The organism is Streptomyces sp. NPDC006393 (assembly GCF_040628575.1).
Taxonomy (GTDB): Bacteria; Actinomycetota; Actinomycetes; order Streptomycetales; family Streptomycetaceae; genus Streptomyces.
Genome location: NZ_JBEXZD010000070.1, coordinates 1 through 42,391 on the forward strand (window position 1 = coordinate 1; position 42,391 = coordinate 42,391).

Genomic DNA, 42,391 nt, shown 5'->3' on the forward strand with positions numbered 1-42,391 from the left:
TGTTGGAATAAATCGTATCGTCTCTCCATTTCAGCTACTATTTTTTCCAATGCTTGTGCTGCTTTATGTGGATTAGTTACAACTGGTATTAATATCCCTGGGCCTGGACACCCTCGTGGCGCCCGGCCGAGGCCGGCTCCGTTTCGCCGTGCGCCACACACAATTCACGGTTCCTGAGCCGTAGACGAGTTGACAATCTTCTGGAACTCTCTGAGCGTCCTACGCAAGTTGGCGACATCGCACCGCCACTTGTCGACGTACCCAACAGAGCCGCGCCTCGCGGCATGAGACGCGAGGCCGAGAACGAGGGACTGATGAGATTCCGCAGACGGGGATCACGGGCGCTGAGCGCCGTGATCGTGAGCAGCCTCCTGGCCCTGGTCGGTCCGGTCGTGACCGCCCGGGCCTCGGGAGGACCGAACATCGCGCTGGGCGACCGGGCCTCGGCGAGCAGCGCCCTGAGCGACTACTCCGCGGCGAACATCACCGACGGCGATCAGGGCACCTACTGGGAGGCCTCCGGGTCGGACTTCCCGCAGTGGGTACAGGCCGACCTCGGAAGCACGCAGAACGTGGACGAGGTCGTCCTGAGACTGCCGGCGTCGTGGGAGAGCCGGGCCGAGACCCTCTCCGTGCAGGGCAGCGCCGACGGGACCAGCTTCAGCACGCTGAAGACCTCGGCCTCGTACACCTTCGGCCCCGGATCGGGCAACACCGTGACGGTGGCCTTCCCGGCGGCACGCACGCGCTTCGTACGCATCGCCGTCACCGCCAACACCGGCTGGAAGACAGCCCAGTTGTCCGAGCTGGAGGTGCACGCCGCCGACGGCTCCTCGGCGAACCTGGCCGCCGGCCACACCCTGACCGCCAGCAGCCACACCCAGGTCTACGCCCCCGCGAACGCGGGCGACGGCAACCGGGCCACCTACTGGGAGAGCGACAACAACGCCTTCCCGCAGTGGCTCCAGGCCGACCTCGGATCCTCCGTGCGCGTCAACCGCGTCGTGCTGCGGCTGCCGGCCGGCTGGGACAGGCGCAGCCAGACGCTGAAGATCCAGGGCAGCACCAACGGCACCGACTTCACCGACCTGACGGCCTCCCAGGCGTACACCTTCGATCCCGCGGGCGGGAACTCGGTGAGCATCGCCTTCGACGCCACCACCACCCGCTACGTCCGCGTCCTGGTCACCGCCAACAGCGCCCAGCCCGGCGCCCAGGTCTCCGAGCTGGAGATCTACGGCCCGGGCACCGGCGACACCCAGGCCCCCAGCGCCCCGGCCGGTCTCGCCTTCACCGAGCCCGCCACCGGCCAGATCAGGCTGACCTGGAACGCGGCCACGGACAACGTCGGGGTGACGGGGTACGACATCTACGCCGACGGGTCGCTGCTGAGCAGCGTCGCCGGTGACGTCACCACGTACACCGACACCCGGCCGACGAGCGAGACCGTGTCGTACTTCGTGCGCGCGCGCGACGCGGCCGGCAACCAGTCGGCCGACAGCAACACGGTGACCCGCACCGGCGACAAGGGCGACACCCAGGCCCCGACCGCTCCGTCGAACCTCGACTATACGGAGACGACGGACGGCAGGATCAAGCTGACCTGGACCGCCTCGTCCGACGACACCAAGGTCACCGGGTACGAGATCTACGCCAACAACGCCCTGCGCGACACCGTCACCGGTGACGTGACGACGTACACCGACACCCAGCCCGCGACGAGCACGGTGACCTACTACGTGCGGGCGAAGGACGCGGCCGGCAACAAGTCCGTCGCCAGCAACAGCGTGACCCGCAACGGCAGTGGAGGCGGCGGGTCCAACCTGGCCGTCGGCAAGCCCATCACCGCCTCCTCCGTGGTGGACACCTACGTAGCGGCGAACGCCGATGACAACAGCGTGACCACCTACTGGGAAGGCGCGGCCGGAAGTTACCCGAACACCCTCACCGTCAAGCTCGGCGCCAACGCCGACCTGGACCGTCTCGTGCTGAGGCTGAACCCCGACCCGGCCTGGTCCAAGCGCACGCAGACCATCGAGGTCCTGGGCCGGGAGCAGAGCGCCGACGGCTTCACGTCCCTGGTGAGCGCCAAGAGTTACACCTTCGATCCGGCCGACGGCAACAGCGTCTCCATTCCGGTGTCCGCCCGGGTGGCCGATGTGCAGCTGAAGTTCACGGCCAACTCCGGTGCCACGGCGGGCCAGGTCGCCGAGTTCCAGGTGATCGGCGTCCCGGCGCCCAACCCGGACCTGGAGGTCACCGGGCTGACCGTGTCGCCCACCGCCCCGGTGGAGTCGGACCCCATCAGCGTCTCCGCCACCGTACGCAACAGCGGTCCGGCCGACGCACCGGCCAGCAGCCTGGCCGTGCGCCTCGGCGGCTCCAAGGTCGCCACCGCGCAGGTCGGTGCCCTGGCGGCCGGCGAGAGGACCACCGTCACCGCGTCCATAGGCCGGCGGGACGCCGGTTCGTACCAGCTCAGCGCGGTCGCCGACGACGGTGACGCGGTCATCGAGCAGAACGAGTCCAACAACACCTACACCAGTCCCGATCCGCTGGTGGTCAAGCCCGTCGACACCTCCGACCTCGTGGTGTCCTCGGTGACCACCTCGCCGTCCAGCCCGTCGGCCGGCCAGAACGTCACGTTCAAGGTCAGGCTGAAGAACCAGGGCACCCAGCCCAGCGCCGGGGGTGACCACGGTGTCACGCTCACCCTGGCCGACTCCCAGGGCGACACGGTCAAGACACTCACCGGCACCTACACGGGTGTCCTCGCCGCCGGTTCCTCGGCCGACGTGGACCTCGGCACCTGGACCGCCGCCAACGGCTCCTACACCGTGAAGACCGTCGTCGCCGCCGACGCCAACGAGGTGCCGGTCAAGCGCGAGAACAACACCTCCACCCAGCCGCTGTTCGTGGGACGCGGCGCGAACATGCCGTACGACATGTACGAGGCGGAGGACGGCACCCTCGGCGGGGGCGCCACCGTCGTCGGCCCCAACCGCACCGTGGGCGACATCGCGGGCGAGGCCTCCGGCCGCAAGGCCGTCGAGCTGGACCGGACGGGGGAGTACGTCGAGTTCACCACCCGGGCCGCCACCAACACCCTGGTGACCCGCTTCTCCATCCCCGACGCGCCGGGCGGCGGGGGCATCGACTCCACCATCGACGTCTACGTCGACGGCGTCTTCAAGAAGGCGCTGCCGCTGACGTCGAAGTACGCCTGGCTCTACGGGGCGGAGAGCGCGCCCGGCAACTCCCCGGGCTCGGGAGCCCCGCGGCACATCTACGACGAGGCGCACATCCTGCTGGGCGAGACCGTTGCGAAGGGCAGCAGGATCCGGCTCCAGAAGGACGCCGCCAACACCTCGACCTACGCGATCGACTTCATCAACCTGGAACAGACCGCACCGGTCGCCAACCCGGACCCGGCCGCGTACACCGTGCCCGCCGGGTTCACCCAGCAGGCCGTGCAGGACGCCCTGGACAAGGTCCGCATGGACACCACGGGCAAGCTCGTCGGTGTCTACCTGCCGCCCGGCGACTACGAGACGTCGAACAAGTTCCAGGTGTACGGCAAGGCCGTGAACGTGGTCGGCGCCGGCCCCTGGTACACGACGTTCCACGCGCCGTCGACGCAGGAGAACACCGACATCGGCTTCCGGGCCGACGCCACGGCCAAGGGCTCGCTGTTCAAGGGCTTCGCCTACTTCGGCAACTACACCTCGCGCATCGACGGCCCGGGCAAGGTGTTCGACTTCTCCAATGTGTCGGACATCGTCATCGACGACATCTGGAACGAGCACATGGTGTGCCTCTACTGGGGCGCCAACACCGACCGCATCACGATCAGCGACTCGCGGATCCGGGACATGTTCGCCGACGGCATCAACATGACCAACGGCTCCACGGACAACCATGTGACCAACAACGACGCGCGCGCCACCGGCGACGACAGCTTCGCGCTGTTCTCGGCGATCGACGCGGGCGGCGCGGACGAGAAGAACAACGTCTACGAGAACCTGACGACCACCCTGACCTGGCGGGCCGCGGGTGTGGCCGTCTACGGCGGCTACAACAACACCTTCCGCAACATCCGCATCGCGGACACGCTGGTGTACTCCGGCATCACCATCTCCTCCCTGGACTTCGGCTATCCGATGAACGGCTTCGGGACCGAGCCGACGACGTTCGAGAACGTGACCATCGAGCGGGCCGGCGGCCACTTCTGGGGAGCGCAGACCTTCCCCGGCATCTGGCTGTTCTCCGCGTCGAAGGTGTTCCAGGGCATCCGGGTCAACCACGTCGACATCGTCGATCCCACCTACAGCGGGGTGATGTTCCAGACGAACTACTCGGGCGGCCAGCCGCAGTACCCCATCAAGGACACGGTCTTCACGGACGTCTCCGTCTCCGGCGCCCACAAGAGCGGGGACGCCTACGACGCCAAGTCGGGCTTCGGCCTGTGGGCCAACGAGATGCCCGAGGCGGGCCAGGGCCCGGCCGTCGGTGAGGTGACGTTCAACGGGCTCAAGCTGAGCGACAACGCCGTCGACATCCGCAACACCACGTCCACCTTCAAGATCAACATCAATCCGTAGCGGCGCATCGCGACGGCGGGCCGCCGGCGGCCCGTGAAGCCGGTGCCAAGAGGCCGGTGCAAGCTCTTTGCGGAGCCTTGCACCGGCCTTGCGTGCGTTTGACGTCCAGGCCGACGCAGGGCCCCTGTACGGCCCGCTCGGGGTCCTGTGACACCGCGGGCCTCCGGCCTTGCGCAGTCTTCGCGCTCACGCAATCAACCTGGCTTGTCAAACAATTGCGAAATTGACGCGACATCTTGCGTTCATCTGCGGGCGGTGGTTGAGTGTGTCGCGCCCCACAACGCACCGCGTCGCACCGACGGTGGGGCGACCTCACCGTTCATGCCCGAAGGGGACCACCCATGAGAAGTGCCCGGTTCCGCCGTACCCGCCGCGCCAGCGCGGTCGCCCTCGTCTCCGCGCTCACGTTGACCGCGCTCGCCGCCTGCGGCACCAGCGCGAGCAACAACGGCTCCGGTGGTTCCGAAGGAGGTGGCTCCTCGGACCCGGCCGCCCCGCTGGACCCGAAGACCAAGGTGACCCTCACGATCGACTGCATGCCTCCCGCGGCGAAGGCGGCCGAGCTCAAGGAGTGGAAGGAGGACGTCGCCGAGTTCAACAAGAAGTACCCGAACGTACGGATCGAGGGCCGGTCCACTCCGGGCCAGTGCCTGGAGCCCCCGCGCTTCACCGCGATGCTGAAGGCCCACTCCCAGCCCGACGTCTTCTACACGTACTTCACCGACCTGCCGCAGGTGCTCGACAACAGCGGCGCCGCGGACATCACCGCCTACGTCAACGACAAGACGGTCCCGCTGCTGAAGGACATCGACCCGAACGTCCTGGCCTCGCTGAAGCACGACGGCAAGCTCTACGGCCTGCCCACCAGCAACTACACCATGGGCCTGCTCATCAACCGCAAGCTGTTCCAGCAGGCCGGCCTCGACCCCGACAACCCGCCGCGCACCTGGGACGAGGTCCGCGCCGCCGCCAAGAAGATCGCCGGCCTCGGCCACGGCATCGCCGGCTACGGCGAGTACAGCGCCGCCAACACCGGCGGCTGGCACTTCACCGCGCAGATGTACAGCCGCGGCGGCGACATCGTGGACCCGACCGGCAAGAAGGCCGCGTTCAACAACGACATCGGCCGCCAGGTGCTGCAGAACCTCCACGCCATGCGCTGGGAGGACGACAGCATGGGCAAGACCCAGCTGCTGAAATGGGGCGACCTCCAGAAGCAGATCGCCACCGACAAGCTCGGCATGTTCCTCGCCGCCCCCGACGACATCGCGTACATGGTCCAGCAACTCGGCGCCAAGTACGAGAACTTCGGCATGGGCCCGATCCCGGGCGAGAAGAGCACCCTGGCCGGCGGCAACAACTACATGATCAAGAACGGCATCTCCTCCGACAAGATCAAGGCCGCGATCGCCTGGCTGAACTTCAAGAACCTCACCGTCGGCAAGGGCCAGTTCGACTGGGCCCGCACCAAGGCCGACAAGCTCCCCGTGGGCGTCCCGCAGCCCAACTTCTGGCTCGGCGACTCCAAGAAGAAGGACGACGCCGCACGCAGGACCAACGCCACCATGCCGGTCGAGAACTTCAAGACGTTCATGGACAACCCGGTGCCCGGCAAGGCCGAACCGCCGAAGGCACAGGAGATCTACAAGGTCCTCGACAACGCGATGTCCGGCGTCCTCACCAACAAGGACGCCGACATCGACAAGCTGCTCTCCACCGCCGAGGCACAGGTCGACCAGGTCCTGGCCAACCAGTGACCGGTCCCCGGTGGGGGCGGCCCGAAGGACCCGCCCCCACCGGGCACACCGCGACCCGGTCCCGGCAGCACGGGACCCGACCACACGCGACCCCGGCGCGCCGGCAACCGGCGGCCCGGTACCGAGGCCCAGCACCAAGGAGAGACGATGGCGGCCCCCAGTCTGACCCCGAGCACGGCGGACCACGCCCGCCCCTCACCCCCGCGCACAGCGGCTCCCGCACCACCCGGCGGACGCCTCGCCAAGAGCCTGAGACGCAACCTCACCGCCCATGGCTTCCTCATCGGAGCGGTCGTCTGCTTCGCGGTGTTCTCCTGGTACCCGATGATCAGGGAGTTCCTCCTCGCCTTCCAGAAGACCGAGGACGGCCGTGTCACCTGGGTCGGCCTGCACAACCTCACCACCGTCTACCACGACCCGGCCTTCTGGCAGGCCTGGCGCAACACGCTGCTGTTCACCGTGCTCGCGCTGCTCCTCGGCTTCGCGGTGCCCTTCGTCACCGCGATCGTCATCAACGAGTTCCGCCACGGCCAGGGTTACCTCCGGCTGCTCGTCTACCTGCCGGTGATGCTCCCGCCGGTCGCCTCGGTGCTGCTCTTCAAGTACCTCTACGACCCCGGATACGGCCTGCTGAACGAGGTGTTCCGGGTCCTGCACCTGCCCGAGCAGCAGTGGCTTCAGGACCCCGACCTGTCGATGCTGTCCGTGGTCATCGCCTCGACCTGGATGAACATGGGCGGCGCCGCGCTCATCTACCTCGCCGCCCTCCAGGGCATCCCCGGCGAGCTGTACGAGGCGGCCGAACTGGACGGCGCCGGCCTGTTCCGCAAGATCTGGCACGTCACCATCCCGCAGACCCGGCTGATCCTGTCGCTGATGATGCTGATGCAGATCATCGCGACCATGCAGGTCTTCGTCGAGCCGTTCCTGCTCACCGGCGGCGCCGGACCCGAGGGCTCGACCACCACGGTCGTCTACCTCATCTACCAGTACGCCTTCAACTTCAACAACTACGGTGCCGCGGCGGCCCTCGGCCTGCTGCTGCTCGTCGTCCTCGCCGGGTTCTCGGCGGTGTACGTGAAGCTCAGCCGCAACGACCACGAGTAGCCGGGGGGAGACCCGCATGTCCACACGCACACTCATCTCACCGGCCCAGCTCGCCCGCCCCCGCGGCAAGGTCCTGTACTGGACCGTCTTCGCGCTGGTCGTCGTCGCCTTCACCCTGGTGTTCCTCGGCCCCCTTTACTGGATGGCCTCCAGCGGTGTGAAGGACGCGCAGGAGGTCGTCCAGACGCCGCCCACCCTGGTGCCGAAGTCGTTCACCCCGGGCAACTACAGCCGCGCCTGGGACGTCATGGGCCTGTCCAGCCTGCTGTTCAACACGCTCTTCTACGCGTTCGGCGCGCTGGCCTTCCAGCTCGTCCTGGACGTCGCCGCCGCGTACTCGCTGTCCAAGCTGCGTCCGGTGCTCGGCAAGGCGATCCTCGGCATGATGCTGGCCACGCTGATGATCCCGGCGACCGTGCTGGTCGTGCCCCAGTACCTGACCGTCCTGGACGTGCCGATCGTGCACCGCAACCTGCTGAACACGCCCTGGGCGATCTGGCTGCCGTCGGTCACCAACGCCTTCAACATCTTCCTGCTGAAGCGGTTCTTCGACTCCGTCCCGAAGGAACTCCTGGACGCCGCGTCGATGGACGGCGCCTCCCCGATGCGCGTCCTGTGGTCGATCGTGCTGCCCATCTCCCGGCCGATCCTCGGTGTGGTGTCGATCTTCGCGGTCGTCGGCGTCTGGAAGGACTTCCTCTGGCCGATGCTCACCCTGCCCGATCCGTCGAAGCAGACCCTCAACGTGGGCATCTACTCGCTCTCCAACGGCGTTCCCGTCAACGTCCTCATCGCCGCACTCACGATCGCCTCGCTGCCGACGCTGATCGTGTTCCTGGTGTTCCAGCGGAACATCATGAGCGGCCTCACCGCCGGCGGACTCAAGGGCTGAGCGCGCCCCCGCGCGCCGCCCCCCGCCTTCCTTCTCACCAGCCTTCGCCGCCGGCCCGTCCGACGCCCCGCAGCCCCGGGCCGGCGGCGAAGATCCACCCTGCCCGAAAGGACCTCACGTGGCAGTCCCTCACTCGCCCCGCACCGACGACTGGTGGCGCGACGCCGTCATCTACCAGGTGTATCCGCGCAGCTTCGCCGACGGCGACGGCGACGGCACCGGGGACCTCGCGGGAGTCCGGGCGAGACTGCCCTACCTCGCGGAACTCGGCGTCGACGCCGTCTGGTTCACCCCTTGGTACGCCTCCCCGATGGTGGACGGCGGCTACGACGTCTCCGACTACCGCACCATCGACCCCGCCTTCGGCACCCTCGCCGAGGCCGAGAAGCTCATCGAGGAGGCCGCGGAACTCGGCATCCGGATCATCGTCGACATCGTCCCCAACCACGTGTCCGACCGGCACCCGTGGTTCCGCGCCGCACTGGAGGCGGGACCCGGCAGCCCGGAGCGGGAGCTGTTCCACTTCCGGCCCGGCCGCGGCGAGAGCGGCGAGCTGCCGCCCAACGACTGGCCGTCGCAGTTCTCCGGCCCGACCTGGACCCGGGTGCCCGACGGCGAGTGGTACCTCCACCTGTTCACTCCCGAACAGCCCGACCTCAACTGGGCCCACCCGGCCGTCCGCCAGGAGCACGAGGAGATCCTGCGCTTCTGGTTCCAGCGCGGAGTGGCCGGCGTGCGCATCGACTCCGCCGCGCTGCTCGTCAAGGACCCCGCGCTCGCCGACTTCGAGGAGGGAGTGGACCCGCACCCGTACATCGACCAGGACGAACTGCACGACATCTACCGCTCCTGGCGGGCGATCGCCGACGAGTACGGCGCCGTGTTCGTCGGCGAGGTCTGGCTCCCGGACGCCGAGCGCTTCGCGCGCTACCTCCGTCCCGACGAACTCCACACCGCCTTCAACTTCAACTTCCTCACCTGCCCCTGGGAGCCGGACCGGCTGCGCCGGGCCGTCGACGACACCCTCGCCGAGCACGCACCCGTGGGGGCCCCGGCCACCTGGGTACTGTGCAACCACGACGTCACCCGGACCGTGACCCGCTACGGCCGCGCCGACACCTCCTTCGACTTCGCCACGAAGACCTTCGGCACCCCCACCGACCTGCGGCTGGGCACCCGGCGTGCGCGCGCCGCCGCCCTGCTCACCCTCGCCCTGCCGGGCTCGGTCTACCTGTACCAGGGCGAGGAGCTCGCCCTGCCCGAGGCCGAGGTGCCGCTGGACCGCATCCAGGACCCCATGCACTTCCGCTCCGGGGGCGTCGATCCCGGACGCGACGGCTGCCGCATCCCGCTGCCCTGGAACCAGGACGCGCCCTGGTGCGGCTTCGGGGCGGGGTCCGAGCCCTGGCTGCCGCAGCCGGCGGACTGGGCCGGGTACGCCGTGGACCGGCAGCGCACCGAGCCGGAGTCGATGCTCAGGCTCTACCAGGAGGCCCTGCGGCTGCGCCGGACCGCCGCCGGCTTCGGCGACGGCCCCATGACCTGGCTGCCGGCCGACGACGGTGTCCTGGCCTTCGCCCGGACCCACGGCCTGGTCTGCGTGGTCAACCTCTCCGGCCGCCCCGCCGGACTCCCGCCGCACCGGACGCTGCTGCTGGCCAGCGGCCCGCTGGACGCCGACGGCCTGCTGCCGCCCGACACGGCGGTGTGGCTGCGCACCTGACCGCCGAGCCGGCACGGAGGCGTCTCACGCCGTGGCGTGGAAGGTGCGGAGCGTGTCGACCACCTCGGAGTCCGAGAGCTGGGCGAAGTCCTCGTACCACTCGCCGACCGCGCGGAAGGACCCCGGCTGCTCCAGACACACCACGTCGTCGGCCTCGGCGCGCAGCTCGTCCGCCGCGCGAGGGCTGCACACGGGCACGGCCAGGACCAGCCGTCCGGGGTCCTGGCGGCGCAGATGGCGCAGGGCGGCGGTGGCGGTCAGGCCGGTGGCGAGACCGTCGTCGACCAGGACCACGGCCCGGCCGCGGACGTCCGGCGCGGGGCGGCCGCCCCGGTACACGTGCTCCCTGCGGCGCAGTTCGTCGCGCTCCCGGGTGACCTCGGAGTCGAACGCGTCCTCGGTGAGCTCCAGGGCGTCCAGGCTGCGGCGGTCGAACACCGGGGGCTCGTCGTCGACGACGGCGCCGACGGCCGTCTCCGGACGGCCGGGCGCGCCGATCTTCCGGGCGACGAGGACGTCCAGCGGCGCGTGCAGAGCGCGGGAGATCTCGGCGGCGACGGGCACCCCGCCGCGGGGCAGGGCGAGGACCAGCCGGTTGACGAGATCACCGGAGTCCGCCCATTCCACGAGTCTCAGGGCCAGTCGCCGGCCGGCGTCGGTGCGGTCACGGAAAGGCACGGTCGTCCTCCCGGCACGTGCGTGCGGGCCGGGTCGTCCGCGGGTCAGGTCTGCTCACTGCTCGCCGCCTGCCGGGTCCCTGCCTGCGGGCTCCCTGCCTGCGGGCTCCCTGCCTGCGGACCGGTCCTGCCGAACAGCTCCGCGTACCGCGTCGGCAGCCGGGACAGGAGATGGTCGACCCGCCCGCCGGGGACGGCATCGGCGACGGTGGACAGGACGGCGCACGCGTCCCATTGGGCGGTCCGCGGCCGGGCGCCGGTCTGCTCGGCCACGCGCCAGAGGAACTCCTCGAGGCCGAAGGACTCCGGGCGGCCCCGCTCCAGGTGCAGTGCCTCGTCCAGGGGCGCGGGCAGCCGGGCCGCCAGGTCGTCGGCCTCCTCGGGGGCGATCCGGGTGGCGAGCACCCACAGGACGGCCGTGCTGACGTGCTCGGCCTCGTCCCGGCTCTGGTACTCCCCGCGGTCGCGGACCTCGTTCAGGAACTCCTCCAGTTGCACGGCGCCCTCCTGCCGTCCGCCGCCGATCCGCACGCCCGGATCCCGGGTGCCCCACGGCCGGGCCGGGAAACGGCCCCCGCCGTGTGGGCCGTACCGGCTCGGGTACCCGGCCGGCCAGGAGGGACCTCGCCGGCCGGCACCGGCCCCGGAGGAGTACGAGGACGCCCGGAGGGAGCGGAACGATGCCGACGCGACTGATGGACCGGCAGGAAGTGTTCCGTCTCGTGGAGCAGGAGATGGCCCAGCTGGTCGAGGTGCTGCCGCAGGAGCCGTACGAGCTGGTCCATCTTCCGGGCGCGCTGCGGATCGGGCTGCGCGACCTGGACCGGCAGGCCCGGGAGCGGCTGGACCTCGCCCGGCCCGTGATCGTCTACTGCGCCGACGAGTTGTGCGACCTGAGCCCGCGGGCGGCGGCCCGGCTCGAACAGCTCGGCTTCCGCCAGGTGTACGACTACGTGCCCGGCAAGGCGGACTGGCTCGCGGCGGGGCTGCCGAGGGAGGGAGCGCTGGCCTCCACACCGCTGTCCGGGGACGTGGCCGACCGCGACGTGCCCGTCTGCACGGTCGCCGAGTCGATCGACGAGGCCCTGGCCAGGCTGGACGAGACCGGGCGGCGGGTGGGCGTGGTGACCGACGCCGAGCAGGTGGTCATCGGCCTTCTCCGGCACGAGGACGCCGCCGCCCGCACCGGGGGAGTCGTGGACGACGTCCTTCGGCCCGGCCCGGCCACGGTCCGTGCCGACCAGCCACTCGTCCCGCTGCTGGAGCGCATGACACGATCGGGCACGACGGCCGTACCGGTCACCGATCCGGAGGGACACCTCCTCGGCCTGCTGGAACGCGAGGACATCGAGCGGGTCGTGGCCCGCCGGGAGGCCGTGGCCGGCTGAACCGGAAAGGGACCACCGGGACGGAGGTCCGGAAGTCCGGAGGTCCGGAAGTCCGCAGGACCGGGAAGGGACTACCGCACGGGGACGATGGCGACAGGGCAGGCCGCGTGGTGCAGTACCGCGTGCGTCACCGAGCCCAGCGGCAGCCCCAGCCGGCCCTCGGCCGGGTGACGCGGAAGCACCAGCAGGCCGGCCTCCTTCGATGCCTCCACCAGCGCGGAGGCGGGCGCGCCCGCGACCAGCTCGGTGACCACGTTCACCTCGGGAAACTCCTTCCTCGGACGGGCGGCCCGGCTCAGCAGTTCCGCGTGCTCGTGCCGCTCCTCGTCCACGTCGTCCACCTGCGGCACCGTGAGACCGGCATGGCGCAGCGGCGTCCAGGCATGGACCAGGCGGACGGTGGCCCGGCGGCGGTCCGCCTCGGCGAGGGCGAACCGTACGGCCGGCTCGTCCCGGTCGTCGCGTATCCCGGCCACGATGTCGCCGCCCGTGGCGGGGTCAGGGGCGCCATGGGTCACGACCACCGGACGGCCGGCGTGCGCGGCCGCCTTCAGGCTCACCGAGCCGAGCAGCAGTTCGGCGAAGCCGCCCCGCCCGCGGGTGCCGAGCACGATCATGTCGGCGTCCGCGTCCTCGGCCGCGTCGAGGACGGCCTCCGCCGGGTCGCCGTGGACGAGGGCGGTGTCCACCGGCAGCCGGGGATGCCGGGAGGCGACCAGTGTCCGGCAGTCGTCCAGCATGCCGGTGGCCGCCTCGAAGACCTCCTGCGTGAGGCCCGCCCCGGTCTCGTCGTAGCCGACCTCGGGGCCGGGGCCGACGGAGTGCACGAGCCGCAATGCCCGGCCGCTCGACTCGGCTTCGGCGGCCGCCCAGTTCAGGGCGAGCCGGGAGTGCGGCGAATCGTCGACTCCCACGAGGACCCTGCCATGGTGTTCGTCGGTCATCGGTGTCGTTCCTCGGTCGTAGGGCCGTTCCCTCCCGCACAGCGGGCGAGGGCGGGGATGGCGCCTCCGGCCAGGACGGCCCGGCGCTGCCGGTCGGAGAGCCGGTGGTGGAGGCGGTAGCGCTCGTCACGGGTGGTGTTGTGGGCGGTGAGCGTCGAGGGGCCCCGGGGCGCCAGCGCCTCGTGGAGTCCGTCGAGGCGCAGCCGGTCGCCGGGCTGGATGCGCGCGTGGTCGGCGGGGTCGTCGAACTCCAGGGGCACGACACCGAAGTTGGCCAGGTTCTGCCAGTGGATCCGGGCGTAGGACTTCGCGATCACCGCGCGCAGCCCCAGGTACCGCAGGGTGATCGCGGCGTGTTCGCGGGAGGAGCCCTGCCCCCAGTTCTCGCCCGCGACGATCACATGCCCGCCGCCGTCCCGCAGTTCGGCCGCGCGCCGCGGATAGTCGGCGTCGAGCCGGGTGAGGGTGAACTCGGAGAGTTTGGGGATGTTGGAGCGGTAGGGGAGCGCCCTGGCCCCGGCGGGTGAGATCTCGTCCGTCGAGACGTCGTCGCCGGCCGTCAGCAGGACCGGGACGTCGATGGTGTCGGGCAGCGGATCCAGCTCGGGCAGGGCGGAGATGTTGGGGCCGCGTTCCAGCTGGACATGGGCGGCTTCGTCGGGTGGCGGCGGGGACTCGAGCATCGCGGCGTTCACCGTGGCCTGCTCCGGCAGCTCCAACTCCGGGTACGGCACGTGGTGTTCGGACGCCCAGTCGCGCGGGTCGGTGATGGCGCCGGTCAGCGCGGAGGCCGTCGCCGTCTCCGGGGAGCAGAGCCAGACCGCGTCCTCCTCGGTGCCCGAGCGGCCAGGGAAGTTGCGGGGGAAGGTGCGCAGCGAGTTCCGGCCGACGGCGGGGGCCTGGCCCATGCCGATGCAGCCCAGGCAGCCCGCCTGGTGCAGCCGTGCGCCGGCCGCCAGCAGGTCGAAGGTGGCGCCCGCGCGGGTGAGGTCCTGGAGGATCTCCCGTGAGGTCGGGTTGACGTCGAAACTCACCGCGGGAGAGGTCTGCCGGCCGCGCACCATGGCGGCCGCCATGGCGAAGTCGCGCAGCCCCGGGTTGGCGGAGGAGCCGATCACGGCCTGCCCGATCGGTTCGCCCGCCACCTCGCGCACGGCGACCACGTTGCCCGGCGAGGTGGGCCGCGCGATCAGCGGCTGAAGACCGGACAGGTCGATGTCCTCCTCCAGGTCGTAGCGGGCGCCGGGTTCGGCGGCGATCTCGCGGAAGTCGTGCTCCCGGCCCTCGGTGCGCAGAAAGGCGCGCACGGCGTCGTCGGCGGGGAACACCGAGGTGGTGGCGCCCAGTTCGGCGCCCATGTTGGCGATCACGTGCCGGTCCATCGCGGTCAGGTGGGCCAGCCCCGGGCCGTGGTACTCGAGGACGCGGCCCACGGCGCCCTTGACTCCGTGCCGGCGCAGCATCTCCAGGATCACGTCCTTGGCGCTGGCCCACTCGGGCAGGGTGCCGGTGAGCCGTACGCCCCAGATCTGCGGCATGCGCACGTACAGCGGCTGTCCGGTCATGGCCAGCGCCACCTCCAGGCCGCCTACGCCGATGGCCAGCATGCCCATCGAGCCCGCGGCGCAGGTGTGGGAGTCGGAGCCGGCCAGGCTCTTGCCGGGGACGCCGAAGCGCTGCATGTGGGTGGGGTGCGAGACGCCGTTGCCGGGCTTGGAGTACCAGATGCCGTAGCGCCGGGCGGCCGAGCGCAGGAAGGCGTGGTCCTCCGCGTTGCGCTCGTCGGCCTGGAGCAGGTTGTGGTCGACGTACTGCACGCTCAGCTCCGTGCGCACCCGCTCCGGGCCGAGGGCCTCCAGCTCCTGCATCACCAGCGTCCCGGTGGCGTCCTGGGTGAGGGTCTGGTCGATCCGCAGGCCGATCTCCTCCCCGGCCACCATATGACCCTCGACGAGGTGCTCCTCGATGAGCCGGTGCGCCACCGTCCCGCCCGAACGCCGCTCGGTGACCATCGCGTCAGCCCCTTCCCGGTGTGGGTCCACGCTCGCCCGGTGGCGGCGCGCGCCGGATTCCCCGGACGTATCCCGCGTACCCGTCCCCGCGCGCCGTACCGCGGTTGGCCGTGATCGGGCCGGGTACCCGGGTGCGCGTCAGGTGGCAGCACGTGCGAGCGCCTGGAGGACGCACGCCATGACCGACGACAACCCGCGGCGGACCGACGGCGACCGGACCCCTCGATGGGCGGCACGGGACGACGCCCACCGGACGCGGGAACCGGTGCCGCGGGCGCGCTCCGGAATGATCGGCCGCCGCTTCCCGCGGACCGGCACCGAGCCGGCCACCGCGCAGAGCCCGCTGGGGCTGCGCCTGCTCCTGTCCGCCGTCTTCGTGCCGCTGTTCTGCGCGGCGGCGGCGTTCTTCGCGCTCTGGGCGGCCGACTGGAGCCCCGGCGACAGCCCGGCCCGCGGCGCCCTCGTCGCCGTCGCCGCCGTGTGCGCGGCGCTCGCCGTGTCGGCGGCGGTCGATCTGGCGGTGGTGGTGCGCCGGATGCGGCGTGAGCGCGGGGCCTGATCGTCACCCGCCCGCGCCGGTAGGTCACGGTCACGGGCGGGTCGTCTCGTCTCGTCGTCTCAGGTCACGGGTCGTCTCAGGTCACGGGCGGGTCGTCTCCGCGTACCGCCGGCGCTCCGCACACCACTCCTTGGAGATGTCGACGAGCTGGTCGAGCGCGTCCGGTTCCTGGAACAGGTGGGTGGCTCCGGGCACCACGCGCACGGCGTGGGGCACGTGCAGCCGGTGGGCGGCCCTCTCGGTCAGCCTCAGCACTCCGGGCTCCCGCCCGCCGGCCACGAACAGCACCGGGACGCGGACCCGCTTGATCGTGTCGGTCCCCGGGTCGGGCAGGCCGCCCCACAGCACCACGGTCAGCACCCGGTCCGGCAGGTCCGCCGCCGCTTCGAGCACCGAGCTCGCCTGGGTGCCGACCCCGAACAGGATGACCGGCATGGCCCGTGTGTCGGGCTGGATCTTGACCCAGTCGACCGTGGCCACCAGGCGGCGGGACAGCAGCGCCACGTCGAAGAGGTGCTCACCGCTCTCCGTGGCCCTGCGCTCCTCCTCCCTCTTGCTGAGCAGGTCCACCAGCAGGGTCGCGATCCCGGCCGCGTGCAGGCGGGCGGCGATCGACCGGCTGTGCGCGTTCTGCCGGGAACTGTCGACGCCGTGCGGGAGCACCGCGATCGCCTCGGCCGCCACCGGAACGGACAGGTCGCCGTCCAGGTTGACGCGATCGGCGGGCACCGACACCGTCTCGGACATCATGGGTCATCACTCCCCGGCCACTTGGCTTCGTAGGCGGACACATCCACACCTGGCTCGGGTACCCGCCCGGGACGCACCGGATTGCCCTGGTTCGGTACGGAATCCGGCAGGGGATCGGCCCAAGGGCCGTCACCGCCGGTAGAGCCCGACGAGGGTGCCGCTGGCGAGCTGCCGCTTCTCGACCTCCTCGTGCACCTGGGTGGCGCTGGGCGCGTCCGGGAGGACGCAGGGCTCCTTCAGCGCGTACAGGCGGAAGAAGTAGCGGTGCGGCTCGTCCCCCGGCGGGGGATGCGGTCCGCCCCAGCCCCGTTCGCCGTAGCCGTTGACCAGTTCGGTGCCGCCCGGCGGGCACTCGCCGGTGGCGACGCCCTCGCTGTGGGGATCGATGCCGACCACGGCCCAGTGCACGAAGGTGCCTGAAGGCGCGTCGGGGTCCTCGCACAGCAGCACGAGCTCGGCCGCGTCGTCCGGCGCGCCGCTCCACCTCAGCGGCGGTGAGACGCTCTCCGCCTCGAACGCGTACCGACGCGCGATGAAGGCGTGATCGTTGAAGGCGCTGCTAGAGAGTTCGATGCCAGCCATGCCTGCCGGGGTACCCCTCGGCGGTCGTCCCTACCCGAGGACGGAAGCCGGGGCGGTGAGGGGCCGGGCGGGCCCCTCACCGCCGGGGCTCACAGGTACTTCTTCAGCTCGCGGCGTGCCAGTGACCGCTGGTGGACCTCGTCCGGGCCGTCGGCCAGCATCAGGGTGCGCGCGCCCGCGTACAGCTCGGCCAGGGGGAAGTCCTGGCTGACGCCGCCCGCGCCGTGCAACTGGATCGCCCGGTCCAGGATGCCGACCACCGTGCGAGGCGTGGCGATCTTGATGGCCTGGATCTCGGTGTGCGCGCCCTTGTTGCCCACGGTGTCCATCAGCCAGGCCGTCTTCAGGACCAGCAGCCGCAACTGCTCGACCTGGACCCGGGCGTCCGCGATCCAGTTCTGGACGACGCCCTGCTGGGCCAGTGCCTTGCCGAACGCCGTGCGGGACACCGCCCGCCTGCACATCAGCTCGATCGCCCGTTCGGCCATGCCGATGAGCCGCATGCAGTGGTGGATGCGGCCCGGGCCGAGGCGGGCCTGGGCGATGGCGAAGCCGCCGCCCTCCTCGCCGATCAGGTTCGACACCGGTACGCGGGCGTGGTCGAAGACCACCTCGGCGTGGCCGCCGTGGTAGTGGTCCTCGTACCCGAAGACCCGCATGGCCCGCTCGACGGTGACACCGGGGGTGTCGCGCGGCACCAGCACCATCGACTGCTGGCGGCGGATGTCCGGCCCGTCCGGGTCGGTCTTGCCCATCACGATGAAGATCTGGCAGTCCGGGTGCATGGCGCCGGAGATGTACCACTTGCGGCCGGTGATGACGTACTGGTCACCGTCCCGTTCGATATGCGTGGTGATGTTGGTGGCGTCCGAGGAGGCCACCTCCGGCTCGGTCATCGCGAACGCCGAGCGGATCTCGCCCGCCAGCAGCGGCTCGAGCCACTGCTTCTTGTGCCGGTCGTCGCCGAACTGTGCCAGCACCTCCATGTTGCCGGTGTCCGGGGCCGCGCAGTTGGTGGCGGTGGGCGCCAGCTGCGGGGAGCGGCCGGTGATCTCGGCGAGCGGCGCGTACTGGAGGTTGGTCAGGCCGGCGCCGTACTCGGCGTCCGGCAGGAACAGGTTCCACAGGCCCTGCCGGCGCGCCTCGGCCTTCAGCTCCTCCACCACCGGCGGGTCCTGCCACGGCGAGGCGAGCCGCGCCCGCTGCTCGTGCGCGACCCGCTCGGCGGGGTACACGTACTCGTCCATGAAGGCGAGGAGCTTGGCGCGCAGCTCCTCGGTGCGCGCGTCGAACGCGAAGTCCATGATGGTCAGCCCTCCTGAAGGCCCTCGTGCAACGTGGTGAGGCCGTGCCGGATGAAGACGGGAACGAGGTCGCCGATGCGGTCGAAGCCGCGGCCGACCGTCTGGCCGAGCGTGTACCGGTAGTGGATGCCCTCGAGGATCACCGCGAGCTTGAACCAGGCGAACGCCGTGTACCAGTCGACGGCGCCCACGTCACGCCCGGAGCGTGCGGCGTACCGTTCGATCAGCTCGGCGGGCGAGGGGTGCCCGGGGGCCTGGGCGGTGGTGGACACGGGCGATTCGGGCATGCCCAGCGGGGTGGAGTACATCACCAGCAGGCCCAGGTCGGTGAGCGGGTCGCCGAGCGTGGACATCTCCCAGTCGAGGATCGCCTTGATCCTGTCGGCGCCGTCCACGGTCCCGATCAGGACGTTGTCGAGGCGGTAGTCGCCGTGCACCACGGTGGGCGCGGGGGAGGCCGGCAGCCGGCGGCCGAGAGTGGCGTGCAGCTCGTCGATGCCGGGCAGGTCGCGGTTGCGGGAGGCGTCCAGCTGCTTGCCCCAGCGGCGCAGCTGCCGGTCCAGGAACCCCTCGGGCCGGCCGAAGTCGCCGAGGCCCACGCCGGCGGGGTCCACCGCGTGCAGCTCCACCAGGGTGTCGACGAGCGACAGCACCGCGTTCCGGGTGCGCTCCTCGCCCAGCGGGGCGAGCTGGTCGGCGGTGCGGTAGGGGGTGCCCTCGACGAACTCCATGACGTAGAACGGCGCCCCCAGCACGTCCTCGTCCTCGCACAGCAGCACCGGGCGGGGCACCGGCACGCTCGTGGGGTGGAGGGCGCTGATCACGCGGTGCTCACGCCTCATGTCGTGCGCGGTGGCCAGCACATGGCCGAGCGGAGGCCGCCGCACGACCCACTTCGAGACGCCGTCCGAGAGCGCGTACGTCAGGTTCGACCGACCGCCCTCGATCAGCCGGCCGGTCAGGGGGCCGCGCACCAGGCCGGGACGCTCTCGGTCGAGCAGCCCGCGCAGCCGGTCGAGGTCGAGTCCGGGCGGGTGGTCAGGGCTCATCGAACGCTCCTGGGAACGAGACGACAACATCAGGTCCCGACCATCATCCTGACTAGTCGGTATGTCGTCCAGTCCGGGGTGCGCCCTGTGCGGCATCTCGCAGCCGCGCGCTTCAACGGAGCGCCGCCGACACCAGGCCGCGGACATCCGCCGGCGAGACGCTTCCGCCGTTCACCAGGCGATCGAAGACGAGTCCGTCCACGCAGGTCAGCAAGGTGACCGTACGCTCCTCGGCGTCGCCGACGCCCTGCGCGGCCAGGAAGGAGCGCACCACGTCGCGCCCCGCGTTCTCGCGCGGCGTGAGGATCTCCCGCAGCTCCGGATGGTGCACGCTCTCGATGGCGCAGGCGTAACGCGCCAGGGAGCGCCGCCGTCCGTCCCCCGTGAGCCGCCGCTCCATGAAGGCGGTGATCCCGGCCGCGAGCTCCTCGGCGTCGCGCGGCACCGGCGTCCTCCTTCCGGTCTCCTCCAGCTCGGCCTGGTCGTGTTCGACCAGGCGCCGCACCAGGGCGGTGAGCAGGGCCTGACGCGTGCGGAAGTAGGCGGAGGTCGTACCGGGAGGCACCTCGGCCTCCCGGTCCACCGCGCGATGGGTCAGCCCCCGCATCCCGCTGCGGGCGAGCACGTCGATGGCGGCGTCGGCGAGGACGGCGCGTCGGTCCCTGGGCACCCTCCATTTCTACACCCCGTTTCTACATCTGTAGAGGCGCGGGCGTAGTCTTCGGAACGGGTCTTCTACATCTGTAGAAAACCCGGGAGTCGTGGGTTGCGCATCGGGCATCGGGCATCGGGAGGACGGACATGGGTGACGGCGCGGTGGTGGTCGGCGGGGGCATCGGCGGGCTGGCCGCGGCCATCGGTCTGCGGCAGGCCGGCTGGGAGGTGACGGTGCTCGAACGCGCCCGGGAACTCGCGGACGTGGGCGCGGGCATCTCGCTGCACGCCAACGGCATGCGCGCCCTGGACGCCCTCGGTGTCGGCGACGCCGTACGCGCGGCCGCCCGGCCCCAGTACACCGGGGGCACCCGCACCCCGGACGGCGGATGGCTGGCCAGAATGGACGGAGCCGTGCTCGAACAGGCGCTGGGGACGCCGATCGTCGGCATCCCGCGCGCCGAGCTGCACCGTGTACTGCGCGCCGCGCTGCCGCCCGAGTGCCTGCGCATCGGGACGGAGGCGGCGTCCGTCGAGCAGGACGGTCCCGGCCGGGTGCGCGTGACCGTCGGCGGGAGCACCCCGGACAGCCCGGACAGCCCGGACAGCCCGAACAGCCCGGACACCTCGGACGCCTCGGACACACCGGCCCCCACGCACACCCTGGACGCCCACCTGGTCGTGGCCGCCGACGGCGTGAACAGCAGGCTGCGCGCCCAGCTGTTCCCGCGCCACCCCGGCCCCGCCTACAGCGGCTCGACGGTCCTGCGCGCCATCACCGAGCACCCCGTCGCGCTGCGCACCGACTTCGAACTCACCTGGGGCCCGGGCGCGGAGTTCGGCCACATCGCCTTCCGCGACGGCCGGGCCGAGTGGCACGCCGTGCTCAACGCGCCGCCCGGCCTGCGCCACACCGACCCCCTCGCCGCGGTGCGCCGCCGGTTCGCCGGCTGGCACACGCCGATCCCCGCCCTGCTGGACGCCACCCGGCCCGAGGACGTCCTGCACCACGACATCCACGAACTGACGACTCCGCTGCCCGCCTACACCGCGGGCCGGACCGTCCTCCTCGGCGACGCCGCGCACGCCATGACGCCCCACCTCGGTCAGGGCGCCTGCCAGGCCCTGGAGGACGCCGCCACCCTGGCGGCCGCGCTCGCCACCGCACCCACGGTGGAGTCGGCCCTCGCCCGCTACGACGCACAGCGCCGCCCACGGAGCCAGTCCGTCGCCCGCGCGGCCCGTCAAGCCGGCCGCATGGGCCAGCGGTTGAGCAATCCCCTGGCCGTCGCCGCCCGCAACACCGCCCTGCGGCTCGCCCCCTCCGGTGCGACCCTCCGGACCATCCTCCGCCACGCCGACTGGACGCCACCGGCCCGGTCCTGACAAGACGCCGCGCGGCGGAACGGGACCCTGCGGACAAGCCCTACGCCTCGCCGCGGTGGTCGCACGTCCGGGACACCGGCTCGCCGCCGGGGGAGCCGGCGGCCACCTCCTCCGAGGAGGGATCCAGGTCGTCGCCGAGGACCTGGTCGCCGTACAGATCCTCCAGCCAGGTCCGCTGGTAGATCGTGTCCAGGTAGCGCTCGCCGAGGTCCGGGGCGATGGCCACCGCGGTGAGGCCAGGGGTCTCGTTCCGGGCCAGCCAGTCCATCGCGCCGCTGACCACCGTCCCGGTGGAGCCGCCGAACAGGAACCCGCGGCGGGCCAGCCGGTGGCAGGCGCGGATGGTGTCCGCCTCCTCCACCCGGATGACCTCGTCGACGTAGGACTCGTCCAGCAGCGGCGGGCGCATGCTCATGCCGAGGCCGGGGATCATCCGCCGGCCCGGCTCGCCGCCGAAGGCGACCGAGCCGACGGTGTCCACCGCCACGATCCGCACCGGCCGGTGCCACTCGCGGAAGAAGCGGGCGCACCCCATCAGCGTCCCCGTGGTCCCCGCTCCCACGAACAGCACGTCCAGCCGCGGGAACTGACGGGCGATCTCCGGCGCCGTACGGCGGTGGTGCGCCTGCCAGTTGCCCGGGTTGGTGTACTGGCTCAGCCACACGTAGCGCTCGTCGGAGGCGCACAACGAGCGGACGTAGTCGATGCGGGCGCCCAGGAACCCGCCGTTGGCGTCCAGGTCGGAGATGACCTGGACCTCGCTGCCCAGCGCCTCCATGAGCAGCCTGGTGGACAGGTTGCAGCGGGAGTCCGTCACGCACAGGAACCGGTAGCCCTTGCTGGCCGCGATCATGCTGAGCGCGACCCCGAGGTTGCCGGAGGAGGACTCGATCAGGACCGAGTCCTCGGACAGCAGTCCCTCCTGCTCCGCCGACTCCACCATCTCGACAGCGGCCTTCAGCTTGATCGAGCCGGCGAAGTTGAAGCCCTCGCACTTCAGGTAGAGCGAGCGCCCGAAGATCGGCTGGAGGTCGACGTAGAGCTGGCCTTCGTTGAAGGCGTGGGGGGCGGTGATGACGGGCACGCTGGCCTCCTGATGCCTGGGCCGAGGGGAGGGATGATCAGCCGAGAGGACGATCACCCGTACCGGCACAGCTCGTGGAAGAAGTCGTCGACGACGCGGAGCCGCCCTGAGCGGGCCACCTCGTCGTGGACGAACTTGCCGACGGCGAGATCGAGGACGCCGAGGCCGAAGGGGGAGAAGATCACCGTGCGGTCGGCCGGCGGCTCCACCCGGCCGGTGAGGACGTCGTCGAGGGTGCCGTCCAGGAAGTCCCGTCCTCCGGTGAGCTGTTCGGTCAGGTGGGGGGAGGTGTCGGCCTTCAGGCAGTGCTCGACGTCGTCGACGAAGTTGGCCGAGTCGAGCAGGATCCGCGGGTCGAGGTCGCGCAGCGACACGTGCAGGACCACCGGGTGGTGGGCGAACCAGGACGGCTCACCGACATGCGGTTGGCCCGCGACGGTGGCGAAGACCACCAGGTCGCTGGAGCGGATCAGCTCCTCGGGGCTGTGGTGGACGGTGACCGGGCCGCAGGACCCGGACCCTTCGGCGCCGGCCTGCTTCAGGTAGCCGCAGAAGCCGGCGGCGCTGTCGGCGGACAGGTCGTACACGCCGACGGTGTCGAAGTTCCAGCCGGTGCCGGCGAGGAAGGTGTGGATGTAGCGGGCGATCAGGCCGGTGCCGAAGAAACCGACCCGGGTGGGCCGGGTCCGGCCGCGGCTGAGCCGGTCCGCGGCCAGGGCGGCGGAGGCCGCCGTCCGGGTGGCGCTGATGATGGAGCTCTCCAGGCAGGCGAACGGGTAGCCGGTGGCGGGGTCGTTGAGGATCAGCACCGCCGAGGCACGCGGCACTCCGGCCGCGACGTTCTCCGGGAAACTGGAGATCCACTTCAGGCCGTCCACGGCCACCGGGGCGCCGACGGAGGCCGGCAGCGCGATGATCCGGGACGTGGGCCGGTCGGGGAAGCGCAGGAAGTACGAGGGCGGGTTCACCGTCCGCCCGGCGCCGTGCAGCCGGTAGGTGGCCTCGACCAGGTCCGTGATCTCCCGCTCGCGGCCGTGCAGCGCCTGCTGCACCTGCGCGCCGGAGATCACCGCGAAGGACGGCACGGGACCCGGGCCGGCGGCGCCCGTTCCGGGGGCGGGGGACGTGACAGGGGTCACGGGGGTCACAGGGTTCATCGCCGGGTTCCCTCCGGGGTCGGGCGGCCCTCGGCGAGCAGCCGGGGCTCGGCCATGCCGACCAGCACCTCGCGTTCGCCGGTGAAGGGCTCCCTGCTGTGCGCGGTGCGGATGTTGTCGACCAGCAGCAGGTCGCCGGGCTGCCAGGGCTCGCGCAGGGTGTGCTCCTCGTAGGTGGCGTTGAGCAGTTGCACCACGTCCTCGCCGATCGGCGAGCCGTCCCCGTAGCGGGTGTTGAACGGCAGCCCGTCCTCGCCGTACTCGTCCACCAGGTACTCGCGCACCTCCGGCGCCAGCGTCCACTGGTTGAGGAAGGCGATCTGGTTGAACCAGCAGCGGCGGCCGGTGACCGGATGCCGCAGGACGGCGGCGCGGCGCTGCCGGGTGCGCAGCGACCCGTCCGGCTGCCAGGCGAAGTCGATGGCGTGGGCGCGGCAGTAGTTCTCCACGGTCTCCCGGTCCTCCGAGCCGAACGACTCGGCCAGCGACGCCCCGATCTCGTCGTTGTAGCTGCGCGTCAGCAGCCAGCCCTCGCGTTCGAACCGCTCGGTCAGCTCGCCCGGCAGCGCCCGCAGCACCGCCTCCCCGTCGGCCACCGCGGTCGCCCCGCCCCCCGTGGGCGCGGTGAGACACGCAAAGAGCATCAGGCCCGGCACCCGCAGTGCGTAACTCAGCTCGTGGTGCATGCACATCGGCTGGTTGTCCGGCCACGCCGTGGAGGAGTACAGCCCCGCGCCGTACGACGTCCGGGGCGCGAACGCCTCCCGCTCGGCCATGAGTTCCCCGCCCAGCCCGGCGAAGACCGCCCGGACCCGCTCCGGCTCCCGCAGCCCCAGGCCGCGCACGAGCACCGCGCCGTGCTCGGTGACCTGCGCGCGCAGCGCCGGACGGTACTCGGCCGCCCAGCCGGCCGCGTCGACCGGGGGATCGACGTGCAGGACCGGCGGCCGGTCCGGTCGCAGCTCCACCTCCAGCACTGACGCCGGGGACGAGAACGACATCTCGGTTTCCTTTCGTTGGGCGGGGAGGGCCTCAGGAGGAGGCCAGCAGCTCGGCGGCGCCGAGCACGGCCCGTGCCGCCTCGGCCGGCCGGGTGCGGGTGAAGTAGTGGCCGCCGTCGGCGAGTTCACGCAGATCCACGTGGTCGGCCAGGAGCCGCCAGTCACGGTGGTGCTCGTGGAATCCGGCGGTGTGCGGGTCGTCGGCGGCGACGACCACGGTGACCGGCGCGGCCAGCCTCACCGCCGGCGGGGAGTCCAGGGCGTCGGCGAAGTAGCGGTGCGCCGAGACGCAGTCGTGCCGGTAGGCGGCACCGATGTGCTCGGCGTGCCGCGCGTTCAGCTCCCCCAGCTCGGTGTAGCCGCTGTCCGCGCCCAGCCGCGCCGCGATGTCGGCGTTGCCGACCCGCTCCAGCTCCGCCGCGGCGGCGCGCCGCTCGGCGGCCGTCCCGGGCAACTGGGCGCCGAGGAACACCCGCACCACCTCCACCCCACGCCCGGGCAGCCGGCGCGCCGCCTCCACGGCGAGGGCGGCGCCGGAGGACTGGCCCCACAGCATGACGCGTCCGATCCCCCGCCCGGTGATTTCGGCGACGACCTCCTCGACCACCTGCTCCAGCGGCGCGAACGGCTCGTCGGCGGCGGCCAGGTCGTGGCCGGGCAGCTCGACGGCGTACACCGCCAGACCGCTGCCCGCCAGGGCGCTCGCCATCGGCTGGAAGTTGACCGCGTTGCCGCCCGCGTACGGGAAGCACACCAGGGCGCACTCCCGCCGGACGTCCGCGCCCGCCAGCGGCTGAAGCAGCCCGGAGCGTTGCCGCGCCGTGCCGTCCAGCAGCGCGGCGAGGTCGGCCAGGACCGGATGGCGGGTGATGTCCTTCAGGGACACGGCCCGGTTCAGGGCGATGGTGAGCTTCACCGCCGACAGCGAGGTGCCGCCGGAGTCGAAGAAGTGGTCCCCGCGGCCGATCCGCTCCCGGGGCAGCCCCAGCAGGTCGGCCCACGCCTCGGCCAGCCTGCGCTCGGTCGCCGTGCGCGGGGCGTCGCCGTGCTCCCCGCCCGGCCCCTGCGCACGTGCCGCGGGTTCGGTCCGTGCGCTCTGCTCGGCCAGCGCCGTGAGGGCCTTGCGGTCGATCTTGCCGTTGGCGGTCAGCGGCAGGGCCTCCTGCCAGTGGAAGGCCGTCGGCACCATGTACCCGGGCAGCGCGTCCCCCAGCGTCCGCCGCAGCTCCTCCGTCTCCAGGCGCCGGCCGGAGTAGTAGGCGATCAGATGCGTGCTGCGGCCCGCGAGTTCGGCGACGACCACGGCGCCGTCCCGCACCCCCGGCACCCGCAGCAGGGTGTTCTCGATCTCACCGATCTCGATACGGAACCCGCGGATCTTCACCTGGCTGTCCCGCCGGCCCAGGAACTCCAGCTTGCCCCCGGGATGCCAGCGTCCCCAGTCGCCGCCCAGATACAGCCGCTCACCCGGCCGGTACGGGTCCTCCCGGTAGGCCTCACGGGTGCGTTCGGGGTCGTTGACGTAGCCGCGCCCCACGCAGACCCCGGAGAAGGCGATCAGTCCGGGCGCGCCCAGCGGCACCAGGGACAGGTGCTCGTCGACGACGAGGACACGGACGTTGTTGACCGGCCGGCCCAGCAGCACCCGTTCCGGCACCGTGTCCATGACCTCGTGGTTGGTGTCGTCGGAGGTCTCGGTCAGCCCGTAGGCGTTGACCAGCCGGATGCCGGGGGCGACGCCGAACCAGCGCTGCACCAGCTCCCGTTTCAGCGCCTCCCCGGTCACCGACACACAGGCCAGGTCGGGCAGTTCGCGCGGGTGCCGCTCCAGGTACGACGCCACCACCTCCAGGTAGGAGGGCACGACCTGCGCCACCCCCACCCGGCCGCGGACCAGCGTGTCCACGAACCGCTCCACGTCCACGACCGCGTCCTGCTCCACCAGCAGCGTCCGCCCGCCCACCAGCAGGGCGGCCAGCAGCTGCCACAGCGAGATGTCGAAGCACTGCGGGGCCGTCTGCGCCACCACCCGGCCGGGACCGATCCCCAGGTCGTCGATCTTGGCGAACAGGTGGTTGAGCATGCCGGCGTGCTCGCACATCGCGCCCTTCGGCTCGCCCGTGGAGCCGGAGGTGAAGTAGATGTACGCCAGCGCGCCGGGTGCCACCTCCACCCCGAGGTCGTCCTCGGCGTGGTCCTCCGCGCAGGCGGCGTCCACCAGCAGCTTCTCGACGCCCGGCGCCGACGTGGCCAGGGCCCGGTCGAGGGAGGCGGTGCTGCCGGGCTCGGTCAGGGCCAGCCGGCACCCGGCCCGCTCCAGCGTCGCCGCGATCCGGCCGGGCGGGAAGTGCGGCTCGATCGGCAGATAGACGCCGCCCGCCTTGAACACGGCGAGGACCGCGGCCAGCCAGTCCAGGTTGCGTTCGGTGACCACCGCCACCACGTCCTCGCGGCCCAGCCCCCGTGCGAGCAGCGCCCGCGCCAGCCGGTTCGCTCGGGCGTTGAGCTCCGCGTACGTCCACGAGCGCTCGCCGTGCACGGCGGCCACCGCGTCGGGACGCTCCCGCACCTGCCGCTCGAACAGCTCGTGCGCCCGCGCCTCGGGCAGTTCGCGGTGCGGTCCCGCCAGTCCCTCGAGCTGCTCGCGCAGTTCCCCGGCGGACAGCAGGCTCTGCCCGACGTGCTCGGCGTCGGCGTCGGCTGCCATCAGCCGCAGCGCGGCCAGGTGGTAGCCGCCGACGCGGGCCGCGGCATCGGCGTCCAGCACGTCGGTGCGGTACCGCAGCCGCAGCGCCGCCGGCCCGTCACCGACCCCGCCGCTCCAGCGCACGGCCAGCACCACGTCCCCGGGCAGGGCGCCCTCGGCGGCCCCGGCACTCGGGGCGCGCCCGGCGCCGCCCGAGCCCCCGGCGTCCTCGGCGCTCCGGGCGCCCTGGGTGCCGTCGCCGGTGTCCATGGTCTCCCCGGCGTCGAACAGCACCTCGTACGGCGGCCGTGCCAGCCCCAGCTCGCGCCGCAGTTCGCTCACGGGGAAGTCCCGGTGCGTGAGCAGGTCCGCCTCGACCCGGCGGGCGCTGCGCACCAGAGCGCGCCATGTCGGCGGCGCGAGGGACAGCCGGCAGGGCAGCGGCCCGCCCCCGGCCCCCGTGGCGTACCCCGTCACCACGTCCCGCTCACCGGACAGCGCGGCCAGCACCTTGGCGTGAGCGGCCAGCAGCACCGCGCTGAACGGCACTCCCAGTTCGGCCGCCAGCGCGCGCACCGACTCCACCACGTCGGCGGGCACCGGTTCCTCGTGCCGGGCCACACCCGGCACGGGCCGCCCGCCGACCCACCGTGGAACGGCGGTGAATCCACCGGCGGTCAGCACGTCGGCCCAGAAGTCCCGGTCCGCTGCCACGAGCGTTCCCATCGAATGACCCTTCCTCAGTTCGCCGTCGGCGCGGCGGGGTTGCCTTCCCAGTGCGCGTGCGCGGAGACTTCCTCTCCCTTCATCAGGAAGGAGTCGGGGGCCAGCGCGGCCGAGTCGCCCATCGTCACGCCGTAGTGGACATGCGCGGCGACCCCGAGGGTGACGCCGGCGCCGAGCGTGGTGCGGTCGGACTTGAAGGTGCCGTCCTCCTGCGAATGGCACTGGATCTTGCTGCCGACGTTCAGCGTGCAGTCGTCCCCGATCGCTGTGAGCGTGCGCTCCGTGATGTAGCAGCCGTCGTCGAAGACCCGGCGGCCGATGCGCACCCCCATCAGCCGCCACATCAGGCTCTTGAACGGCGTCCCGTTGAACAGGGCGAGGTAGCGGTCCGGCACCTTCCACAGCCGCTCGTGCCACCAGAAATAGGGGTCGTAGATGGAGCACAGCCGGGGGCGCAGCGGACGGAAGGAGGTGATCATCCGCTCCACCAGCACGTAGTAGCCCGCGCTGAAGGCGACGGTGAGCGCCAGGGAGCAGGCGATCACCACGTGTCCGAGCGTGCCGTACAGGTCGACCGAGGCCAGACCGACCGCCGTGAGCGCGACCGTGTGCAGCCAGCGCAGGAACAGATGGAGCGCCATCGAGCGGGCGTTGTAACGATTCTTCGCGGCGAGGTTGCGGCGCAGTTCCTCGCCGGTGCGCAGGTGGTCGAACCGGGTGTCGCGCTCCACCGTGCGGGGGATCTCGAAGCAGGGCGAGCCGAGCAGGCCGACCCCCTCGCGGATCTCGCCGTCCAGGGGAACCATCACCTTGGTGGCCAGCAGGCAGTTGTCGCCGGTCCTGGCACCGGCCGGGAAGGCGATGTTGTTGCCGAGGAAGTTGCGGGCGCCGATCGAGGCCCGGGACACCCGGAAGGACGTGCGGGAGTAGTCCGCGTTGAGGACGGACAGCCCGTCGGCGACCATCGTGCCGCTGCCGACGGACACCAGGAACGGGGTCTCGTGCTGCACCTCGGTGCCGAAGTTGGAGCCGGTCTGCTCGACCTTCGACAGGTCGTATCCGATGCCGCGCAGATAGGGGACGATGTAGGAGCTGTCGCCGAAGAGCCAGGTGAAGAACCGGATGTTGGTCAGGGCGGTCGTCAGCCGGTGGGCGGCGTAGTGGAAGCCGTAGAGGGGATAGGTCCGGTCGGGCCTGACCGCCAGGCGCAGCAGCCGCGGCACCGTGCACAGGGCGGCCAGCCCCAGGACGACGCCGCCGAGGAACAGCACCGAGGCCACGATCAGCGTGTCGGTGACGAACTCCCCGGTCGAGGTGGCCCGCGTCCGCGCGTCCAGCCGGTCGCTGAGCGCCGGGACCTCGGCGAAGACCATGTACGCACCGCCGACGGCGAGCGGCAGATAGATCAGGAGCAGCTGGAGCAGGGACGACAGCGCGAAGCAGGCCCGCCGCAGGGTGCCGCACCGGGCCGGGGGCACGCGCACGTGGTCGACCTGCGTGGGCTGTGCCGGGGACCCGTGGCGGCGCTCGCCCGCGGGGATCTCCTGACCCCGGTACAGGGCGGAGGCGTGTCCGAGCTGGGCCCCGTCGCCCATGGCGGTGTCGATGTCGAGCACCGTCTTCTCGCCGACGAACACGTCCCGGCCGAGGGTGATCCGGCCGGTCTGGATGCGTCCGGCGTGCGCGCGGTAGCAGAGGAAGTAGGCGTCCTTGCGGATCACCGTGCCCGCGCCGATGGTGAGCAGGTCGGTGCAGACCGGCACGGAGCGGGAGAGGATCGTGACGTCCTTGCCGATCCGCGCGCCGAGCGCCCTCAGATACATCACGTAGAGCGGATTGCCGGCGAAGAGGATCATGGGATTGGCGTGGAGCAGCGCCTTGACGATCCAGAACCGCAGATAGGCCAGACCCCAGACCGGGAACTCACCGGCCTTCCAGCGTCCGACGAGCATCCACTTGGCCGCCACCGGGAAGGCGCACACGGCGATGAACCCGGCGCCGCCGCACAGCAGCGACCGCAGGTAGATGTCCAGGAGACCCGATGCCGAGGCGACCCATTCATAGGCCTGGGTGGTCGCCATCCCGATCACGAACGAGTAGCCGACGAAGATCAGCAGTTGCAGGGTCCCGCACAACAGGTAGCGCGCCGTGCCGGCCGGTGCGTCCCGGGCGGGCGGCGGTGCCGGCGCCGAAGCCGAAGGGGCCGGCCGTGCCGGGGGTGCGGAAGGTGACGTGGGCTCCGGGGCGACGGCCGCGGCGGCGGATCCGGCGGATGCGCCGGCGGATCCGGTGGATGGGGACGCGGGCCGGGTGAGAGCGGCCGCCAGGCCGCGGATCGTGGGGCACCGGTAGATGTCCTTCATGGACACGGACGGCAGGTCCGGCCGCTTCCGCACCCGTGCGCAGAACTGGGCCATCACCAGTGAGTTCGCGCCGAGGTCGGTGAAGAAGTGGCTGTCCGCCGGCACATCGTCGGCGTCCACGAGGTCCGCCAGGATGCCGGCGAGTTCCCGCTCGGTGTCCGCCGTCGTCGGCGCGGTGTTTCCGCGTGGGGCGATGGCGGGTCCGTCCGGCTCGGGCATCAGGATGTCGGCAGACTTCTCCACCATGCGTGCTCCCTGAGGAAGGGTCGAAAACCACCGGCCGGCGTGACCGGTCCACCCCGAGACCGTGCGCTGTCGTCTGAATCCGTTGTGGCTGAATCCGTTATGACTGAATCCGTTGTGGCCTGATCACGAAGGCTGATCACCAAAGCATGGATCAGTCTTGTGCCGTCAGGGGCCCGTTGCCACCTGTGCCGTCGGACTGCCGCGGGTCACCGTCGCGCCGGGACGGCCCGGCACGCCGCTTGTTTCCCGGCCCCAGCGCCAGGCGGGACGGGTGGCGGGATCACCCATATGGCGTTCACTCGTCCGGCCCTTCCCGCGCGTCGCGGCGGGGCACGACGAGGGCGGAGGGCGACCCGATGGGAAACCCTTGTCAGCCGAGTGGCCACAGCGCGTACGGACGCGCACACTGAGCAGTGACGCGGGGCCGCGACTGCGCATCATCGCGGGGCCGCCCGAAGCAGGGCTGTGCCGGCCCGCGGGCCGGACCGTTCGTCGAGGGGGCCTGTATGGCCGTAGAGATACCGCCTCTGATCAAACCCTCACGTCTCAGGCGCCGTGGGGGGCTGTGGGGCGAGTGCCTGGCTGAGTTCCTGGGGACCTTCGTCCTCATCGCCTTCGGATGCGGCTCGGTGGCCATGGCGGTCGCGGCGCTGCCCGGATCGGGCCGGACGGAGGGGCCCACCACCTTCTTCCTGGGGGCCGGGGACTGGCTGCTGATCACCTGGGGCTGGGCGTTCGCCGTGGTCTTCGGCGTGTACGTGGCCGGCGGCGTCAGCGGCGCGCACATCAACCCCGCCGTCACGCTGGCCTTCGCGGTGCGGCGCAGATTCCCGTGGGTGAAGGTGGTCCCGTACTGGTGCGCGCAGCTGGTGGGCGCCTTCGCCGGAGCGGCCCTGGTGTACGCCGTGTACCACGACGCGATCGACACCTTCGACGCGGCGATGAAGGGACCGAAGACGAACGGGCACACCGTCGCCTCGTTCTCCATCTTCGCGACCTTCCCGGCGCCCTACTTCCACGGCGGCGTCTGGGGCCCGCTCGTGGACCAGATCGTCGGCACCGCGTTGCTGCTGATGCTGATCGCGGCGGTCGTCGACCTGCGCAACACGGCGGTGAAGGCCAACCTCGGGCCGTTGGTGATCGGCTTCGTCGTGGCCGCTATCGGCATCTCCTACGGCGCGAACGCGGGATACGCCATCAACCCGGCCCGCGACTTCGGCCCCCGGCTGTTCACGTTCGCCGCGGGGTGGGGCGATCTCGCGCTACCGGGGTCCCTGGCCGGTTCGTTCAGCCACTACTGGTGGATCCCCATCGTCGGGCCGCTGGTCGGCGGTGTGGTCGGCGTGCTCGCCTACGACCTCTTCGTCGGTGACGTCCTCACGGTCCGCACCCAGGAAGGCATGCCGCCCGAGCCCGGGCGCACCCGCGTCAGCACGCAGGACGAGGAGTAGCGGTCAGGAACGCGTCCAGGGCGCGGCGTTGGAGGCCTCGGTCCCGGGACCGGCCGCCGGTGGCTGTCCGGCGGCCGGGTCGACCCGGCGCGGGGTCAGCCGTGGTAGGTGATGTAGCCGTTGCCGTCCCGGTCGTCGCGGGACTTGGTGTAGGAGTGCACGTCCGCGCGGGCGCCGGAGGACTTGTAGAGGTAGATGGTGTCCTTGTCGTTGTTCCACATGAAGTTGCAGTTCTGGCGGTAGGCGACGTTCTTGGCGTCGGACTCCGTGCCCTTGCCGCCGCGCAGGCTCACGTAGTCGCCGGGCTGGAGGTAGTGGTTGACGGTGAACCGGTACCTGTTGCCGGCGGCGTCCTTGACGACGTAGCCCTTGAGGTTGACGGTCGTGGAGCGCGAGTAGTTCTTGATGGTCAGGTACTCGCTCCTGGTGTTGCCCGTGCTGCAGCTGTTGGAGTCCCGCCCGGGCGCGTCGTACTGGATGCCCTTGATCTTCAGGGCGGAGGAGTACTCGGCGGCCTGTGCCGGGGCCGCGACGACGACGGCGACCGCCGCGGCGGTGGCGGTGGCGGCGGTGGTGGCGAGCGCGGAGCGTATGCGCATGAGGTTCCCCCCTCGGTGGTGCGAATGGAGCGGCAGGAGCTTACCCAACACGTGACGGCCGCGTGGCGGGAAGGTGGAGTAAATGTGAAGGCGGTCGTTGTGGGCGCGGTCTGCGGGCGGCGCGCGTGCTCGGATAACGTGGCGGCGTGACCGAGACCGCCTATCTCGCGGCCGTGCGCGAGTCGTACGACACCGTCGCCGCCGCCTATGCCGAACGCGTGCCGGAACCGGCCGCGTTGGACCCGCTGTCCCGCGGCATGCTGGCGGTGTTCGCCGAGTCGGTGCGGAGCGCCGGGACGGGGCCGGTCGCCGACGTGGGGTGCGGGCCGGGCAAGGTCACCGCCCACCTCGCCGCGTCCGGCGTCGACGCCTTCGGTGTCGACCTGTCGTCCCGGATGCTCTCACTGGCCCGGCGCGCCCATCCGCACCTGCGGTTCGTACAGGGTTCGATGACCGCCCTGGGGATCGGCGGCGGCACCCTCGGCGGCATCCTGGCCTGGTACTCCACGCACCACACGCCCCCCGCCCACCTGCCCGCGGTCTTCGCCGAGTTCCACCGCGTCCTCGCACCCGGCGGCCATCTGCTGTGGGGGTGCCACATCGGTGACGAACACGTGCGCCCCGCGCAGGGGTACGGGCACCCCGTGTCCTACGAGTGGTACTTGTCGCCCGTGGAACGGGTGGCCGAACTGCTCGGCGAGGCCGGGTTCGTGGTCACCGCGACCCTGGTGCAGGAGCCCGAGGGACGGCTGACCCGGCAGCACGCCTGCCTGCTGGCCCGCAGGCCCTGACCCCGCGGGCCCGGGCGCCTCACGCCGTGGTGAGCACCATACGGAAGCGGGCGGCGCCGGAGAGCATCCTCCGGTACGCCTCGTCGGCCTGCTCCAGCGGTACCGTCTCGGTCATCGGGCGGATCCCGTGCAGAGCGCTGAACGCCATGGTGTCCTGCACGTCCTGCGCGGTGCCGGACGGATGGCCGCGGATCTCCTTCCCGGCCGTGATCAGCTGCATCGGGCTGATCCCCAGCGGCTCGGGCGTCGCGCCGATGACGACCAGTTCGCCCCGGTGCGAGAGCCCGTCCACGGTCGCCGCGATGGCCTCGGAACTGCCCGCGGTGGCCAGCACGACCTTCGCGCCGCCCAGCGAGCGCAGCGCCTCGGCGACGGGGGTGCCCGCCGTGCTGTCGACGTAGTGGTGGGCGCCCAGCCGCTTGGCGATGTCGGCCTTGTCGGCGCCCCGGGCGATCGCCACCGTCTCCAGGCCCATGGCCGCCGCGTACTGCACGCCCAGGTGCCCCAGACCGCCGATGCCGAGCACCGCGACCAGGTCGCCCGGCCGGGCGGCGCTGCGCCGCAGCCCGTTGAACACGGTCACGCCGGCGCACGCCATCGGCCCCGCGTCGACGGCGGCCAGCCCCTCGGGGATCCGGGCCAGGGCGTCGACGGGTGCGATCGTCCGCTCGGCGAAGCCGCCGTCGTACGCCCAGCCGGGCACCTTCAGGTTCTCGCACACGATGAAGTCGCCCTGCCGGCACGGTGTGCAGTGGCCGCAGCTGCCGCCGAACCAGCCCACCGTCACCCGGTCGCCCTCCTCCCAGCCGAACTCCCGTGCGCCGTCGCCGAGCGCGTCGATCCGGCCGGCGATCTCGTGACCGGGAACCACCGGGAACCGGATCCCGGGCACCGCCGCGTCCACGAAGAACGCGTCGCTGTGGCAGACGCCGCAGGCTTCCACGGCGATCCGCACCTGTCGGGGGCCCGGCTCCGCCACCTCACGCTCGGCGATCTCCAACGGCCCACCGGCAGCGGTCGCCTGGGCGACTCTGTAGGTACTCATGTCCGACTCTCCCGGTCCGATACGGCGCTCCCGCCACGTACCCCCACCTCCAGCACACCAGCCCGGAACGGATCGCGCGCGCCGAGCCCTCGCCGCCCGGACCGCCGGGCGCCCGGGGACCGCGGCCGATGCCGACCGTCGTGCGGTCGGCGTGCGGCCACCGCGGGTGGTCGAACACCGGACGTCGGCCCCCTCTGTCGGTGGGAGCGACTGTGGCCCAGAGGGTTGGACGCGTTCAAAAACGGTCGGCGCGTCCCGCGCGCGGGACGGGGCGGCGGGCCCGCTATGTTCTCTCCGGAGAATCGATCTTCGGAGCCCGCATGCGCGAGACAGACGTACTGGGGGAGGAAGCGGTGAGACCCCCGGTGGCCCCGGCCGCCCGCGCGGTCGCCGCCGACGCCCCCGCCCGTGGCCTGCCCCGGTTCTGGCCGCTCCTGCTGCTGGGCGCGGCCGTCGTCCCCGGCGGGGTGATCTTCGCCGCAGGGCGGTGGGCGGACGCGCCGGCCCTCCAGGCCTGGCGGACCGTCTGTCTCGCCGTCACCGTCCAGGCGCTGCCCTTCCTGCTGCTCGGCACGGCCCTGTCCGGCGCCATCAACGCCTTCGTGCCGGCCCGCGTGTTCAGCCGGGTGCTGCCGAAGCGGCCCGTCCTCGCCGTCCCGGTGGCCGGGGTCGCCGGCGTCGTCCTGCCCGGTTGCGAATGCGCCTCGGTGCCGGTCGCGAACAGCCTGATCAACCGGGGCGTGACCCCGGCCGCCGCGTTCGCGTTCCTGCTGTCGGCGCCCGCCGTCAACCCGGTCGTGCTGACCGCCACCGCGATCGCCTTCCCCGGCAAGCCCGCCATGGTGCTGGCCCGGCTGCTGGCCTCGCTGGCCACCGCCGCCGTCATGGGCTGGCTCTGGCTCTTCCTGGGCCGCGACAAGTGGCTCCGGCCCACCGTGCGGCACACCGGGCACCAGCCGGGCCACGACCGCTGGACGGAGTTCCGGCGCGGCTTCCAGCACGACTTCCTGCACGCGGGCGGCTTCCTGGTGCTCGGTGCCATGGCCGCGGCCACCTTCAACGTGACGGTCCCGCGCACCGTGCTCGACACCTTCTCCGGCTCGCCCTGGCTGTCGGTGCTGTTCCTGGCGGCGCTCGCCGTCCTGCTGGCGGTCTGCTCGGAGGCCGACGCCTTCGTCGCGGCCTCGCTCGCCGGGTTCTCCCCTCTCGCCCGGCTGGCGTTCATGGTGGTCGGTCCCATGGTCGACCTGAAGCTGATCGCCCTTCAGGCCGGCACCTTCGGCCGCGCGTTCGCGGTCCGCTTCTCCGCCGCCACCCTGGTCGTCGCCGTACTGTGCAGCGTGCTCGTCGGAGGTTTCCCGCTGTGAGACGCCCCCTTCAGGTGGCCCTGCTGGTGCTCAGCGGCCTCGGCCTGCTGCACGCCTCGCTCTTCACCGACCTCTTCCTGCGCTACGTCAAGGAGGGCATGCGGCCGCTGCTGATCGCCTCCGGCGCGGTGCTGCTCGTGCTGGGTGTGGCGGAGGCATGGGCGTCGCGGCCGGACGCGGGCACCGCCCGCACCTCCCGCGACGGCCACGCCCTGCACGACGGTCACGCCCACGCCTCCCGCCACGACGGTCATGCCCGCGCCTCCCGCCACGACGGCCACGGCCACGGTCACGACCACGGCTCCGTGCCCCGCGTCGCCTGGCTGCTGCTGCTTCCGGCGCTCAGCCTGCTGTTCTACGCCCCGCCGGCCCTCGGCGCGTACACCGCCTCCCGCGAGGCACCCAGGGCCGTCGACCGGCAGAGCCACTTCGACCCGCTGCCCGCGACCTCACCGCTCCCGATGACCCTCACGGACTTCACCCGCCGGGTGCAGCAGGACCGCGAGCAGTCCGTCCGGGGCCGCACCGTCCTGCTGACCGGCTTCGTCACGCCGGAGAAGGGCCGCGACACCTGGTACCTGACCCGGATCATCCTCTCCTGCTGCGCGGCGGACGCCCAGTCCGTGAAGGTGCGGATCTACGGGACTCCGGCGCCGGCCGCCGACACCTGGGTGTCCGTCACCGGTACCTGGCACCCCGGCGGCACCCTGGGCACGGCGTCCGCCCAGGCGGCCATGGACGCCCGTGGGACCGAGAAGATCCCGCGTCCGGTCAACGGGTACACGGACGACCTCCCGCTCGTGCCGTCCCGCTGACGGCTCGGGCGGCGGTCCGGGGGACGGTCCGTTCGACGGCTCAGGCCACCGTCACCCAGCTCCGCTCCCGTGCGGAGACGGCCATGGCGTCCAGGGCCGTCGCGGCGGCGACGGCGTCGGCGAGGGTCGCGCCGTGGGCGGTGCCCTCCATGACGGAGCGCAGGAAGTGGTGGGCCTCGATGACCTTCAGGTCGTCGTAGCCCATGGCGTTGGCCGCCCCGGGCTGGAAGGCGGCGTACTCGCCGTGCCCGGGGCCGACGTGGACGGTGCTGACGGGCTGGTCCTGATACGCGGTGCCGCGACTGACGCCGAGTTCGCCCATGCGGCGGAAGTCCCAGAACAGCGCGCCGGTGGTGCCGTGGATCTCGAACCCGTAGGCGTTCTGCTCGCCGACCGAGACCCGGCAGACCTCCAGCACCCCGCGGGCGCCCGAGGCGAAGCGCAGCAGGCAGCCGGCGTAGTCGTCGTTCTCGACGGGGCCGAACTCGCCGCCGCTCGCCCGGGCGTGACCGGCGGTGGCGCCGGCCGGACGGGCTCGCTCGGGCAGGAACACGGCCGTGTCGGCGGCCAGCGAGTCGATCTCGCCGATGAGGTGGCGGGCGAGGTCGACACCGTGGGAGGCCAGGTCGCCCAGGACTCCGCTGCCACCGCGCTCACGCTCGTACCGCCAGGTCAGCGCGGACTCGGGGTGGGCGGCGTAGTCGCTGAACAGCCGGATGCGGACATGGGTGACCGCGCCGATCTCGCCGGTGGCGATCATCTCGCGGGCGGCGGCGACGGCGGGCGCGTTGCGGTAGTTGAAGCCGACGGTGCCGTGCACACCGGCCCGCGCGGCCGCGTCGGCGACCGCGCGGGCGTCGTCGGCGCTGAGGCCGACCGGCTTCTCGATCCAGATGTGCTTGCCGGCCTCGGCCATGGCCACACCGATCTCGCGGTGCAGGAAGTTCGGCGCGGTGATGCTGACCGCCCGCACCCGGGGATCGGCGGCGATCTCCCGCCAGTCGCGGGTCGCGGAGTCGAAGCCGTACCGCCCGGCCGCCTCGTCCGCCCGTCCGGGCACCTCGTCGGCGACCGCGACCAGGTGCGGGCGGACCACCAGCCGAGGGAAGTGGTGGGCCACGCGGACGTAGGCCTGGGTGTGCACCCGCCCCATCCAGCCGAATCCGACGACGGCGACGCCGAGCGTGTTCACCATGGCAGCCCCTCTTCACAGCCCGTCTTTGGACCGATCCAAAACCTCGCTCACCCTGACCGTCGCCACCGCCGGGTGTCAAGGCGCTGATCCCGGCCGCGCACTCGCCCTTTACAAGCGCCGGCCCCTTGTGGAACGGTCCATCGCGTGCGACCCCCGACCATTCGTGATGTGGCCGCGCGGGCCGGTGTGTCGAAGTCCCTGGTCTCGCTGGTGCTGCGCGGCTCCCAGAGCGTGCGTCCCGAGAAGCGGCGGGCCGTCCTCGCCGCGATCGAGGAGCTCGGCTACCGGCCCAACGCCGCCGCCCGCAGCCTCAGCGAACGGCGCACCCGCACCGTCGGCGTCCTGCTGAACGACCTGCGCAACCCCTGGTTCGTCGAACTTCTCGACGGGCTGACCGCCCGCCTCCACGACAGCGGCCTGCATGTGCTGCTCGCGGACGGACGGCTCGACCGGCGTCTGGGGCAGGACCTCACCCGTACGTTCACCGAACTGCGCGTGGACGGTGTGGTCGCCGTCGGCACCCTTCAGGACCCGACGGCGCTGCGCACGGCGGCCGAACGGGTGCCCACCGTCGTCGCCGGCGCCCGGGAACCCGAGCTGCCCGGGGTGGACGTGGTCGCGGGAGACGACGAGCACGGCGCCCGGCTGGCCACCGAGCACCTGATCGGCCTCGGTCACCGGCGCATCGCGCACATCGCGGGGCGGGGCGCGGTCGGTGAGCTGCGCTTGCGGGGCTTCGAGACCGCCATGCGCGAGCACGGTCTGGCGGACACGGCGGTGGTGGAGCGGGGCGACCTCACCGAGGAGGGCGGCTACCGGGCCACCGTCCGGCTGCTCAGCCGGAGGCGGCGGCCGACCGCCGTCTTCGCCGTCAACGACATGACCTGCGTCGGCGCGCTGTCGGCGGCCGAGGAGAGCGGCCTCAGCGTGCCCCGCGATCTCTCCCTGGCCGGATACGACAACACCTACCTGTCCCGGCTGCGGCATCTGTGGCTGACCACGGTGGACAACGCCGGCCACGACGTGGGCCGGCGCGCCGCTCAGCGGCTGCTGGACCGGATCGAGGATTTTGGCCGCTCGCGTACCGTGGACCTGACCGTGCCCGTCCTGGAGGTGCGCGGCAGCACGGCGGCGCCGTCCGGCCGCGGCTGAGCCGCCGCACGGTTCGCGGGCCCGTGCGCCGCCCGGTGCGTCGTGGCCGATCGGTGTCGGGCAGAGCCGGCCAGAAGGGTGCCGACATGGCCGAACCGGGGTCGGGGTGATCGTCTGCGGCGGCCCCCGTCCGCAGGGTCCTGTGGCGGCCCCGGCCCAGGGTCCTGTGGCGGCCCCCGCCGGGGGTTCAGCTCGCGAGGACCTCCGCCCAGCGGCTGGTCCTGCCGCGGTCCGCGCGCACCCCGCACCGGGCCGACAGCGCGGTGACGATGGCCAGGCCGCGGCCGTGCTCGTCCGGGTCGGGCGCCGCCGCCGGCTCGGGCGGTGACGCGGGCCCCAGGTCGGTCACCTCGACGTGGACGGCCCGCCGGCCGTCGACCGGCAGCCGCCACACGCGCAGCGTGGCGGGCGGCCGGGCGTGCACGAGCGCGTTGGTGACGAGTTCCGAGACGACGAGGAGCACGTCGTCGGCGGCTTCGCCGGGCAGGTCCCAGGAGCGGAGGAGCGCGTGAACGCGATGGCGGACGGCCGACACGGTACCTGGCGTGTCCGGCAGCGGGAAGGCGTGGTCCACCTCCCTGTGAGGCGCGGCCTCGAGCTGCGCTACGGACATGATGTCCCCTCCTCCTCCGGGCGGCGCTGCCGACCGGGAGCCGGGCGCGACAAGGAACGCTAAGAAACGGATGGGCGCCCGGTCAACGCGTGGCGGTCGGCATTACCGAACGGCAGTCCTCACCGGGGCAAACAGGACTAAAATCGCCATATGGCCGGACCTGTCCAGTCCATCGAACGAGCGGCGGCGATCCTGCGCCTGCTCGCCGGTGGCCCCCGCAGGCTCGGGCTCGGCGAGGTGGCGTCGTCCCTCGGGCTGGCCAAGGGCACCGCCCACGGCATTCTGCGCACCCTCCAGCACGTCGACTTCGTCGAGCAGGACGAGGCCACCGGGAAGTACCAGCTCGGGGCCGCGCTGCTGCACCTGGGCACCAGCTATCTCGACGTCAACGAACTGCGCTCGCGCTCCATCAACTGGGCCGACGCGCTGGCCGCCCGCAGCGGGGAGGCCGTCCGCCTGGGCACGCCCCTGGAGGGCAAGGTCCTCATCGTGCACCACGTCTTCCGGCCCGACGACACCCTCCAGACCCTGGACGTGGGCGCGCTGCTGCCGCTGCACGCCTCCTCGCTCGGCAAGGTCCTGCTGGCCTTCGGCACCGCCACCCTCGACCCGATGCCCGCGGACGGCCTGGAGGCCTACACCCGCCACACCCTCGTCGTACGGGAGGACCTGGACCGGGTGCTGGCCGAGATCCGCGAACTCGGCTGGGGAGCCGAGGTGCAGGAGATGAGCATGGGAGACGCCGGCGTCGCCGCCCCGATCCGCGGCCACGGCGGTCTCGTCGTGGGCGCCATCGGCCTGTCCGGCGCCGTCGAGCGGATCTGCGATCCCCGGGGCCGGCCGTTGCCCGCGCTGATCGCGCTGCTCCGGGAGGCGGCCCGGGCGATCTCCCGGGATCTGGGGGCGGTTCGCTGGTAGGTCCCCGCAGCTCTCCGCCGGACGGTCTCACCGTCGAGGCCTCCCGCGTGCGCGACGCATCGGAAGGACGGTCCGAACATGGTTGAGCGGTATGTGATGTCCATCGACCAGGGCACCACGTCCACACGATGCATCCTGTTCGACCATCGCGGGCGGCTGGTGTCCGTCGCCCAGCGGGAGCACCAGCAGCACTTCCCCCGGCCCGGCTGGGTCGAGCACGACGCCCTCGAGATCTGGCGCAACGTCCGGCGCATCGTCCCCGAGGCGCTCGCGAGCGCGGGCGTGGACGCCGAGCGGATCGCGGCCGTCGGGATCGCCAACCAGCGCGAGACGACGGTGCTCTGGGACCGGCGCACCGGCGCCCCGCTGGGCCGGGCCATCGTCTGGCAGGACACCCGCACCGCGCCGCTGGTCGAGACGCTCCGGGACCGGCCCGGCGACGAGTTCTTCCTCGACCGCTGCGGCCTGCCTCCCTCCACCTACTTCTCCGCCCCCCGGATCCGCTGGCTGTTCGACCACGTGGAGGGCCTGGAGCAGCGCGCCCATGACGGCGAGGTGCTGTTCGGCACCATCGAGAGCTGGCTGATCTGGAACCTGACCGGCGGCACCGACGGCGGCCTGCACATCACCGACCCCACCAACGCCAGCCGCACCATGCTCGTCAACATCCGGACCCTGACGTGGGACCCGGAACTCATGGAGTTCTTCGGCGTGCCGCCCACCCTGCTGCCCGAGATCCGGTCCTCCGCGGAGAGCTACGGTGAGGCCCGCGCGCTGCTCCCCGGCGTCCGCATCACCGCCGCCCTCGGCGACCAGCAGGCCGCCCTGTTCGGCCAGACCTGCTTCTCGCCCGGCGAGGCCAAGTGCACCTACGGCACCGGCAGCTTCCTGGTCATGAACACCGGCACCGACCTGGTGCGCTCCCGGCACGGCCTGATCACCACCGTGGCCTACAAGATCGCCGGCCAGCCCACGGTGTACGCCCTGGAAGGCCCGATGGCGGTCACCGGTTCGCTGGTCCAGTGGTTCCGCGACCGGCTGGGCCTGATCAGCACCGCGCCCGAGATCGAGACCCTGGCGCGCACGGTGGAGGACAACGGCGGCTGCTACATCGTTCCCGCCTTCTCCGGCCTGTTCGCCCCGCACTGGCGCAGCGACGCGCGCGGGGTCGTCGTCGGCCTCACCTCCTACATCACCAAGGGCCATCTCGCGCGGGCCGTGCTGGAAGCCACCGCCTGGCAGACCCGGGAGGTCGTCGACGCCATGAACGCCGACTCCGGGCTCGCGCTGCGGGAGCTCAAGGTGGACGGCGGCATGACCTCGGACAACCTGCTCATGCAGATGCTCGCCGACGTCCTCGACGTACCCGTCGTACGGCCGCTGGTGGCCGAGACGGTCTCCCTCGGCGCCGCCTACGCCGCCGGGCTCGCCGCCGGATACTGGCCGGACCTGGAGGTCCTGCGCCGCAACTGGCACCGCGCCGCCCAGTGGCTGCCCGACATGGACCCCGAACGGCGCGCGTGGGAGTACGAGAGCTGGCAGCGGGCGGTGGAACGGTCCCTGGGCTGGGTCCGGGAGCCCGGCCGGCCGCACTGACGCCACGCCGTCCCCGAGACGCGGGCGGGCCCTCCGCGATGCGCGGCGCGGAGAGCCCCGGGGCTCTCTTCCGAACCCCGCGGGTCTGAGTAACCAGCGGTCCGGCGGCCGATTCGGGCCCGGCATGCCCCGCCGCCGGACACCCCCACGTGGCACCCGCCGGCGGGGGGGGGCCCGCGGCCGTGCGGGGCGCCGTGGTCA

General features: G+C 72.1%; 34 protein-coding genes. 15 read left to right on the plus strand and 19 right to left on the minus strand.

Annotation, left to right across the window (positions count from 1 at the left end; all coding sequences use genetic code 11):
- On the minus strand, positions 1–161 hold a 161-nt coding region (locus tag ABZ484_RS25340), incomplete at its 3' end, for an FtsK/SpoIIIE domain-containing protein (protein WP_358868246.1).
- Between the two features lie 153 nt (positions 162–314).
- Here ABZ484_RS25340 and ABZ484_RS25345 point away from each other — a divergent pair.
- The 5 genes from ABZ484_RS25345 (at position 315) to ABZ484_RS25365 (ending at position 10,080) form a co-directional block, all read left to right on the plus strand.
- Complete coding sequence (locus tag ABZ484_RS25345; protein WP_358868214.1) at positions 315–4,601, plus strand: discoidin domain-containing protein; 4,287 nt, start codon at positions 315–317, stop codon at positions 4,599–4,601.
- Between the two features lie 341 nt (positions 4,602–4,942).
- Positions 4,943–6,358 carry an extracellular solute-binding protein gene (locus ABZ484_RS25350; RefSeq protein ID WP_358868215.1) on the plus strand — a complete coding sequence of 472 codons (1,416 nt, stop codon included), beginning with the start codon at positions 4,943–4,945 and terminating at the stop codon, positions 6,356–6,358.
- Positions 6,359–6,505: 147 nt separating this feature from the next.
- Positions 6,506–7,465 carry a sugar ABC transporter permease gene (locus ABZ484_RS25355; protein ID WP_358868216.1) on the plus strand — a complete coding sequence of 320 codons (960 nt, stop codon included), beginning with the start codon at positions 6,506–6,508 and terminating at the stop codon, positions 7,463–7,465.
- A gap of 16 nt (positions 7,466–7,481) precedes the next feature.
- On the plus strand, positions 7,482–8,357 hold the full coding sequence (locus ABZ484_RS25360; protein WP_358868217.1) for a carbohydrate ABC transporter permease: 876 nt from the start codon (positions 7,482–7,484) through the stop codon (positions 8,355–8,357).
- Between the two features lie 118 nt (positions 8,358–8,475).
- Positions 8,476–10,080 (plus strand): glycoside hydrolase family 13 protein, encoded by a 1,605-nt coding sequence (locus tag ABZ484_RS25365; protein ID WP_358868218.1) that lies wholly within the window; start codon positions 8,476–8,478, stop codon positions 10,078–10,080.
- 24 nt (positions 10,081–10,104) lie between these two features.
- Here the strand turns inward: ABZ484_RS25365 and ABZ484_RS25370 are convergent, their stop codons facing one another.
- Positions 10,105–10,758, minus strand: coding sequence for a phosphoribosyltransferase family protein (locus tag ABZ484_RS25370; RefSeq protein WP_358868219.1), 654 nt, complete (start codon positions 10,756–10,758; stop codon positions 10,105–10,107).
- A 44-nt stretch (positions 10,759–10,802) separates the two neighbouring features.
- A complete protein-coding gene (locus ABZ484_RS25375; RefSeq protein WP_358868220.1) occupies positions 10,803–11,288 on the minus strand; it encodes a DUF2267 domain-containing protein in 486 nt (161 codons plus the stop codon).
- A gap of 149 nt (positions 11,289–11,437) precedes the next feature.
- On the opposite strand from ABZ484_RS25375, the gene ABZ484_RS25380 reads away from it, so the two are divergent.
- On the plus strand, positions 11,438–12,145 hold the full coding sequence (locus ABZ484_RS25380) for a CBS domain-containing protein (protein WP_358868221.1): 708 nt from the start codon (positions 11,438–11,440) through the stop codon (positions 12,143–12,145).
- Positions 12,146–12,216: 71 nt separating this feature from the next.
- Here ABZ484_RS25380 and ABZ484_RS25385 read toward each other — a convergent pair whose 3' ends face one another.
- Entirely contained in the window at positions 12,217–13,089 is an 873-nt protein-coding gene (locus ABZ484_RS25385; protein ID WP_358868222.1) for a universal stress protein, read from the minus strand.
- Complete coding sequence (locus ABZ484_RS25390) at positions 13,086–15,101, minus strand: aconitate hydratase (RefSeq protein ID WP_358868223.1); 2,016 nt, start codon at positions 15,099–15,101, stop codon at positions 13,086–13,088. Before ABZ484_RS25390 ends, ABZ484_RS25385 begins: the two co-directional genes overlap by 4 nt.
- Before the next feature lie 286 nt (positions 15,102–15,387).
- Between ABZ484_RS25390 and ABZ484_RS25395 the strand changes: the two genes are divergently transcribed.
- Positions 15,388–15,660, plus strand: coding sequence for a DUF6343 family protein (locus ABZ484_RS25395; RefSeq protein WP_358868247.1), 273 nt, complete (start codon positions 15,388–15,390; stop codon positions 15,658–15,660).
- An 81-nt stretch (positions 15,661–15,741) separates the two neighbouring features.
- Here the strand turns inward: ABZ484_RS25395 and ABZ484_RS25400 are convergent, their stop codons facing one another.
- The 5 genes from ABZ484_RS25400 to ABZ484_RS25420 all read right to left on the minus strand — a co-directional run bounded on the left by ABZ484_RS25400 (position 15,742) and on the right by ABZ484_RS25420 (position 20,015).
- On the minus strand, positions 15,742–16,410 hold the full coding sequence (locus ABZ484_RS25400; protein ID WP_358868224.1) for a dienelactone hydrolase family protein: 669 nt from the start codon (positions 16,408–16,410) through the stop codon (positions 15,742–15,744).
- 129 nt (positions 16,411–16,539) lie between these two features.
- The gene (locus tag ABZ484_RS25405; RefSeq protein ID WP_358868225.1) at positions 16,540–16,992 is read right to left on the minus strand and encodes a YbhB/YbcL family Raf kinase inhibitor-like protein; all 453 of its coding nucleotides are present in this window, start codon (positions 16,990–16,992) and stop codon (positions 16,540–16,542) included.
- An 89-nt stretch (positions 16,993–17,081) separates the two neighbouring features.
- Entirely contained in the window at positions 17,082–18,296 is a 1,215-nt protein-coding gene (locus ABZ484_RS25410; RefSeq protein WP_358868226.1) for an acyl-CoA dehydrogenase family protein, read from the minus strand.
- Positions 18,297–18,301: 5 nt separating this feature from the next.
- Entirely contained in the window at positions 18,302–19,345 is a 1,044-nt protein-coding gene (locus ABZ484_RS25415; protein WP_358868227.1) for a phosphotransferase family protein, read from the minus strand.
- A 112-nt stretch (positions 19,346–19,457) separates the two neighbouring features.
- Positions 19,458–20,015 carry a TetR family transcriptional regulator C-terminal domain-containing protein gene (locus ABZ484_RS25420; RefSeq protein WP_358868228.1) on the minus strand — a complete coding sequence of 186 codons (558 nt, stop codon included), beginning with the start codon at positions 20,013–20,015 and terminating at the stop codon, positions 19,458–19,460.
- 131 nt (positions 20,016–20,146) lie between these two features.
- On the opposite strand from ABZ484_RS25420, the gene ABZ484_RS25425 reads away from it, so the two are divergent.
- Positions 20,147–21,385, plus strand: coding sequence for an FAD-dependent monooxygenase (locus ABZ484_RS25425; RefSeq protein WP_358868229.1), 1,239 nt, complete (start codon positions 20,147–20,149; stop codon positions 21,383–21,385).
- A 40-nt stretch (positions 21,386–21,425) separates the two neighbouring features.
- Here the strand turns inward: ABZ484_RS25425 and sbnA are convergent, their stop codons facing one another.
- Genes sbnA through ABZ484_RS25450 form a run of 5 tightly spaced genes read right to left on the minus strand, consistent with a single transcriptional unit; the run spans position 21,426 to position 30,648 of the window.
- The gene (gene sbnA / locus ABZ484_RS25430) at positions 21,426–22,469 is read right to left on the minus strand and encodes a 2,3-diaminopropionate biosynthesis protein SbnA (RefSeq protein WP_358868230.1); all 1,044 of its coding nucleotides are present in this window, start codon (positions 22,467–22,469) and stop codon (positions 21,426–21,428) included.
- A gap of 53 nt (positions 22,470–22,522) precedes the next feature.
- Complete coding sequence (sbnB, locus tag ABZ484_RS25435) at positions 22,523–23,626, minus strand: 2,3-diaminopropionate biosynthesis protein SbnB (RefSeq protein ID WP_358868231.1); 1,104 nt, start codon at positions 23,624–23,626, stop codon at positions 22,523–22,525.
- Positions 23,623–24,627, minus strand: a complete 1,005-nt coding sequence (locus tag ABZ484_RS25440; protein WP_358868232.1) for a TauD/TfdA family dioxygenase — start codon at positions 24,625–24,627, stop codon at positions 23,623–23,625. Before ABZ484_RS25440 ends, sbnB begins: the two co-directional genes overlap by 4 nt.
- Positions 24,628–24,658: 31 nt before the next feature.
- Positions 24,659–28,039 (minus strand): amino acid adenylation domain-containing protein, encoded by a 3,381-nt coding sequence (locus ABZ484_RS25445; protein WP_358868233.1) that lies wholly within the window; start codon positions 28,037–28,039, stop codon positions 24,659–24,661.
- A 14-nt stretch (positions 28,040–28,053) separates the two neighbouring features.
- A complete protein-coding gene (locus tag ABZ484_RS25450) occupies positions 28,054–30,648 on the minus strand; it encodes a Pls/PosA family non-ribosomal peptide synthetase (protein ID WP_358868234.1) in 2,595 nt (864 codons plus the stop codon).
- 506 nt (positions 30,649–31,154) lie between these two features.
- Here ABZ484_RS25450 and ABZ484_RS25455 point away from each other — a divergent pair.
- On the plus strand, positions 31,155–32,099 hold the full coding sequence (locus tag ABZ484_RS25455; RefSeq protein WP_358868235.1) for an MIP/aquaporin family protein: 945 nt from the start codon (positions 31,155–31,157) through the stop codon (positions 32,097–32,099).
- A 95-nt stretch (positions 32,100–32,194) separates the two neighbouring features.
- Here the strand turns inward: ABZ484_RS25455 and ABZ484_RS25460 are convergent, their stop codons facing one another.
- Complete coding sequence (locus tag ABZ484_RS25460; protein WP_358868236.1) at positions 32,195–32,698, minus strand: lamin tail domain-containing protein; 504 nt, start codon at positions 32,696–32,698, stop codon at positions 32,195–32,197.
- A 146-nt stretch (positions 32,699–32,844) separates the two neighbouring features.
- Here ABZ484_RS25460 and ABZ484_RS25465 point away from each other — a divergent pair, with 146 nt between their 5' ends.
- Entirely contained in the window at positions 32,845–33,489 is a 645-nt protein-coding gene (locus ABZ484_RS25465; protein ID WP_358868237.1) for a class I SAM-dependent methyltransferase, read from the plus strand.
- A gap of 19 nt (positions 33,490–33,508) precedes the next feature.
- Here the strand turns inward: ABZ484_RS25465 and ABZ484_RS25470 are convergent, their stop codons facing one another.
- Positions 33,509–34,534 carry an alcohol dehydrogenase gene (locus tag ABZ484_RS25470; protein WP_358868238.1) on the minus strand — a complete coding sequence of 342 codons (1,026 nt, stop codon included), beginning with the start codon at positions 34,532–34,534 and terminating at the stop codon, positions 33,509–33,511.
- Positions 34,535–34,854: 320 nt separating this feature from the next.
- Here ABZ484_RS25470 and ABZ484_RS25475 point away from each other — a divergent pair, with 320 nt between their 5' ends.
- Both ABZ484_RS25475 and ABZ484_RS25480 read left to right on the plus strand, forming a co-directional pair.
- Entirely contained in the window at positions 34,855–35,901 is a 1,047-nt protein-coding gene (locus ABZ484_RS25475) for a permease (protein WP_358868239.1), read from the plus strand.
- Complete coding sequence (locus ABZ484_RS25480; protein ID WP_358868240.1) at positions 35,898–36,716, plus strand: TIGR03943 family protein; 819 nt, start codon at positions 35,898–35,900, stop codon at positions 36,714–36,716. Before ABZ484_RS25475 ends, ABZ484_RS25480 begins: the two co-directional genes overlap by 4 nt.
- Positions 36,717–36,756: 40 nt before the next feature.
- On the opposite strand, the gene ABZ484_RS25485 is transcribed toward ABZ484_RS25480, so the two are convergent.
- Positions 36,757–37,911, minus strand: a complete 1,155-nt coding sequence (locus tag ABZ484_RS25485) for a Gfo/Idh/MocA family oxidoreductase (protein ID WP_358868241.1) — start codon at positions 37,909–37,911, stop codon at positions 36,757–36,759.
- 144 nt (positions 37,912–38,055) lie between these two features.
- On the opposite strand from ABZ484_RS25485, the gene ABZ484_RS25490 reads away from it, so the two are divergent.
- Positions 38,056–39,063 (plus strand): LacI family DNA-binding transcriptional regulator, encoded by a 1,008-nt coding sequence (locus ABZ484_RS25490; RefSeq protein ID WP_358868242.1) that lies wholly within the window; start codon positions 38,056–38,058, stop codon positions 39,061–39,063.
- Between the two features lie 187 nt (positions 39,064–39,250).
- Here ABZ484_RS25490 and ABZ484_RS25495 read toward each other — a convergent pair whose 3' ends face one another.
- The gene (locus tag ABZ484_RS25495; RefSeq protein WP_358868243.1) at positions 39,251–39,676 is read right to left on the minus strand and encodes an ATP-binding protein; all 426 of its coding nucleotides are present in this window, start codon (positions 39,674–39,676) and stop codon (positions 39,251–39,253) included.
- A 150-nt stretch (positions 39,677–39,826) separates the two neighbouring features.
- On the opposite strand from ABZ484_RS25495, the gene ABZ484_RS25500 reads away from it, so the two are divergent.
- Both ABZ484_RS25500 and glpK read left to right on the plus strand, forming a co-directional pair.
- On the plus strand, positions 39,827–40,594 hold the full coding sequence (locus ABZ484_RS25500) for an IclR family transcriptional regulator (protein WP_358868244.1): 768 nt from the start codon (positions 39,827–39,829) through the stop codon (positions 40,592–40,594).
- Between the two features lie 78 nt (positions 40,595–40,672).
- Complete coding sequence (gene glpK / locus ABZ484_RS25505) at positions 40,673–42,190, plus strand: glycerol kinase GlpK (RefSeq protein ID WP_358868245.1); 1,518 nt, start codon at positions 40,673–40,675, stop codon at positions 42,188–42,190.
- The last annotated feature ends 201 nt before the right edge of the window (positions 42,191–42,391 follow it).

Bases quoted from the DNA above. Each gene is read 5' to 3' on its own strand.
- glpK (WP_358868245.1), top strand. From the start codon at position 40,673: ATGGTTGAGCGGTATGTGATGTCCATCGACCAGGGCACCACGTCCACA.
- ABZ484_RS25415 (WP_358868227.1), bottom strand. From the start codon at position 19,345: ATGAGCCCTGACCACCCGCCCGGACTCGACCTCGACCGGCTGCGCGGG.
- ABZ484_RS25345 (WP_358868214.1), top strand. From the start codon at position 315: ATGAGATTCCGCAGACGGGGATCACGGGCGCTGAGCGCCGTGATCGTG.
- ABZ484_RS25445 (WP_358868233.1), bottom strand. From the start codon at position 28,039: ATGGGAACGCTCGTGGCAGCGGACCGGGACTTCTGGGCCGACGTGCTG.
- sbnB (WP_358868231.1), bottom strand. From the start codon at position 23,626: ATGAACCCTGTGACCCCCGTGACCCCTGTCACGTCCCCCGCCCCCGGA.
- ABZ484_RS25385 (WP_358868222.1), bottom strand. From the start codon at position 13,089: ATGACCGACGAACACCATGGCAGGGTCCTCGTGGGAGTCGACGATTCG.
- ABZ484_RS25485 (WP_358868241.1), bottom strand. From the start codon at position 37,911: ATGGTGAACACGCTCGGCGTCGCCGTCGTCGGATTCGGCTGGATGGGG.
- ABZ484_RS25395 (WP_358868247.1), top strand. From the start codon at position 15,388: ATGATCGGCCGCCGCTTCCCGCGGACCGGCACCGAGCCGGCCACCGCG.
- ABZ484_RS25460 (WP_358868236.1), bottom strand. From the start codon at position 32,698: ATGCGCATACGCTCCGCGCTCGCCACCACCGCCGCCACCGCCACCGCC.
- ABZ484_RS25425 (WP_358868229.1), top strand. From the start codon at position 20,147: ATGGGTGACGGCGCGGTGGTGGTCGGCGGGGGCATCGGCGGGCTGGCC.
- ABZ484_RS25410 (WP_358868226.1), bottom strand. From the start codon at position 18,296: ATGGACTTCGCGTTCGACGCGCGCACCGAGGAGCTGCGCGCCAAGCTC.
- ABZ484_RS25470 (WP_358868238.1), bottom strand. From the start codon at position 34,534: ATGAGTACCTACAGAGTCGCCCAGGCGACCGCTGCCGGTGGGCCGTTG.
- ABZ484_RS25500 (WP_358868244.1), top strand. From the start codon at position 39,827: ATGGCCGGACCTGTCCAGTCCATCGAACGAGCGGCGGCGATCCTGCGC.
- ABZ484_RS25450 (WP_358868234.1), bottom strand. From the start codon at position 30,648: ATGGTGGAGAAGTCTGCCGACATCCTGATGCCCGAGCCGGACGGACCC.
- ABZ484_RS25355 (WP_358868216.1), top strand. From the start codon at position 6,506: ATGGCGGCCCCCAGTCTGACCCCGAGCACGGCGGACCACGCCCGCCCC.
- ABZ484_RS25380 (WP_358868221.1), top strand. From the start codon at position 11,438: ATGCCGACGCGACTGATGGACCGGCAGGAAGTGTTCCGTCTCGTGGAG.
- ABZ484_RS25360 (WP_358868217.1), top strand. From the start codon at position 7,482: ATGTCCACACGCACACTCATCTCACCGGCCCAGCTCGCCCGCCCCCGC.
- ABZ484_RS25475 (WP_358868239.1), top strand. From the start codon at position 34,855: ATGCGCGAGACAGACGTACTGGGGGAGGAAGCGGTGAGACCCCCGGTG.
- ABZ484_RS25455 (WP_358868235.1), top strand. From the start codon at position 31,155: ATGGCCGTAGAGATACCGCCTCTGATCAAACCCTCACGTCTCAGGCGC.
- ABZ484_RS25350 (WP_358868215.1), top strand. From the start codon at position 4,943: ATGAGAAGTGCCCGGTTCCGCCGTACCCGCCGCGCCAGCGCGGTCGCC.
- ABZ484_RS25390 (WP_358868223.1), bottom strand. From the start codon at position 15,101: ATGGTCACCGAGCGGCGTTCGGGCGGGACGGTGGCGCACCGGCTCATC.
- ABZ484_RS25495 (WP_358868243.1), bottom strand. From the start codon at position 39,676: ATGTCCGTAGCGCAGCTCGAGGCCGCGCCTCACAGGGAGGTGGACCAC.
- ABZ484_RS25405 (WP_358868225.1), bottom strand. From the start codon at position 16,992: ATGGCTGGCATCGAACTCTCTAGCAGCGCCTTCAACGATCACGCCTTC.
- ABZ484_RS25400 (WP_358868224.1), bottom strand. From the start codon at position 16,410: ATGATGTCCGAGACGGTGTCGGTGCCCGCCGATCGCGTCAACCTGGAC.
- ABZ484_RS25440 (WP_358868232.1), bottom strand. From the start codon at position 24,627: ATGTCGTTCTCGTCCCCGGCGTCAGTGCTGGAGGTGGAGCTGCGACCG.